The following is a 57671-nucleotide window of genomic DNA, read 5'->3' on the forward strand; positions in this document are numbered from 1 at the left end:
AGACCCGAACACGCCCCCGCCGCGCCCGGGACTGTCGCCCGGAACGCGGCGGGGGCGCGGCTGTTCTCCGGTGCTCAGGCGCGGGAGCGGGAGAGGGTGAGGAAGAGGCCCGCCGCAGCGAGGCCGCACAGGGCCAGCAGGTACAGGCCCGCGGTGTCGGAGTCGAGGGTGTGCTCGACCCAGTTCTTCGCCACCGGGGCGACGAACCCGCCCAGGTTGCCCAGCGAGTTGATCAGGCCGATGCCCGCGGCCGCCGCCGTCCCGGTCAGGTAGGCCGCCGGGAACGTCCAGAACACCGGCTGCACCGAGATGTAGCCCGCCGCCGCCACCGACAGCCCGGCGATCGCCAGCACCGGGTTGGCGAAGTAGGCGGAGGCCGCGATGCCGATCGAGCCGCCGGCCACGCAGGCCGCCGCGACGAACCGCTTCTTCGGCTGCGACACCCGGTCGGCCCTGGTGGAGACCGCGATGTTGGTCAGCAGCGCGATGGTCCACGGGATGGCCGTCACCAGCCCGACGAGCAGCCCGACCTCGCTGCCCACCGCGTCGGCCACCTGCGTCGGCAGGTAGAAGGTCATGCCGTACACGCTGCACTGGATGAGGAAGTAGATCAGGCAGAAGTACAGCACCTTCGGGTCCACCAGGGCGGCCATCAGCCGGTGCGGGCTGTGCTCCCGCTTGGCCTCGGCCTCCCGGTCGACCGCGTCCTGCAGGGCGGTGCGCTCGTCCGGGGTGAGCCACCGGGCCTCGGCGGGCTTGTTGTCCAGGTAGAAGAACGCCCAGACGCCGACCACGCAGGCGATCAGGCCCTCCACGGCGAACATCCACTGCCAGCCGAGGATCCCGGCCACGCCGTCGAGCTCCAGCAGGATCCCGGACAGCGGCCCGCCGAGCACCGAGGCGAGCGGGATGCCGAAGTAGAACACCGCGTTGCAGCGCGAGCGGTAGGCGTGCGGGACCCAGTGGGTGATGAACAGGATGACGCCGGGGAAGAACCCGGCCTCGGCCACGCCGAGCAGGAAGCGCAGCAGGTAGAACAGGAACTCGCTGTTCACCAGCGCCATCGCGGCGGAGATCAGGCCCCAGGTGACCATGATCCGGCACATCCACCAGCGGGCGCCGACCTTCACCATGATGAGGTTGCTGGGCACTTCGAACAGCGCGTAGCCGACGAAGAACAGCCCGGCGCCGAGCGCGTAGGCGGCTTCGGAGATGCCCGCGTGCGCCTGGAACGCCTCCTTGGCGAAGCCGATGTTGACGCGGTCCAGGAACGCGATGACGTACATGAAGAACAGGAACGGCATCAGGCGGACCATGACCCGCCGGACCGCCGTGGTCAGCGCCGCGTCGGACGCGCGTTCGCCGGTGTGCACCCTGCCTCCTCGTCGAGGTGGTGGATCGTTCGAGATGTCGGACACTGTCCGTGATGTGGGCCACGAGCCTAGGCCGTGGTGTGACGCTCGTCAATGACCATCTCGTTCGGGATGCCAACCGACGTTCGAAATCGCGGATGAACTGTTGCGCGCCGAGGATCGAACTGGTTCGCTCGGAACGACGGCCAGACACGCACGAGGAGGGCGCATGCCGCGGCGCAGCGCGAGTTGGTTCGGAGCGCACGGCAGGGCGGGGATGACCGCCCGGTCCTGGGTCAAGAACCAGGGGTACAGCGACGAGGTCTTCGACGGGCGACCGGTCATCGGCATCGGCACCACGTGGTCCGAGCTGGCCCCCTGCAACGCCCACCAGCAACGGATCGCCGAGGCGGTCAAGCGCGGGGTGTGGCAGGCGGGCGGGTTCCCGCTGGAGTTCCCCAACATGGCGTTGGGCGAGACGCTGATGCGTCCGACCACGATGCTCTACCGCAACCTGCTGGCGATGCAGGCCGAGGAGACCATCCGCGCCAACCCGCTGGACGGCGTCGTGCTGCTCTCCGGCTGCGACAAGACCACGCCCGGCCTGCTCATGGCCGCGGCCAGCGTCGACCTGCCCGCCGTCATGCTCACCGGCGGGCCGATGCTCAACGGCAAGTACCGGGGCACCGACATCGGTTCCGGGACGGCCGTGTGGCAGGCCGAGGCCGACCTGGTGGCGGGGCGGATCACGCAGGAGGAGTGCTACTTCATCGAGGGCTGCATGTCCCGCTCCAACGGGCACTGCATGACCATGGGCACCGCCTCCACCATGGCCTGCATCGTGGAGGCGCTGGGCATGCAGCTGCCGTACGCGGCGTCCTGGCCGGCGGTCGACGCCCGCCGCTACGCCACGGCGCAGCGCACCGGCCAGCGCATCGTCGAGATGGTGCAGGAGGACCTCAAGCCCTCCGACGTGCTCACCCGCGAGGCGTTCCGCAACGCCATCCGCGCCAACGCGGCCATCGGCGGGTCGACCAACGCGGTCGTGCACCTCATCGCGATCGCCAAGCGGGTCGGGGTGGAGCTGACCGTCGACGACTTCGACACCGACACCCGCGAGGTGCCGACGCTGGTGAACCTGCAGCCCAGCGGCAAGTTCCTCATGGAGGACTTCTGCTACGCGGGCGGGCTGCCCGCCGTGCTGAAGGAGCTCGGCGACCTGGTGGAGCGCGACGCCATCACCGTCACGGGTCGTTCGATGGGCGAGAACATCGCCGACGCCGAGGTGCACAACCGCGAGGTGATCACCTCGTTCGACGAGCCCTTCCAGCCGGTCGGCACCGGGACCGCGGTGCTGCGCGGGTCGCTGGCGCCCGGCGGTGCGGTGGTCAAGCAGTCGGCGGCCTCGGAGCGGCTGCTGGTGCACCGCGGACCGGCGATGGTGTTCGAGGACGTCGACGAGTACTACGCCGTCTGCAAGGACGACGACCTCGACGTGGACGAGAACACCGTGCTGATCGTCCGCAACGCGGGGCCGAAGGGCTACCCCGGCATGCCGGAGGTGGCCAACGTGCCGGTGCCGAAGAAGGTGCAGGACCGCGGTTTCGACGACATCGTGCGCATCTCCGACGGCCGGATGAGCGGGACCGCGTACGGCACGGTGATCCTGCACGTCACCCCGGAAGCGGCGGCGGGCGGTCCGCTGGCCTTCGTCCGCACCGGCGACATCATCAGCATCGACGTGCCGAACCGCCGCCTGGACCTGGAGGTCCCGGAGGAGGAGCTGGAGCGGCGCCGGGCGGAGTGGGCGACGCCGGAGAACCCGTACGACCGCGGCTACCAGCGCCTGTACTACGACCACGTGCTGCAGGCCTCGGACGGCGCGGACCTGGACTTCCTGGTCGGCGGCTCCGGCAGCTACGTGCCCCGCGACGGCCACTGACCGACGAGCGGGCCGCCGCGTTCCGGCGTCGGAGCGCGGCGGCACCGTCCGGAGCGTCGGCGGGTCAGCCGCGGCCCGGGACCTGCGGGTCGCTCCAGCCGAGGTAGTTGGCGTAGTAGGAGAGGTCGTCGGCGTGGCCGATCGCGCCGCCGACGCTGGTGGCGTAGAAGCCGCCCTGGCCGTCGGCGACACCGACGTGGCCGTACTCGCTGGTCTTCCAGTACACGAACGCGCCCTTGGGCGGCGTGGAACCGTCGGTGTGGGCCTTGCCCGCCTCGATCGCGCCGTTCCAGTGCGCGAGGGCGGACGGCCAGACACCCGTGGTGCCGTAGGCGTTCTCGGCGGCCATCTCGCAGTAGCCCTCGTAGGAGCTGTCGCCGATGCGGGCCTGGTACCACTCGAGGGCACCCTGCGGGGTGCCGTCGCCGGGTGAGGCGGCGACCTGGACTGCCTGCGGCGCGGGCTCGGCGACCACGGTCGGGGCAGCGAGCGGGACGAGGGCCAGCGCTGCGCCGACACCGCAGGCACCGACTGATCGAGCGATCCGTCGAAACTTCACGAGAACCTCCCTGGAAGTTGTTGACCGTCAACGACCAGGGGCCACACGCTAGCGATCACTCCCCGCCGGACACCAGGAAAATGCCCTGAACAGCCGCGAGGGGGCCGACGTTCGGCGCACCGTGCTGTGGCGCCCGACTCGGCCGTCTCCCGTTCTCCGCTCCCCGCTCCGGGCTGGACCACTTCGCGGCGGTGGAGCATCGAATGCTCGAGTCGGGAGATCGAGCCAGTTGCTCTGCCGGCTTCCTTCCACGCTTCCTCTGCCTCTTCGGACGGGAATGCTGCGGAAAGGGGCTCTGGTGGGGTGAAGACCGCGGCAGGTCCACGGGTGTCGAACCACCAGGAGTCGTGCTCCAGAGCGGAGCGGCTCCCCATTCTGCCGGTGCTTCGAATTCTGGTGTGGTCTCTTCCCCGGTCACGGTTCACGAATCGAACAGGTGCTGCTCGCAGGGGGTTCTTGGCGAGGTCGCCGCCGATCTCGGTGCAGGTCTCGTCGATCTCCTCGGCGCCCTCTTCGTGATCGATCGTGCTCACGAGTGGTCCTCGGGTTCTAGCGGTGGTTGCAACGCCTGATTTGTTCAGGGGTTGCGGTGTTCGAGATCCGTCAGGACAGGTCGCCTCAGGGGTGTAAGAAGTTGCTTGCTGAGCGCGAGGTCTATTTTGATCTTGTGGCGCGGGGTGTGGGCACGGTTGAGGCATGCCGGATCGTGGGGGTCAGCCGCACGACCGGGTATCGGTGGCGATTCGGCCGACGGGCGGGGCGTGGGACCACGTGTTCTTGCGCCCCGCCGTCACCTCCGGCTCGTGCCCGGCCCGAGGTGTCGTCCCGGTTTTTGTCTCAGGACGAGCGGCTGGTGATCGCTGACCTGCGTCGGGCCGGCCTGGGTGTGCGGGCCATCGCAGGCGAGCTGGGGCGTGATCCTGGCACGATCAGCCGGGAGCTGCGGCGCAACAGTCATCCCGGTAGCGGTGACTACCGGCCCTATGCCGCTCAGGCTCGCGCCGAGGCGCGCCGCGCCCGGCCGAAGACCGGCAAGATCGCCGCCCATCCCGAATTGCGTGAACGGGTGCAGGGCATGCTCGACGACCGGTACAGCCCGGAGCAGATCAGCCATCGGCTGCGCCGGGACCATCCCGACCGCCCGGAGCTGCACGTGACCCACGAGACGATCTACCAGGCCCTTTATGTCCAAGGTCGCGGCGGACTGCGTCGTGAACTGGCCCGGGCGCTGCGCACCGGCCGTACGGTGCGCCGACCCCGCCGGACCACCGAGCAACGCCAGTCCCGCTTCACCGCACCGATGCTGATGATCAGCGACCGCCCGGCCGAGGTCGCGGACCGGGCCGTGCCCGGCCACTGGGAAGGTGACCTGATCCTCGGTGCCGGCGGGGCATCCGCGATCGGCACACTGGTCGAGCGCACCACCCGCTACGTGCTGCTGGTCCACCTGCCAGAACGACACGACGCCGAAACCGTCCGCGACGGCCTCATCACCACCATCCAGACACTGCCCACCCACCTGAAACGGTCCCTGACCTGGGACCAAGGCGCTGAGATGAGCCGCCACCACGAGTTCACCCTCGCCACCAACATCCCGGTCTACTTCTGCGACCCTCACTCGCCCTGGCAACGCGGCAGCAACGAAAACACCAACGGCCTGCTCCGCCAGTACTTCCCCAAAGGCAGCGACCTCTCTGTCCACACCCCCGACGACCTCGCCGCCGTCGCCGCCCAACTCAACCGCCGACCACGCAAAACGCTCGGCTGGGACACCCCAGCCGAGCGCCTGACTAAACTCCTGACCCAAACCAATTGATCAACCGCGTTGCAACGACCCCCCGAAACCGCCGTCCGGAGTGGTCGGCCGGGAACTTCCGCAGGGATTCGTCCACGAGGGGCTGCGCGGAATTCCGCGGACCGCTCCTCGAACCGAGGTGAGTGGTCGATCGCGCCGTCGTCGCGGAGCACTGGCTCTTCCCGCGTGAGGTGCGTCCGGGAATTGCGCCATGTCGCTCATCTGGGGCTGCTGACTCCCTCGTGCCGCAGTGGGACCACCGCACGGCCGACCCCGTCCTGCTGGAAGGCATCGTCGTGTCGCTTCCGGTCCTCGCTGAACCGCGCCGGGCTGGATCACTTCCCCTCGTGGTGGTCGGTCACGCGCACCTCCGGTCCCAGTTCTCCGGCCGCTTCTCGATGTCGGCGAGCAGGCCGGCTGAGACGCCGTGGTGCTCGGAGACGAGGTGGTGGGGGAGGGTGCATCGCGTCGGTTCACACGCCTGGATCACCCGGTCGGCCTGGGCCGGGGCCACACCGACGTCCTGCGCCCTCGCTCCCCCCGGAAACCCGAGCCGGGGGAGGCCTGCTCCACGCCCGGAGCGCTGCGGTCCGGGCGAGCGGCGATTGCGCCGGTCGGCCGAGGCGCTGTTGCGCCGAACGCGCGGGCGCCCATCGGGATGCGGGCGCGAGGGGTACCGGTAGCCTGTCGCGACGTGCCTTCCGCGGTTGCCACAGCTCCGCCGCGCCCGTCCCACGTGGAGCCGGTGGAGATCGAGAGACTCGCCGACCTCGTCGGTGCTCGGGTGCTGCGCGCCCCTGGTCAGGAGGTCGGTGCGGCGCCGGTGACCGGGGCGACGCTGCGTGCCCAGCACGTGCGCCCCGGCGACCTGTTCGCCGCGCTGCCGGGCACCCGCGTGCACGGCGCCGACTTCGCCCAGGACGCGCTGGACGCCGGTGCTGTGGCGGTGCTCACCGACCAGGCCGGGGTGGACCGCGCCGGACTCGCCGAGCACCCGTCCGTCCGCGACGGCAGCGTGTCCGTGCTCGTGCACGACGACCCGCGCGGCGTGCTGGGCGCCGCGTCGGCGCTGGTCTACGGCGACCCGTCCCGCAAGCTGAAGGTCCTCGGCGTCACCGGGACCTCCGGCAAGACCACCACGTCCTACCTGCTGGAGTCCGCGCTGCAGGCCGCCGGGTTCTGCACCGGGCTGGTCGGCACCGTGGAGACCCGCATCGCCGGGGAGCGGCTGGACAGCGCGTTCACCACCCCGGAGGCTCCCGACCTGCAAGCGCTGCTCGCGGTCATGGTCGAGCGCGGGGTCACGTTCGTGCCGATGGAGGTCTCCAGCCACGCCCTGGCCATGGGGCGGGTGTCCGGCACCCGGTTCGCCGTCGGGGGGTTCACCAACCTCTCCCAGGACCACCTGGACTTCCACCGCGACATGGAGGACTACTTCCAGGCCAAGGCGCTGCTGTTCGACGGCCGCGCCGAGCACGAGGTGGTCTGCGTCGACACCGACTGGGGGCGCCGACTGGTCCGCGACGGCACCGTCACGGTGTCCACCACCGGGGACGCCACCTGGTCGGCCACCGACGTGCAGGCCTTCGCCACCGGTGAGCAGACCTTCACCGTGCACGGGCCCGACGACCTCAAGCTGCACGTCCGGCTGCGGCTGCCCGGCCCGTTCAACGTCGCCAACGCGCTGCTGGCGATCGGCGTGCTGCACGCCGCGGGCGTGCCGACCTGGGCGATCGAGCGCGGCCTGGCCGAGGTCGACGTGCCCGGCCGGATGGAGCGGGTCGCGATGGGGCAGGACTTCACCGCCGTCGTGGACTACTCGCACAAGCCGGGCGCCGTGGCCGCGGTGCTCGACGCGGCGCGCGCGCAGGTCGACGGCAAGGTGATCGTCGTGCTCGGGTGCGGCGGCGACCGGGACGTGGCGAAGCGGCCGCTGATGGGCGAGGCCGCGGCCCGCCGCTCGGAGCTGCTCATCGTCACCGACGACAACCCGCGCAGCGAGGACCCCGCGGAGATCCGGGCCGCCATGCTGGCCGGCGCCCGGGAGGTGCCCGCCGCCGAACGCGGCGAAGTGATCGAGATCGGTGACCGGCGCGCCGCCATCGCGGCCGCGGTCGACCGCGCCTCCTCCGGCGACATCGTGGTCGTGGCGGGCAAGGGGCACGAGACCGGACAGGAGGTCGCGGGCGTGGTGCACCCGTTCTCCGACCGGGAGGAACTGGCCGCCGCGCTGCGCCATAGGCTTAGGGGCCCAGAAGGGACCGATGTTCGTCGGGGGCAGGTCAACGAGGAGGCGCCATGAGCCGGAACCACCCGTTCCGCGCTCATGCACGCCGACCGGGTGCGGTGCTCCGCCGGACGCAGTGACGTCGTGGGCGGCGGCGCCGCGCTCGTGGATGCCGATCGGATGCGGGTGACCCGCATAGACGGAGTGGAGGCAAGTTGATCCGGCTCAGCCTCGCTGACATCGCGCGAGCGGTGGGCGGCGGGCTTCATCGTGCGGAAGGCTCGGAGATCGTCAGCGCGGGCGTCGAGTTCGACTCCCGCAAGGTCGAGACCGGCGGGCTGTTCGTGGCCGTGCCGGGTGAACGGGTCGACGGGCACGACTTCGCCGCGAAGGCGGTCGCCAGCGGAGCGGTGGGCGTGCTCGCCGCGCGCGAGGTCGACGCGCCCGCGGTCGTGGTGCCACCGATCCCCGCCGCGGAACGCTCGGGCGCGCTGGCGCTCGCCGGGGACGCGGACGGCTCCGGTGCCGCGGTGCTGGCCGCGCTGGCGAAGCTGGCCAGGTACGTGGTCGACCGGCTGCCGCAGCTCACCGTGGTGGGCGTGACCGGTTCGTCCGGCAAGACGTCCACGAAGGACCTCATCGCGCAACTGCTGGAACCGATGGGACCGACGGTCGCGCCGCCCGGCTCGTTCAACAACGAGCTCGGCCACCCGTGGACCGTGCTGCGCGCCGACGAGAGCACGAGGCACCTGGTGCTGGAGCTCTCCGCGCGCGGCGTCGGGCACATCGCGAACCTGTGCCAGGTCGCGCCGCCGCGCATCGGCGTGGTGCTCAACGTCGGGCACGCGCACCTGGGCGAGTTCGGTTCGCAGGAGGCGGTGGCGCAGGCCAAGGGCGAGCTGCCCGCGGCGCTGCCCGCGGACGGCGTGGCGGTGCTCAACGGCGACGACCCGCTGGTGGCGGCCATGGCCGAGCGGACCCGGGCGCGCGTGGTGCTGGTCGGCGAACGGCCCGACGCGGACGTGCGGGCCGAGGACATCGACGTCGACGACCGGGCGCGGCCGACGTTCACGCTGGTCACCGCCCACGGCGCGGAGCGGGTGACGCTGCCGCTGTTCGGCGAGCACCACGTCGGCAACGCGCTGGCCGCGGCCGCGGTCGCGCTGGAGCTCGGCGCGAGCCTCGCGGAGGTCGCCGAGCGGCTGCGGTCGGTGCGGCGCGTGTCGGCGCGGCGCATGGAGGTCAGCGAGACCCCGGACGGGGTCACGGTCGTCAACGACGCGTACAACGCGAACCCGGAGTCGGTGCGCGCCGCGCTGAAGACGCTGGCCGCGATGACCCGCGGTCGTCCCGGCCGGGCCTGGGCGGTGCTCGGACCGATGGCCGAGCTCGGCGAGGCCGACGCCGAGGCGCACGACGAGATCGGGCGGTTGGCCGTCCGGCTGAACATCGACCGGCTGGTGGTGGTCGGAGAACAGGCCCAGGTGATGCACCAAGCGGCATCGCTGGAGGGGTCGTGGGGAGAGGAGTCGGTTCTGGTGCCGGACGTCGATGCGGCTGTCGCGCTGCTGCGCGCCGAGCTGCGTCCCGGTGATGTTGTCCTGACCAAGGCGTCGAACTCCGCCGGGCTGTGGCGGGTGGCCGACGCCTTGCTGGAGACGGGTGAGGCGGGGAGGCAGACGCCGTGAAGCCGATCCTGGTGGCGGCCGCGGTCGCCCTCGTCGTCTCGATCCTGTTCACGCCCTACCTCATCCGGGTCTTCTCGAAGCAGGGCTTCGGCCAGGAGATCCGTGAGGAGGTGCAGAGCCAGCACGCCGCCAAGCGCGGCACCCCCACCATGGGCGGGGTGGCGATCCTGGTCGCCATGTGGTGCGGCTACCTGGCCACCCACCTGATCCTGGGGGACTCGCCCACCGTCACCGGGCTGCTGGTGCTGGGCCTGACCAGCGCGCTGGGCATCGTCGGGTTCCTCGACGACTTCATCAAGATCCGCAAGCAGCGCAACCTCGGTCTGAACAAGACCGCGAAGCTGATCGGCCAGCTGGTGGCCTCGGTGCTGTTCGCGATCCTGGCGATCCGGTTCCCGAACGAGCACGGCGTGACGCCCGCGTCGACCGAGCTGTCGTTCCTGCGCGACATCTCGGTGATCTCCTTCGGCGCGATCGGGTTCGTCATCTTCGCCTACGTCGCGATCAGCGGCTGGTCCAACGCGGTCAACTTCACCGACGGCATGGACGGCCTGGCCGGTGGCACCGCGGCGATGGTGCTGGCGACCTACGTGCTGGTCGCGTTCTGGCAGCTGCGCAACGACTGCTTCGCCCTGTCCGGGCCGGCGCCGGGTTGCTACACGGTGCGCGACCCGTTGGACATCGCGGTGGTCGCGGCGGCGGCGATGGCGGCCTGCGTCGGGTTCCTGTGGTGGAACGCCGCGCCGGCGAAGATCTTCATGGGCGACACCGGCTCGCTGGCGATCGGTGGTCTGCTCGCCGGGCTGTCGATGGCCACCCGCACCGAGCTGCTGATGATCATCATCGGTGGGGTGTTCGTGGTCGAGGCGCTGTCGGTGGTGCTGCAGATCGTGGTGTTCCGGACCACCCGGCGCCGGTTGTTCCGGATGGCCCCGTTCCACCACCACTTCGAGCTGGCCGGCTGGGCGGAGACCACGGTGATCATCCGCTTCTGGGTGCTGGCCGGGATCAGCTGCATGTTCGGCGTGGGCCTGTTCTACGCGGATTGGCTCTCGGCCGCGCTGGCGCGGTGATCCGGACGTCGTGAGCGGGCGGTGGCGTCGCGCACGCCACCGCCGCTCGCGCGATGAGGAGGAGGACGGCGTGGCAAGCCGGTTCCAGGGACTGCACGTGCTCGTGGCCGGGGCCGGGGTGTCCGGTCGCTCGGCCGCCGAGGCGCTGCTCGCGGCGGGCGCGGTGGTGACCGTGACCGACGGCTCGGCCGATCGGCTCGCCGCCCTGGCCTCGCTGCAGTCGCAGGGCGCGGAGCTGGTGGCGGGGCTCGACGAGCCGCCCGCCGGCACCGACCTGGTGGTCACCAGCCCCGGGTGGCGGCCGGACGCGCCCCTGCTGGCGGCCTCCGCCGCCGCGGGCGTCGAGGTGATCGGCGAGGTCGAGCTGGCCTGGCGGCTGGACCAGGAGAAGGAGTCCCCGGCCGCCTGGCTGGCGGTCACCGGCACCAACGGCAAGACCACCACGGTCAGCATGCTGGAGTCGGTGCTGCGCGCGGCCGGGGTCGACGTGGTGGCCTGCGGCAACGTCGGGCTGCCGGTGGTCGACGCGGTCCGCGCCGGGCACGCGGTGCTGGCCGTGGAGCTGTCCAGCTTCCAGCTGCACTGGTCGGAGTCGGTCGCGCCGCGCGCCGCGGTGGTGCTCAACCTGGCCGACGACCACCTGGACTGGCACGGCGACCTGGAGGCCTACGGCGCGGCCAAGGCCGCGGTCTACGCGGGCAACGCGGTCTCGGTCGCCAACGCCGACGACGCGTGGTCGACCCGGCTGGTCGGCTCGGCGGAGGGGCGGACGGTCTCGTTCACGCTCGGCGCCCCGGGACCGGACCAGCTCGGCGTCGAGGACGGGCAGCTGGTCGACCGGGCCTTCGGCGACCGGGTGGTGCTCGCCTCGCTGGGCGACGTGCACCCGGCGGGCCCGCACAACGTGGCCAACGCCCTGGCGGCGGCAGCGCTGGCGCGCGCCCACGGCGTGCCGCCGGAGGCGGTGGCCGAGGGGCTGCGGTCGTTCCAGCCCGGCGCCCACCGGTCCGTCCACGTGGCCGAGGCCGACGGGGTGTCCTACGTGGACGACTCGAAGGCGACGAACCCGCACGCGGCGCACGCGGCGCTGCGCGCGCACCCCCGGGTGGTGTGGATCGCCGGTGGCCTGCTCAAGGGTGCCGACGTGGACGAGCTCGTCGCCGCCAACGCCGACCGGCTGGCCGCCGCGGTGCTGATCGGCCGCGATCGGGAGCAGTTCGCCACCGCGCTGGCCCGACACGCCCCGGATGTGCCGGTCCGCGAGGTCTCCACAGGGGACGATGCGGGCATGCTGCAAGCTGTCCGGTTGGCCCGCGAGTTCGCACGTCCCGGGTCGGTGGTGCTGCTGGCGCCGGCCGCCGCCTCGATGGACATGTTCACCGACTACGCCCACCGCGGCCGCGCGTTCGCCGACGCGGTGCGGCAGGTCCTCGCCGAGACCCCGGCACCGCCCGCGCACGGTGGGTGATCCGCCGTGACCACCGCGACGAAGTCCGCGCGCCGCGGCACCAAGCGGTCCGGTCTGACCGCGCTGACCCCGTTGACGGCGTGGCTCACCCGGCCGCTGGCGTCGTTCCACCTGCTGCTCGCGGTGTTCGGCCTGCTGACGATCTTCGGCCTGGTGATGGTGCTCTCGGCCTCCAGCGTCGACTCGTTCACCAAGGACGGCTCGTCCTACACCGTCTTCAGCAAGCAGGTGCTGTACTGCGTGGCCGGGCTGGTGCTGTTCTACGTGGCGCTGCGGGTGCCGGTGAAGCTCATGCGCCGCTACAGCCTCGTCCTGCTCGCCGCGTGCCTGGGGCTGCTGGCGCTGGTGCTCACCCCGCTCGGCACCGAGCTCAACGGCGCCAAGAGCTGGTTCGTGGTGGCCGGGGTGTCGTTCCAGCCGGTCGAGTTCGCCAAGGTCGCCTTCGCGCTGTGGGGCGCGCACGTGCTGGTCACCAAGCGCGGGCTGATGAACCAGTACCGCCACCTGCTGGTGCCGGTGGTGCCGGCGGCGCTGCTGATGTTCACGCTGGTGATGCTGCAGCCCGACCTCGGCTCGACGATCACGCTGTTCGTGGTGCTGCTGGCACTGCTGTGGTTCGCCGGGGCGCCGTTGCGGCTGTTCCTCATGATCTTCCTGGGCGCGGTGACCGCCGGTGTGGCGCTGTCCATGGTCGCCGACTACCGGGTCGCGCGGATCACCGCGTTCCTCGACCCGCTGGCCGACCCGACCGGCAAGGGGTACCAGGCGCGGCAGGCGCTGTACGCGCTCGCCGACGGCGGGCTGTTCGGCCGCGGGCTGGGGCAGGGCTGGTCGAAGTGGCAGTACCTGCCCAACGTGCACAACGACTTCATCTTCGCGGTGATCGGCGAGGAGCTGGGCTTCATCGGCTGCGCGATCGTGCTGGTGCTCTACGGCACCACCGCCTACGTGGGCATGCGCATCGCGTTCCGCAACACCGACCCGTACATCCGGTTGGTGTCGGCCACCCTGACCACCTTCCTGGTGGGACAGGCCATCATCAACGTCGGCTACGTGGTGGGCCTGCTGCCCACCACCGGGCTGCCGCTGCCGCTCATCTCCTCCGGCGGGTCCTCGGTCGTCACCAGCATGCTGGTGTTCGGCCTGCTGGCGAACTTCGCCCGGCACGAACCCGAGGCGATCGCCGCGCTACGGTCTTTGGGACCGGGCCGGGTCGGCAAGCTGCTGCGGCTGCCCACTCCGGCGCCGTACCGGCCGCCGGCCAAGCGGCGGCCGGCACGACCAACCCCACGGAGCCGACCGGGTGCCAAGGGCTCCGGCGCGGCGGCAACACGCCGGGGAGGCGGGGTCTCCCGCGCGCGCAAGGCGCGCAGCGGGCCCGGCTCCCGGGCGCAGACACGAGGAGGACACCGTTGAGCGGCGAGCAGACGGCCCGCATCGACCAGGGCGCGCTGGGCGACCCCAGGGGCGCTGCTGCGGCACGGCGCCCGCTGTCGGTCGTGGTCGCCGGTGGCGGCACCGCCGGGCACATCGAGCCTGCGCTGGCGCTGGCCGACGCGGTGCGCCGGCTGCGGCCGGACGCCCAGGTGACGGCGTTGGGCACCGAGCGCGGCCTGGAGAACCGACTGGTGCCCGCGCGCGGCTACCCGCTGGAGCTGATCCCACCGGTGCCGATGCCGCGCAAGCCCAACGTCGACCTGCTCAAGCTGCCGCTGAAGGTGCGGGAATCGGTCAAGCAGACCCGCGCGGTGCTCGAGCGCGTCCGCGCGGACGTGGTGGTCGGCTTCGGCGGCTACGTCTCGCTGCCGGCCTACCTGGCGGCCCGCGGCCGGGTGCCGGTCGTGGTGCACGAGGCGAACGCGCGCGCGGGCCTGGCGAACAAGGTCGGCGCGAAGTTCGCCGAGCGCGTGCTGTCGGCCACCCCGGACAGCGGGCTGCCCGGGGCGCAGACCATCGGCATCCCGCTGCGGGAGTCCATCACCCGCCTCGACCGCTGGGCGCTGCGGAAGCAGGCCCGCCAGCACTTCGGGCTGCACCCGAACGCCCCGACGGTCCTGGTGTTCGGCGGGTCACAGGGCGCGCGCACGCTCAACCTGGCGTTCTCCGGCGCGGCCGAGGCGCTGGGGCGGGCCGGGGTCGGCGTGCTGCACGCGCACGGCCCGAAGAACACCGTCGCGGTGCAGCAGGTCCCGGGCGCCCCGGCCTACGTCACGGTGCCCTACCTGGAGCGGATGGACCTGGCCTACGCCGCGGCGGACCTGGTGGTGTGCCGGTCCGGGGCGATGACCGTGGCCGAGGTCTCCGCGCTCGGCCTGCCCGCGGTGTTCGTGCCGCTGCCGCACGGCAACGGCGAGCAGGCGCTCAACGCGCAGCCCGTGGTCTCCCAGGGCGGCGCGCGGCTGGTGTCCGACGCGGACATGACCTCGCAGCGGGTGATCGACGAGGTCCTCCCGCTGGCGCGGGACCCGCAGCAGCTGCAGGCCATGAGCCGCGCGACGCTGGGCAGCGGGCACCGGGAGGCCGACCACGTGTTGGCGCAGATCGTGCTGGAGGTGGCCGGCCAGTGACCGGGACGTCGAGCCCCGCGCTGTCCAGGGTGCACCTGGTCGGCATCGGCGGGGCCGGGATGAGCGGCATCGCCCGCATCCTGCTGGCCCGCGGCCACCAGGTGTCGGGGTCGGACGCCCGCGACTCGCGGACCGTGCTCGCGCTGCGGGCGCAGGGCGCGCACATCGGCATCGGGCACCGGGCGGAGAACCTGGACCAGTTCGACGCCGACCCGACGGCGGTCGTGGTGTCCACCGCGATCCGTCCGGACAACCCCGAGCTGGTGGCGGCGCGGGAGCGCGGCATCGACGTGCTGCGCCGCGCCGAGGCGCTGGCCGCCCTGATGGCCGGGCACCGGGTGGCGTGCGTGGCGGGCACCCACGGCAAGACCTCGACCACGTCGATGCTCACCGTGGCGCTGCAGCACTGCCGGTTCGACCCGTCGTTCGCCATCGGCGGTGACCTCAACGAGTCCGGCGCGAACGCGCACCACGGCGACGGCAGCATCTTCGTCGCCGAGGCCGACGAGAGCGACGGCTCGTTCCTGGTGTTCTCCCCGTCGGTGGCGGTGGTGACCAACGTCGAGCCGGACCACCTGGACCACCACGGCACCGCCGAGGCCTACACGAAGGTCTTCGAGGACTTCGTGCAGCGGATCGAGCCCGGCGGCGTGCTCATCGCCTGCGCCGACGACCCGGGCTCGGCGGAGCTGGCCGACCGCGCCGAGGCGGCCGGGGTCCGGGTGCGCCGCTACGGCGCGTCGGTGACCGGGCCGGAGGACGCGCGGCTGGTCGCCTACCGGGCCGAGCAGGGCACCGGCGTGGCGACCGTGGAGCTCGGCGGCGAGCGCCTGGAGGTGCAGGTGTCGGTGCCGGGCGAACACATGGCGGGCAACGCGACCGCCGCGCTGCTGGCGGGGCTGGAGCTCGGTGCCCCGCTGTCCGGGCTGCTCGACGGGCTCGCCGCGTTCGGCGGGGTGCGGCGCCGGTTCGAGTTCCGCGGCCGGGCGCGCGGGGTTCGGGTGTACGACGACTACGCGCACCACCCGACGGAGGTGGACGCCCAGCTGCGGGCGGCCCGCCCGGTGGCGGGGGACGGCCGGCTGGTCGTGGTGTTCCAGCCGCACCTGTTCTCCCGCACCGCGGCCTTCGCCCCGGAGTTCGCCGATGCGCTGTCGCTGGCCGACGAGGTGGTCGTGCTGGACGTCTACGGCGCGCGGGAGGACCCGCAGCCCGGCATCACCGGCAAGCTGATCGCCGACCAGGTCCGGCTGCCCGCCGACAAGGTGCACTACCAGCCGTCCTTCACCGAGGTGACGCCGCTGGTGGCGGGCCTGGTGCGCTCCGGCGACCTGGTGCTGACCATGGGCGCCGGTGACGTGACCATGCTCGGCGCGGAGATCCTCGCCGAGCTCGACCGGGACGTCCAGGAGGCGCGGGGGTGACGTCGACGCGCCGTCGCGTGGCGGACCGGCCCGGGGTGCGCAGCACCCGGGGACGGCCGGTGCGGGGTGGCGCGACGGCACCGCCGACGTGGCGCCGCTGGGCGCTGCCGCTGGCGCTGGCGGTGGTGACCGTGCTCGCCGTGGTGCTGTACTTCACCCCGCTGCTGGGCGTGCGCTCGGTGGAGGTGCTGGGCGCCGGCTCGCTCGGGCACGACGAGGTGGTGCGGGCGGCGGGCATCGAGCCCGGGACGCCGATGCTGCGGGTGGACGCCGACGAGGTCCGCGAGCGGTTGCAGGCCGTGCCGGAGGTCGCGTCGGTGGAGGTGTCGCTGTCCTGGCCGTCCACCGTGCAGGTGCGCGTCGTCGAGCGGGTCCCGGCGGCGTTCTTCGTGGCGCGCGACGGGATCCAGTTGGTGGACGCGACCGGCACGCCGTTCCAAGCGGTCCCGGAACCCCCGGCGGGCCTGCCGGAGCTCAAGGTCCGGGAAGCCTCCCACGCCGACCCGGCGACCCGGGCGGGCATGCTGGTGCTGACCTCGGTGCCGGAGCCGGTGCGCAGCGAGATCACCGCGGTGCTGGCGGAGAACCCCAACGACATCCGCCTGCTGCTCACCGGGGAGCGCGAGATCGAGTGGGGCTCCCAGGAGGAAGCGGAGAAGAAGGCCGCGATACTGCCCGCCCTGCTCACCCGGCCCGGCAAGGTCTACGACGTCACCACCCCGGCCCTGCCGACCGTGTCCTGAGCGGACCCGCCAGTCGCCGGACTCCGCTCGGCGAGGGCGCTCTCGGCGGCGGCCCGCCCGGACCCCGGCCCGCGAACCCACGTGGCCGCAGGCGTTTCCGGCGAACGCACCCGTCGCGGAACGGGTTCTTGATATACATGGTCCGTCCAATCGCACAGCGCTTCTGGGGGCGGGTCATGGCCGAGGCGAGGATCAGCGTCCACGAGTCGGCACTTCCGCCGGTGCGGCTGCACCAGCTGCACGACCAGCTGTTCCGCGACCTCCGCGCGGTGCCGGGCATCGAGGTCCGGCGCGCGCGGGAAGAGGCCCCGGCGGACAGCAAGTCCGGGGTGGGCGCCCAGCTGGCCGAGCTGGTCATCTCCGGCGTGCTCTCCGCCGGCGCGGTCGCCGCGATGGCCCGCGTCCTCGTCGCGCTGGTCAACCGTTCCGCGAAGCGCTCGGTCACCATCAAGAGGGCCAACGGGGACGAGATGACCCTCGACGCCACCTCCGCCGACGTCCAGCGCCGGCTGGCGGAGTGGTTCGCCGCGGACGAAGGACCCGAGCGCGCCGCCGATCGGTGAGGCGATGGGTACCCGTCGCGCGCTGCTGGTCGCCACCTCCCTCTACGCCGACGCCCGCCTGCGGCGGCTGCGCTCGCCGGTGAAGGAGGCCCACGAGTTCGCCCGGCTGCTGGAGAACGAGGCCGTCGGCGGCTTCGACTCGGTGCTGCCGGTGCTCAACCAGTCCAAGGCCGAGGTCGAGCGGCAGATGGAGTCGTTCTTCCGCGACTGCGGGCCGGAGGACGAGGTGCTGCTGTTCGTCTCCGGCCACGGCATCAAGAACGACCACAACGAGCTGTTCTTCGCCGCCGCCACCACCGACCTGGGGCTGCCCTACTCGACCGCGGTGCCGGCCTACGCGGTGCAGCGCATGATCCAGCAGAGCCAGGCGCGGTCGGTCGCGGTCATCCTCGACTGCTGCTACAGCGGGGCGTTCACCAGCAACGTCGTCGCGCGCAGCGGCACGGCGATCGACGTCGAGGAGCAGTTCGGCGCCGGCGTGTACGTGATGACCGCGACCAACGAGATCGAGTACGCCTACGAGCACGAGAAGCTCGTCCTGGACAAGCCGGTCAGCTCCAGCGCGTTCACCGCGACGCTCATCGAGGCGCTGCGGACCGGCGCCGCCGACGCCGACCGCGACGGGACCATCACCGCGGAGGAGCTCTACCAGTTCGCCTTCCGCAAGCTCAGCGCCGAGGGCCAGCAGACGCCGACCTGCAGCGGGACCGGGCACGGCGCGATCCGCATCGCCCGCGCCGCGCAGCACCAGCTCTCCGGCGACGTCGACACCCCGAGCCTCAAGGAGCTGATCACCGAGGACCGCAGCCCGCTGGTCCCGATCGGCGTGGCGCACGAGGTGGACCGGCACCACGGCGAGGTCGTGCGCGTCGACCCGTTCGGGCACCACGGCCACCTCGCCGTGGTCGGCCGGTTCCGGTCGGGCAAGTCCACGCTGCTGCGCACGCTCATCACCGGCCACTGTGAGACGCAGTCGCCGGCCGAGGTGCGGTTCCACTGCCTCGACGGCGACGGCGCGCTGGTGGGGCTGGCGCGCAAGGAGCACGTCGTGGCGCACGCCATCGACGCGGACAGCGCCCGCGGGGTGCTGCGCGACGTGGAGCAGCGCATCACCTGGCGGAAGAACCTCTTCCACCAGGTGGGCATCGCCGACGTCGAGACCTTCCGGCTGCTCCGCCGTGGCCACCCCGACCTGCTGCCGGGCGAGGACCACGCGGACATCTTCCTGGTGGTCGACGGGTGGGAGACCTTCGCCGAGGAGAGCCCGGACTTCGCCCCCACGGTCCGGCGGATCGCCGAGCGCGGCGTGCGCTTCGGCGTGCACGTGGTCCTCACCGCGCGGCAGTGGGAGAACGTGCCGCACCAGATGGCCCTGCTGTTCCAGTCGTGCATCGAGCTGGCCCTGGACGACCCGGCCACCTCCCGCATCGACCCCGAGCTGTCCGCCACGCTGCCCGCCGAGCCGGGCTGGGCGCTGTCCGGCCGCCGGCGGTTCCGGGTGGCGCTGCCGCACACCGACGACGCGCCCACCGACATCGACACCATCCTGCGGACCCTGCGCCAGTCGCCCGCCGCGCTCGAGACGCCGCGGCCCGCCACCGACGGCCCGGTGGACCCCGTCGCGCTGTGGGACCTCGGCGGCGGCTTCGACGTGCACCGCGCCTGGGGCCGGCGTCCGGTCGAGGAGCAGTACACGGTGGTCTTCGGCGTGGACGAGTCGGGGCGTCCGGTGGAGCTGGACATCAAGGAGGCCGCCTTCGGCGGGATGGGCCCGCACGGGCTGTGCGTCGGCGGCACGGGCTCCGGCAAGTCGGAGCTGCTGCGCACCATCGTGCTCGGGCTGATGGCCACGCACCCCACGACCGCGCTGAACTTCGTGCTGGTCGACTACAAGGGCGGTGCGACGTTCACCGAGTTCGCGTCCGCACCGCACGTGTCGGCGGTGGTCTCGAACCTCATGGACGACGCCTCGCTGATCGACCGGATGCACGACGCCCTCGCCGGGGAGGTCAACCGCCGCCAGGAACTGCTGCGGGAGGTGGGCGCGAAGGGCGTCTGGGACTACCGCCGGATGTGGGAGTCCGGCGACGAGCGGTGCCGCGAACCGCTGCCTGCCCTGTTCGTCATCGTCGACGAGTTCACCGAACTGCTGGTCCAGCAGCCGGACCTCATCGAACTCTTCGTGATGCTCGGCAGGCTGGGGCGCTCGCTGCAGATCCACCTGCTGCTCGTGACGCAGCGGCTGGAGGAGGGTCGGCTGCGCGGCCTGGACGCCCACCTGTCGTACCGGATCGGCCTGCGCACCTTCTCCGCCGCGGAGAGCCGGAGCGTGCTCGGCGTGCCCGACGCCTACGAGCTGCCGCGGACGCCCGGCGTCGGGTTCCTCAAGCACCCGGGCGGCATGGAGCGCTTCCGCGCCGCGTACGTGTCCGAACCGGCCAGCGACGGCGCCGGCGCCAGCCTCCTGGACTCGGTGCTGACCGTGCTCCGCGACCAGGGACCGGCCGCGCGCAGGATCTGGCTGCCGCCGTTGGACGAACCGCCCGCCGTGGGCGACCTGCTGCCGCCGCTGCGGCAGACCGAGGACCGCGGCTGCGCCGCCGTGGGCTACCCGGGCAGCGGCCGGTTGCAGGTGCCGGTGGGGCTGGTCGACCTGCCGTACCAGCAGCGCCAGGACCTGGTGGTGCTGGACCTGAGCGGCCAGGGCGGCCACGGCGCGGTCGTCGGCGGAGTCGGGTCCGGCAAGTCCACCGCGGTGCGCACGCTGATCGCCTCGATGGCGCTCACCCACACGCCGCGGGAGGCGCAGTTCCACTGCGTCGACCTCGGCGGTGGCGGGCTCTTCGCGCTGCAGGACCTGCCGCACGTGGGCGGCGTCGCCGGACGGCGCGACACCGACCTCGTGCGGCGGACGCTGGCCGAGCTCAAGACGCTGCTGGCGGACCGGGAGGCCCGGTTCCAGCAGCACGGTGTCGAGGGCATGCCCGACTACCGCGAGCGGCGACGGCGCGGGGAGTTCGCCGACGACCCGTACGGGGACGTCTTCCTGGTCATCGACGGGTGGCGCGCCTTCTGCGAGGAGTTCGAGCCCCTCGACGTGGACGTGCTCGCGCTGGCCGCGAACGGCCTGTCGTTCGGCGTCCACGTGGTCGTCACCGCGGCGCGGTGGGCGGAGATCCGCCCGCAGCTGCGGGACCTGCTGCAGACCCGCGTCGAGCTGCGGCTCGGTGACCCGAGCGAGTCGGAGATCAACCGCAAGAGCGCGGCGAAGGTGCCGTCCGGGCGGCCGGGCCGCGGGCTGCACCCGTCGGAGCGGCACGTGCTGCTCGCGCTGCCGCAGGTGGCGAAGGGCGTCCCCGACGGCGTGGCCGACCTCGTGGACCGGGTGAAGAGCTCCTGGCAGGGCGCCCCGGCGCCGCGGGTCCGGCTGCTGCCTGCGGTCGTGCCGTACGAGCAGCTGCCGCGTCCGGAACAGCAGCCGAGGCCGGAGCTGGTGCCGATCGGCATCGACGAGGAGGGGCTGCAACCGGTGTACCTGGACTTCGACGCCGAACCGCACTTCTACGCGTTCGGCGAGCGGGAGTCGGGCAAGACGTCCCTGCTGCGCACGATCCTCCGCGGCATCACCGAGCGGTACACGCCGAAGCAGGCGTTGGTGATGCTGGTGGACTACCGGCACAGCCTGCTCGAGGCGGCAGGGCCGAACCTGCTGGAACACGCCTTCCACAGCTCCGCCCTGAGGCAACACGTCGACGCGGTCGTGCCGGCGCTGAAGAAGCGGATGCCCGGACCGGACCTGACGCCGGAGCAGCTGAAGAACCGCTCCTGGTGGACGGGGCCGGAGCTGTTCGTGGTCGTCGACGACTACGAGCTGGTGGTCGCGCAGGGCAACAACCCGCTGGCGCCGTTGGCGGAGTTCGTCCCGCTGGCCAGGGACCTGGGGCTGCACATCGTGCTGGCGCGCAGCTCTGGTGGTGCGGCGCGCGCCTTGTACGAGCCGCTGATCAGCCGGATGCGGGAGGTGGCGTCCCCGGGGCTGGCGATGAGCGCGAACAAGGACGAGGGCCAGCTGGTCGGCAACGTCAGGTCCCGACCGCTGCCGCCCGGTCGCGGCACCCTGGTGAGTCGCAGGCAGGGCACGCGAGTGGTCCAGACGGCGTCCCTCCCCGTCGAGGACTAGGCCCTCGCGGCACCGCAGGCGCCGGGCACGCCGGCCAGGTGACCACGAATGGCCCATTGACCACCGCATCGGGCGATCAATAGCGTCTGAGCAATCGTTTACCAGCACCGGCGCTGGGCGGGGGTGGTCGTGTGGCTCGACCGCGTGGGGCGATCAGTCGGCGTGCGTTCCTCGGCGGGGTCGGTGCCGCGGCGCTGGCCGGTCCGGCCCTGGCCGGGTGCGGTCCCGCGCGCGACCCGAACGAGATCACGTTCTGGAACTTCTACGGGCCCGGCGGGCAGCAGAAGTCGCAGAGCGACTGGTTCGTGCAGCTCGCCGAGGAGTGGAACGCCACCCACGAGGTCAAGGTCCGGCTGCGCTACGTGCCGACCAAGGACTACACCTCCGGCCCGGTGCTGCAGACCTCGTTCAGCGCGGGCGCCGGACCGGACGTCTTCCTGCTCAGCCCCGGTGACTTCCTGCGCTACCACAACGGTGGCGCGCTGCTCGACCTCACGCCGTACCTGGAACCCGAGGTGCGCGCGGACTTCCTGCCGCAGGTGCTGGAGACCCGCCTGGTCGGTGACCGGGTCTACGGCCTGCCGATGGAGATCGAACCGCTCGCGCTCTACTACAGCGAAGCGGCCTTCGAGGAGGCCGGACTCGCCGAGGGCGACCTGCCGCGCACCTGGGACGAGCTGATCGCGGTCGCCGAGCGGCTGACCACCCCGGACCGGTTCGGGCTGCTGCTGGAGACCAACCCCGGCTACTACCAGAACTTCACCTTCTACCAGGCGATGTGGATGGCCGGCGGCGAGGTGTTCACCCCCGACCAGCGGCGCTCGGCGTTCGACGGCCCGGGGGTGCACGCCGCGCTGCAGTTCTGGCAGGACACCGTCACCTCCGGGGTCGCGCCGCGCCGGGTGCGGGGGTCGGGCGGCAACGACTCGATCTCCAACATCGCCGACGGCTACTGCGCCATGCAGCAGCTCGGCGTCTGGGGCATCGCCGAGATCGCCGAGCAGGCCCCGGACTTCCGCTACGGCGTCGTCCCCATGCCCACCCCGCCCGGAGGCAGCTACACGACGGTGCTGGGCAGCTGGGCCATGGTGGCCAACGCCCACAGCGCGAACCCGCAGGCCGCGGCCGAGTTCGTGGTGTGGGCGCTGGGGTCCACCGACCCGGCGTGCATCGAGCGGATGCGGCGCTGGAACACCGTCGCCAAGACCAACCTGCCGCCCCGCTACTCGGTCCAGCGCGCCGCCGACGAGCACGGCGCCTTCGACAGCGGGCCGATGCGGGTGTTCAAGGAGGAGGTGATGGCGCGGGCCCGCCCGGAACCGCGCTACCCGCCCGAGGTCTACCGGGCGATCTCCGACGCGGTGCAGTCCTGCCAGCTCGACGGCGGTGACCCGGTGGCGGCGGCCGAGGCCGCGGCCGCGCAGATCGACACCTTCCTGTCCACCTACGACGGAGCGCCGATCCAGTGAGCGAGCGACGACGATCCTCCGACGCCGCGGCGGCCTTCGCCTTCCTGGCGCCCGACGGCCTCGGCCTGCTGCTGTTCATCATCGTCCCGACGGCGCTGGCCCTGGTGGTGGGCCTGTTCGACGTCGACGGGTTCGGCAACGTCGAGTGGGCCGGGCTGGACAACTTCCGGCTGATGGCCGGGGACGGGCTGCTGTGGCGCAGCTTCGGCATCACCGCGCTGTACGCGGCGCTGTTCGTGCCGCTGGCCTTCTTCGCCTCGCTCGGGCTGGCGCTGCTGGTCAAGGACCACTTCCCCGGAGTGGGCGCGGTGCGCGCGGCGCTGTTCCTGCCGAACGCGGTGAGCCTGGTGGTGATCGGCCTGCTCTGGCAGTTCCTGCTCACCGACAAGACCGGCGCGGTGGCCCGGCTGACCGGGCTCGACGACGTGTCCTGGCTCGGGGACCCGGACCTGGCGCTGATCACGTTGGTGCTGATCAGCGTGTGGTTCCTGATGGGCTACCAGATGCTCATCTTCCTCGGCGGCCTGCAGGACATCCCGCGCGAGCACTACGACGCGGCCATCGTGGACGGTGGCGGGCCGTGGCAGCGGTTCCGGCACGTGACCTGGCCGATGCTGCGCCCGACCAGCTTCTTCGTGCTGGTCACCTCGACGATCAACGCGGTGACCGGGCTGCAGGTGTTCGACCTGGTCTTCGTCACCACCTCCGGCGGGCCGGCCAACGCCACCACGACCGTCGTGTACTACGCCTACCAGCAGGCCTTCCAGTTCGGCCGGTTCGGCTACGCCGCGGCGATCTGCGCGCTGCTGGTGGTCTCCCTCGGCGCGGTCACCGCGGTGATGTTCGCCCTGACCAGGGGAGGTCGGTTCGATGCGTAGGGTGCGCGGGCGCGCGATCGCGGCCTACCTGCTGGCCTTCCTGGTGGTCGCGCCGCTGCTGTGGTTCCTGCTCAGCGCGTTCCGGCCGGCCTCGGAGCTGTACGAGCTGAGCTGGCCGAGCGAGCTGACGCTGGACAACGTGCTCCACGTGCTCACCGAGGTGCCGTTCCGGCGCTACCTCGCCAACAGCGCGTTCGTCTCGGTCACGGTCACGGTGATCGCCCTGTTCCTGCACTCGATGGCGGCCTACGCGCTGGCCCGGATGTCCTTCCGCGGCCGGGGACTGGCGTTCGCCTCGGTGGTGGCCACGCTGCTGGTGTCGCTGCCGGTGATCCTCGTGCCGCTGTTCATCGTGGTCCGCGGGTTGGGCATGGTCGACACCTACGCGGGGCTGATCGTGCCTGGCCTGTTCAACGCCTTCGGCATCTTCCTGCTGCGCCAGTTCTACCTGGGCGTGCCGCGCGAGCTGGAGGAGGCGGCGCACCTGGACGGCTGCGGTCACTGGCGGATCTACTGGCACGTGATCCTGCCGCTGAGCCGCCCGATGCTCGCGGCCCTGGCGGTGCTGTTCTTCCTGGCCAACTGGAACTCCTTCCTGTGGCCGCTGGCGGTGGCCCAGGACGAGTCGCTGCGCGTGGTCCAGGTCGGCATCGCCTCCCTCCAGGGCCAGTACGCCTCCAAGCAGCACTACGTGGTCGCGGCAGGCGTCCTGGCCGCCCTCCCCACGGTCCTCGTCTTCCTCCTCGGCCAGCGCTGGCTCGTCGCCTCCCTCAAGACCACCGGCCTCCGCTGAGGTCGTGAGCGCGGAAGCCGCTCCCAACCGGCCTTCGCACTCACGACAACCGCCCTGGCGGGTGCCCCCGCTCGCGGCCCCGGGCCGCGGTGGGGTCGTGAGTGCCTGAACCGGCCCCAGCCGGTCTTCGCACTCACGACCGGAGCCGCTCCTCACCCGGCGGAGTCGAGCCCTTCACGTTCCCCGCTCGGGTGTCCTCGAGCGGCTCGAGCGTGTGCGCACCGGGGTGCTCCGGGCGCTCGGTGGCCACGGGGGACTCACCGGGTGCGTGGGGGTCGTGAGTGCGGAGGCCGGTTCGAGCCGGTTTCGGCACTCACGAGGGGAGGTGGTTCGGGCGTCACGCGTTGTTCCGCCGTCGCCACCGTGACGCCGGGCACGCCGGGGGAGCGGGGCCGTGCCGGATATCCTCGGCCGGTGCGGGCGTCGCGGTTGGTCTCGTTGTTGTGCCTGCTCCAGGCGCGGGGGTCGATGACCGGCCCGGAACTCGCCCGGGAGCTGGAGGTCTCGGAGCGCACGGTGGCGCGGGACGTGCTCGCGCTGGCCGAGGCCGGGGTGCCGGTCTACGCCGAGCGCGGACGGGCCGGCGGGTACCGGCTGCTCGGCGGCTACCGCTCGACGCTCACCGGACTGCACCGCGACGAGGCCGAAGCGCTGTTCCTGTCCGGGGTCCCCGCGGCCGCGGCCGAGATGGGGCTCGGGGACGCGGTCGCGGCGGCGCGGCACAAGGCCTCCGCCGCGCTCGCACCGCCGTTCCGCGACGCGCCGCAGCGCGTCGGGCAGCGCTTCCACCTCGACGCGCCGCGCTGGTTCCGCGAGGCCGAGACGCCCGCGGTGCTGCCGGAACTCAGCCGCGCGGTGTGGTCGGACCTCACGGTCACCGCGAAGTACGCGCGCGGCGACCGCGAGGTGCGGCGCGAGCTGGAACCCCACGGCCTCGTGCTCAAGGCCGGGGTCTGGTACCTCGTGGCTCGCCGCGACCAGCGGTTCCTGAACTACCGCGTGGACCGCTTCACCACCGTCGAGGTCACCGACGAGCGGTTCGCCCGGGACGAGGACTTCGACCTGGCCGCCTTCTGGGAGCGGTCGTCCGAGGAGTTCGCCCGGTCCCTGCTGCGCGAGGCGGTCGACGTCCGCGTCAGCCCGTCCGGCCTGCGCGCGCTGCACGTGGTCGCCGACCCGGCCGGAGCGCAGCAGGCCGAAGCCGCGGCGAGCGCACCGGACCCGGACGGCTGGGTCACCACCCGCCTGCCGGTCGAGTCCCTCGACGTCGCCTACGGCCAGCTCCTCGGGCTGGGCCCGGAGGTGGAGGTCCTCGGTCCGCCGGAGCTGCGCCGCCGCTTCGCCGACGCCGCCCGCCGGCTCACCGAGCTCTACGACCCGCCGGATCAGCGGTAGTCGTCCGGACTGCCCGACCCGCCGACCCACTCGACCTCCTGGAGGTAGCGCCAGGCGTCCGGCTGCGAGCCGTCGACGTCGGTGAACCCGTAGACCTTCGCCAGGTACCCGCTGGACAGCGACTGCGTGTTCCACCGCGCCACGTCCGGGTCCGTGGCCAGGGCGACCACCGCGCGGCCCACGTAGGCCGGCGACTCGGAGACCCCGAAGCCCTCCGGCGCGGTGGTGGACTCCCGCCAGTTCTCCTCGGTGACGCCGAAGTGGTCGAGCATCATCTCCGACCGCAGCCAGCCCGGCGTCAGCGACACCGCGGTACCGCCGAACGGACGCAGTTCCTCGCCCTCCGCGCGCGCCAACCGGTGCATGGCCGTCTTCGCGACGTCGAAGAACGCGCCGCAGTCGCTGCGGTAGTACTGCTCGTGGACCTCGGCGGTGCCGTCGGTGAGCTCCACGACCAGCCCGCCCGGCCGCCGGCTCAGCAGCGCCAGGGCGAAGTGCGCGGTGATCATGTGCGCCTCGATGCCGACCCGCAGCCGCGCCAGCCCCTTCCCCAGGTCGTGCTCCCAGATCGGCTTGCCCCAGTCCATGAGGTGCTCGCCGCCGAGGTCGTTGACCAGCACGTCCAGCCGCCCCTGCTCGGACTCCACCCGCCGCACCAGGTCGCGGACCTGGTCGGGGTCGGTGTGGTCCACCCGGACCGCGATGCCGGTGCCGCCGGCCCGGGTCACCAGCTCGGCAGTGTCCTCAATGGTCTCCGGCCGGTCGTAGTCCGAGCGCTGCGCCCGCGTGCTCCGTCCCGTGGCGTACACCGTCGCGCCGGCCGCCCCCAGTTCCACCGCGATGCCGCGACCCGCACCGCGGGTGGCTCCGGCGACCAGCGCGACCTTGCCGTGCAGTTCTCCTGCCATGTCCAGACGTCCTCCAGGTCTCGATCCGCCGGGACCGACGGTGCCACCGAATCCCGACACCTGCGGTCGGGATTCGCGCTGCGCGAGCGGGGTTCTCGACCGCGCGTCACCCGCCGGGGAGATCGCGACGGAACAGGCGCGATCGCTTCCCGCCTGCCTCGCCCGCGTGGGGCGGTGGCCAGGTACGGTGTCGGTGGTGATCTCGTCCGTGGCGTGGTCACCACAAGGGGAGGAACGAACTGGGCTCGCTGCGACTCCGCTGGCGGACCCGCTGGACAAGAGAACCGGTCGAGACGGAAAGCGACGAGGTGCACGGCGCAACACACCTGGCACGGATCCCGGCGTGGCTGCTGGACGTGACGGCTCCGGCCCGCTTACCGTCCGGATCAGGCCCGGGATCGGTCGCACCAGGCGAACCCGCGCCGTGGCGACCAGGGGGACCGGAATCGGCGGCGACCGGCCAGCGACCATCCCGGCGGTCGACGCAGAGAGCACTCCAGCCACGATCAGGAAGGCGGATCCGATGACGCCCCCGCACAACTACCTCGCGGTGATCAAGGTCGTCGGCATCGGTGGCGGCGGCGTCAATGCCGTGAACCGCATGATCGAGGTCGGGCTCAAGGGCGTCGAGTTCATCGCGGTGAACACCGACGCGCAGGCCCTGCTGATGTCCGATGCCGACGTCAAGCTCGACATCGGCCGCGAGCTCACCCGCGGTCTCGGGGCAGGCGCCGCGCCGGAGGTCGGCCACAAGGCTGCCGAGGACCACAAGGAGGAGATCGAAGAGGTCCTCAAGGGCGCCGACATGGTGTTCGTGACGGCCGGTGAGGGCGGCGGCACCGGTACCGGTGGTGCGCCCGTCGTCGCGTCGATCGCGCGCAAGCTCGGCGCGCTGACCATCGGCGTGGTGACCCGTCCGTTCACCTTCGAGGGCAAGCGGCGCGCCGCGCAGGCGGAGCAGGGCATCAAGGAGCTCCGGGAGTGCTGCGACACGCTCATCGTCATCCCGAACGACCGCCTGCTGCAGCTGGGCGACATCGGGGTGAGCCTGATGGACGCCTTCCGCTCCGCTGACGAGGTGCTGCTCTCCGGTGTCCAGGGCATCACCGACCTGATCACCACCCCGGGTCTGATCAACCTCGACTTCGCCGACGTCAAGAGCGTCATGTCCGGCGCGGGCAGCGCGCTGATGGGCATCGGCTCGGCCAGCGGCGAGGGCAGAGCCGTGCAGGCCGCGCAGAAGGCGATCAACTCGCCGCTGCTGGAGGCGTCCATGGAGGGCGCGCACGGCGTGCTGCTGGCCATCGCGGGCGGGTCCGACCTCGGGTTGTTCGAGATCAACGAGTCGGCGTCGCTGGTGCAGGAGTCCGCGCACCCGGACGCGAACATCATCTTCGGGACGGTGATCGACGACTCGCTCGGCGACGAGGTCCGGGTGACGGTGATCGCCGCCGGCTTCGACTCCGGCACCCCGACGCACAAGAAGCTCGAGCCGACCAAGGTCGGCGGCCGCAGCGAGGACACCGAGTCGTCGAGCACCGAGAAGCCGGGCCAGCCGCAGGTCGAGTCCCGGGCGGACACGGCGCAGTCCTCCTCGTCGACGCCGCAGGCGGAGCAGCCGGTCGCCGGCGAGGGGCAGTCCCCGGCCGCGCAGTCGACCACGCCCGCGCAGTCGACCCCGGCGCAGCCGACGCAGGCCCAGTCGACCCCGGCGCAGCCGACGCAGCAGCCGGAGACCCCGGCGCAGCAGGAGAGCGAGCCGGCGCGGCCGCGGCCCGACCTCGGCCAGCGGACCGGGCTGTTCGGCGGCGACGGCTCGGCGGCGGGTCAGCAGAGCGTCTCGGTGCCCGCCACGCCCACCACGCGCGGGACCGGCGGCTACCCGACGCACAACGCCACCACCGCCCGTCCCGGTGGCGGGCTGGGCCGCGGCGTGCCGGTCAACGACGACACCGACGACGACGTCGACATACCGCCGTTCATGCGCCGCTGAGCGGCCACGCGGCCGCGAGGTCCGGGCGCGGACGACGACCGAGGGGAACCGGCCGGGCGGGAGCTGCGGCCGGTCCCACGCACCGCCTCCGAGCGGCGGTGCATGAGCGAGAATCGACACCGGGAGCGGGGAAGCTCCCGGTGTCGAGTCGTGTTGGGAGGCTGGTGCAGTGCGGATCCGGCGCGTGATCACCACGCGGGAGGGCGGGAGTTCCCGGCCGCCGTTCGATTCGTTCAACCTCGGCGGTCGCGTCGGTGACGACCCGGCAGCGCTGGCCGCGAACCAGCGGAAGCTGGCCGACGGCATCGGCCTGCCCGAGGACCACGTGGTGTGGATGGAGCAGATCCACGGCCGCACCGCGACCGTCGTCGACGGCCCGCGGTCCGAGCCGGTGGAGGCCACCGACGCGTTGGTGACCGCCCGGCCGGGGCTGGCGTTGGCCGTGCTCACCGCGGACTGCGTGCCCGTGCTGCTCGGCGACCCGGAGACCGGTGTGGTCTCGGCCGTGCACGCCGGGCGGGTCGGGGCGCGCGTGGGCGTCGTCGTGGCGGCGCTGAAGGCGATGCAGCAGGCCGGCGCCCGCCTCGACCGCGTCGAGGCGCTGCTCGGGCCGGCGGCGTGCGGGCAGTGCTACGAGGTGCCCGCCGCCATGCAGGCCGACGTCGAGGAGCACCTGCCCGGCAGCGCGTGCACGACCCGCAAGGGCACCCCGGGGCTGGACCTGCGCGCGGGCATCTGGGAGCAGCTGGCCGCCGCGGGCATCGCCAAGATCGGTGTGGACCCGCGCTGCACCATGGAATCACCTGAGCTGTACAGCCATCGTCGTGACCGCGGGCGCACCGGCCGGTTCGCCGCGGTGACCTGGGCGGAGCCGGAGGACGCCGAGTGAGCGAGGAACAGCGCCGTGCGGAGCTGGAGGCATCGCTGCGCGAGGTGCGCGCGCGGATCGACCGCGCCTGCCGCGCTGCGGGACGCGACCCGAGCGAGGTCGAGCTGCTGGCGGTGACCAAGACCTTCCCCGCTTCGGACGTGGCGCTGCTGGCCGACCTGGGGCAGACCGCGTTCGCGGAGAACCGGGAGCAGGAGGCGCGCGGCAAGGTGGCCGAGTTCACCGAGCTGCGCCCGTCCGCCTCGGTGCGCTGGCACATGGTCGGCCAGTTGCAGCGGAACAAGGCGCGGGCCGTGGTCCGCTGGGCCGACGTGGTCGAGTCGGTGGACAGCGCGCGGCTCGTCGAGGCGCTGCGCCGGGCGACCGCGAACGCCCTCGACGCGGGTGACAGAACACACCCCTTGGACGTGTTGGTGCAGGTCAGCCTGGACGAGGCGGAGGGTCGCGGGGGTTGTCGACCCGACGACGTGCCCGCGCTAGCCGATATGATCACTCAGACAGGTGATCTTCGACTGCGCGGAGTGATGGCGGTCGCACCATTGGGTGGCGATCCGGATGTGGCCTTCGACACACTTTCCAAGATCTCCGAGCGGTTACGGGGAGATCACCCCGAAGCTGTCGAGGTGTCGGCGGGGATGTCCGGCGACCTGGAGAGTGCCGTCGCGCACGGCTCGACCCGGGTGCGTGTCGGAACCGCGCTGCTCGGCGGGCGGCGGTTAACCTCGCCATAGCCGCAGGACAGGGGGTCGAAGGCCGGCCTCCTCGTGCTCGGTGCAAGGAGTCGCACAGGAAGGGCATGCCGATGAGCGCTTTGCACAAGTTGAAGGCCTACTTCGGCATGGTTCCGGCCGACGAGGTCGAGGACTACGACGACGAGGTCGGTTATCGCGACCGGTACGGCGACTCCGACCGCGACGGTTACGACGCTCCTGCCGAGCGGGGTGGACGGCGCAGGGTCGGCACCCGCGGTGGCTACCAGGCGGAGGCCGACGTCGAGCCGGACTTCGCCGAGGACTACCGGGAACCGCCGCGCCCGCGGCGGCAGTGGTCGTCGGACAGCCCGGTGCGCAGCGCGCTGCCCACCGACCAGCCGCGGGAGAACGTATCGCGGCTGCGGGCGGTCACCGACACCGGTACCCAGTTCAACTTGAGCAAGATCACAACGTTGCACCCGCGCAGCTACAGCGAGGCGCGGACCATCGGCGAGCAGTACCGGGACGGCACGCCGGTGATCATGAACCTGACCGAGATGGAGGAGGCCGACGCCAAGCGGCTGGTCGACTTCGCGGCCGGGTTGGCGTTCGCGCTGCGCGGCTCGATCGAGAAGGTCACCAACCGCGTGTTCTTGCTCTCACCTCCCAACGTGGACGTCGCGGCGGAGGACAAGCGACGGCTCGCCGAGGGTGCCTTTTTCAACTACGGGTGAGTGGTGGCACAGTTGAAGCGTGAACCCGGTGCAGATCGTCCTGTTCTACGTTCTGTTCTTCTTCTGGCTCCTGCTCACGGCCCGTATCGTGATCGAACTCGTTCGAGTGTTCGCGCGCGATTGGCGGCCCGTCGGGGGGGTTGCAATCGCGTTGGAGAGCATCTACACAGTGACCGACCCACCAGTGAAGTTGGTGCGTCGGGTGATTCCGACGGTCCGGATCGGCGGCGTCGGACTGGACCTATCGATTATGGTGCTGCTGCTGGTCGTGTTCATACTGATGCGACTGGTCCAGCCCGGGTGACGGGGAACCCGGGCTACCCGCAGCCGAGGAGTGCGTGAGGTGATCTTGTGGGCCTGACCCCCGCCGACGTGCACAACGTCGCGTTCAGCAAACCTCCGATCGGTAAGCGGGGCTACAACGAGGACGAGGTGGACGCATTCCTCGACCTGGTTGAAGCCGAGCTTGCCCGGCTGGTGGAGGAGAACAACGATCTGCGCAGCCAGGTCGAGCAGCTGGAGGCCCAGCTGCAGTCCGCGCAGGTCGACCTGGAGGACGCCCGCAACCAGGCGGCGGCCGCTTCCTCGACCCCGGCCCCGACGGAGGAACCGCGCCGGCTCACCCCGGTCCCGGCGCCGACCGCTGCCGAGCAGACCTCGCCCGGTGGCGATCACCACGTGCAGGCCGCCAAGGTGCTGGGCCTCGCGCAGGAGATGGCCGACCGGCTGACCGGTGAGGCCAAGGCCGAGGCCGACGGCATGCTCGCCGAGGCCCGGACGAAGTCCGAGCAGCTGCTCTCGGAGGCGCGCTCGAAGGCCGACAGCATGGTCAACGAGTCCCGGACCCGGGCCGAGACGATGCTCAACGACGCCCGCACCCGCGCCGAGACGCTGGAGCGGCAGGCTCGCGAGAAGGCCGCGAACCTGGAGCGCGACGCGCAGCGCAAGCACGCCGAGGTGATGGGCAACATCACATCGGAGAAGAACGCCCTCGAGAAGAAGATCGAAACCCTGCGCACGTTCGAGCGCGAGTACCGCACTCGACTGCAGACGTACCTGGAGTCGCAGCTGCGCGAACTGCAGGACCGGGGCTCGGCGGCGCCCGCCGAGAGCAGCGGGAGCCGCTCGTCCGGTCAGCAGGCCAGCTACAGCTTCGGGGCGCGCGCAGCCGAAGCCGGCTGACGACCCGTCCTGGCTCGCGTCGCGGCGGTGCCGGTGACGCCCGGACCAGGAGCACGGACTCGCGGTGAGGTCAGCGGCGACGGGTGGCGCGCCCGTCGCCGCTGCCGTGCGTTCGGTCCCGTGACGCGAGAGGTGTGAGGTCGCGTGCTGTTGGTCGTGCTGCTGCTGGTCCTGCTGGCCGCCGGGGTCCTGGTCGCCGCCGTGGTGGGCGGGGACGCCGAGCTGGCGTGGCTGTCGGTGCTGGCCAGTGCCGTCGCCGTCGGGCTGCTGGTGGTCGACCGGGTGCGGAGCCGCCGGCGGGTGGCGCAGGAGACCGGCGAGCCGCCGTTCGCCGACGTCGGCGAGGAACCGGCGGAGGAGCGCAGCAACGCCGCCGAGGCGGCGCGGCCCGACGCCGAGGTCCTGGTGATCGACGAGCGGCCGCGCTACCACGTGCGCACCTGCGAGTGGATCGGTTCGCGCAAGACCGTCACGCTCACCCTGCGGGAAGCCCGCGAGCTGGGCTTCACGCCCTGCGCGCTGTGCGCGCCGAACGCCACCATCGCCGCCGAGGTCCGCCGGTCCTGACCGCGGCGGCGCCGGAGCCGGTGCGAGCGGGCGTCACGCACCCGGTACTCTGGGTGGGGAACAGGCGATGATCCGGCCATCACCGGGGAGCTTCCGGAAGAACGGGCGCCCTGGCGCCTCAGTAGAACCGGACGGGTCCAGCCCGTCACAGCTGGCAACGAGGGGTCGTCGGCGCACGTCGACGGCAAGCGGGGTGGTACCGCGGATCTCGTGCGGAGCACGCGCACGAGGTGTCGTCCCCGCGTGGCTACCGGGCTTCCGGTGACCGTGCGGCAGCGATGACACACACCGCGAGGAGCGCATCCGCGATGTCTTACCCCAAGGTTCAGTTCGGCGACAACGGTGAGCGCGGCGTGGCTGCCCAGCCCGCGTTCCCGGCGATCGAGCGCCAGGTGCTGGATTCCTGGGCCGAGGACGACACCTTCCGCGCTTCGGTGCAGGCGCGCGAGGCCGGGGACAACGGCGCCAACGAGTTCGTGTTCTACGACGGACCGCCGTTCGCCAACGGCCTGCCGCACTACGGGCACCTGCTGACCGGCTACGTCAAGGACGTCATCCCCCGCTACCAGACGATGCGCGGCCGCCGGGTGGAGCGGCGGTTCGGCTGGGACTGCCACGGCCTGCCCGCCGAGGTGGAGGCCGAGAAGCAGCTCGGCATCACCTCCAAGTCCGAGATCGAGGACATGGGTGTGGCCGCGTTCAACGACGCCTGCCGCACCTCGGTGCTGCGCTACACCTCGGAGTGGGAGGAGTACGTCACCCGGCAGGCCCGGTGGGTGGACTTCGCCAACGACTACAAGACGCTCGACCTGGACTACATGGAGAGCGTCATGTGGGCCTTCAAGACCCTGTGGGACAAGGGTCTGGTCTACGAGGGCTTCCGGGTGCTCTGGTACTGCTGGCGCTGCGAGACGCCGCTGTCCAACACCGAGACCCGCATGGACGACGTCTACCGCCAGCGGCAGGACCCGGCGGTGACGGTCGGCATGCGCCTGGAGGCGCCGGGCAAGGCCTACGACGGTGCGCTGGCCCTGGCCTGGACGACCACGCCGTGGACGCTGCCGTCCAACCTCGCCGTCGCGGTGCACCCCGAGGTGGACTACGTGCTCGTGGCGCCGCCGACCAGCGCGGAGCGCTACGTGCTGGCCGAGGCCCGGCTGAGCGCCTACGCGCGGGAGCTCGGCGAGGACGTCGCCGACCACGTCGTCGCGCGCTTCACCGGTGCCGAGCTGCTGGGCACGAAGTACCGGCCGCCGTTCGACTTCTTCCTCGGCCGCGAGAACGCCCACCAGGTGCTCGCCGCCGACTACGTCACCACCGACGACGGCACCGGGCTGGTGCACATCGCCCCGGCCTTCGGTGAGGAGGACAAGGCCGTCACCGACGCCGCGGACATCCAGCCGGTGGTCCCGGTCGACGCGCACGGCAAGTTCACCGCCGAGGTGCCGCCGTACGAGGGCCTGCAGGTCTTCGAGGCGAACAAGCAGATCATCCGCGACCTCAAGGACGCGGGCCTGCTGCTGCGGCACGAGACCTACGACCACCCGTACCCGCACTGCTGGCGCTGCGACAACGCGCTGATCCAGCGGGCGGTGTCGTCCTGGTTCGTGGCGGTCAGCAAGTTCAAGGACCGCATGGTCGAGCTCAACCAGCAGATCAACTGGGTGCCGGGGCACATCCGGGACGGCCAGTTCGGCAAGTGGCTGGAGAACGCGCGCGACTGGAACATCTCGCGGAACCGGTACTGGGGTTCGCCGATCCCGGTGTGGGTCTCCGACGACCCGAACCACCCGCGCGTCGACGTCTACGGCTCGCTGGACGAGCTGGAGCGGGACTTCGGCGTGCGGCCGAAGGACCTGCACCGGCCGCAGATCGACGAGCTGACCCGCCCCAACCCGGACGACCCGACCGGGAAGTCCACCATGCGCCGGGTCCCGGAGGTGCTGGACTGCTGGTTCGAGTCCGGGTCGATGCCGTTCGCGCAGGTGCACTACCCGTTCGACAACGCCGAGTGGTTCGAGCACCACTACCCGGGCGACTTCATCGTCGAGTACAACGGGCAGACCCGCGGCTGGTTCTACACGCTGCACGTGCTGGCCACCGCGCTGTTCGACCGGCCGGCGTTCAAGAACGTGCTGGCGCACGGCATCGTGCTGGGCCACGACGGCCTGAAGATGTCCAAGTCCAAGCGCAACTACCCGGACGTCAACGAGGTCTTCGACCGCGACGGCTCGGACGCGATGCGCTGGTTCCTGATGTCCAGCCCGATCCTGCGCGGCGGCGACCTCGTCGTCACCGAGCAGGGCATCCGGGACGCGGTGCGCCAGGCGGTGCTGCCGCTGTGGAACTCCTGGTACTTCCTGGCGCTGTACGCCAACGCCGAGGGCGTCACCGGTGAGTCCAGGGTGGACAGCCAGCACGTGCTGGACCGCTACGTGCTGGCCAAGACCCACGAGCTGGTCACCGACGTGCAGGCTGCGCTGGACTCCTTCGACCTGGCCGGGGCGTGCGCCAGCGTCCGGGACTTCCTGGAGGTCCTGACCAACTGGTACGTGCGGCGGTCCCGCGACCGCTTCTGGGCCGGTGACCGCGACGCCATCGACACCCTGCACACCGTGCTCGAGGTGACCTGCCGGGTGGTGGCGCCGATGCTGCCGCTGACCGCCGAGGCGGTGTGGCGCGGGCTGACCGGCGGCCGCTCGGTGCACCTGACCGACTGGCCGCGGCTCGACGAGCTGCCCGCGGACCCGGCGCTGGTCACCGCGATGGACCAGGTGCGCCAGGTGTGCTCGTCGGCGTCGGCGCTGCGCAAGGCCAACAAGCTGCGGGTGCGGCTGCCGCTGGCCAAGCTCGTGGTGGCCACCGCGGAGGCGGAGGCGCTGCGGCCGTTCGCCGACCTGATCCGCGACGAGGTCAACGTCAAGGAGCTGGAGCTGACCACGGACGTGGCGGCGCACGGGCACTTCGAGATCGCGGTGAACGCGCGGGCCGCCGGTCCGCGGCTGGGCCGCGACGTGCAGAAGGTCATCAAGGCGGTCAAGGCCGGCGAGTGGAACCGCACCCCGAGCGGTGCGGTCGTCGCGGCCGGGATCGAGCTGCAGGAGGGCGAGTTCACCGAGCGGCTGGTGTCCACCAACCCCGGTGCCGCCTCGGCGCTGCCCTCGAACCTGGGCCTGGTCGTGCTGGACACCGAGGTGACCCCGGAGCTGGCCGCCGAGGGCGTGGCGCGCGACGTGGTCCGCGTCATCCAGCAGGCCCGCAAGGACGCCGACTTCCAGGTCTCCGACCGCATCACGGTGACCGTCTCGGCGCCGGAGGAGGTGCTGTCGGCGGTGGCGGCGCACCGCGACTTCATCGCGGGCGAGACCCTCGCGGACGCCGTCGAGGCCGGTGACGTGGACGGCGGCTTCACCGGCTCGGTCGGCGACGGCACCGAGATCGCGGTCGCGGTCGCCCGCGTCTGACGTCGAGGAGGGCGCTCCCCGCCGACCGGCGGCGGGGAGCGCCCTCTCCCGCGCGCAGGCGTCTCACGGTGCGGGACGGCGTTGCCGCTGGGCGGGCGCCTCCCCCAAGATCTGTGCGCGAAGGTCATGAGTGCCAGCGCGAAGCCCCGGCTCGCTGGCCGGCAACCCCCGACCGCGGTGGGGTGCCCCGGGTGAGGACCTGGCCGGTCGCGCAGGGCGACCCGGCAAGCGCGGACCCCTCTGGGCGGGTCCGATGAGGCCCTGGGAGGGGCTCATGACGTCTGCCACTGCCGACATCCCGACTCAGTCCACTGCCGACGTCCCGGTGCCCGCGGTGGCGGGGCGCGCGTTGCGGGTCCCGCTGGTCACCGGTGGGAGCACCGAGTACGCCAACCTCGACCACGCGGCCAGCGCGCCGTGCCTGGACAGCGTCCGCGAGGCCGTCGACGAGCTGCTGCCGTGGTACGCCAGCGTGCACCGCGGCGCCGGCCTCGCCTCGCAGGTGTGCACCCGGGTGTACGAGGGCGCGCGGCAGGTGCTGCGCGACTTCGTCGGCGCCCGCCGCACCGATTCGGTGGTCTTCACCCGGAACACCACCGACGCGCTGAACCTGCTGGCCCGGGCCCTGCCTCGCGGCACGTCCGTGGTCGTCCCGGAGACCGAGCACCACGCCGCGCTGCTGCCCTGGAGCGGCCCGCGGGTGCGGCGGATCGCGGCTCCGGCGAGCCCGGCCGACGCCGTCGCCGCGCTGGACGCCGCGCTGGCCGAGTGCCCGGAGGGGCCGCGGCTGGCGGTGATCAGCGGCGCCTCGAACGTCACCGGTGAGCTGTGGCCGGTCGCCGAGCTCGCCCGCGTGGCGCGCCGCCACGGGGCGCGGACGGTGCTCGACGCCGCGCAGCTGGCCCCGCACCGCCCGGTGCGGATGACCGAGCTCGACGTCGACCACGTCGCGCTCTCCGGCCACAAGCTGTACGCGCCGTTCGGCGCGGGCGCGCTGGTCGGGCGCGCGGACTGGCTCAACGCCGCGGAGCCCCACCTGGCCGGTGGCGGTGCCACGCGGCGGGTCACCGAGCGCGCGGTGAGCTGGACCACCGGTCCGGAGCGGCACGAGGCCGGGTCGCCGAACACGGTCGGCGTGCACGCGCTGGCCGAGGCCTGCCGGACACTCGGGGCGCGGTGGGCGGACGTCGTCGCGCACGAGGAGGCGCTGCTGCGCCGGCTGCGGGCGGGGCTGCGCGGTGTGCCGGGGCTGCGGGAGCTCTGCCTGTTCGACGCCGACCACGAGCGGGTCGGCGTGGTGAGCTTCACCGTCGACGGCCAGGACCCCGGGCTGCTCGCCGCCGCGCTGTCGGCCGAGCACGGCATCGGCGTCCGCGACGGGCTGTTCTGCGCGCACCTGGCCACCCGGCGGCTGCTGTCCCGAGCGGGGTCGGGCGCCGAGCGCGCGCTGCGCGCCAGCATCGGCCTGGGCACCACGGCCGAGCACGTCGACCGCCTGGTCAGCGCGCTGCGGACGTTGGTCGCCGAGGGTCCGGCCTGGCGCTACGAGCAGGTGGACGGCCGGTGGGTCCCCGTCGACGACCCCCGCCCGCTGCCGGACTTCCTGCGCTGAGGCAGCCCCCGGGCACGCGGCGTCACGGGAAATCGGACGCCCGGTTCCCGCGCCACCGGTCCACGCGTGGGTGACGTGGGGCTGAGGGGGTGGTCCCGGGGCCTGCCGGGCGCGGCCCGTGGACCGGGGTGTGGTGGAGGGCACCGCGCGGGGCGGGACTGCTGGAACCCGGTCGGTGCCGGTCAGGGACAATGGGGGAGTGAGCAGCGAGCAGTCCTCCCCCAGGCAGTCATCCGCGGAGCCGGCCGACCACGGGGAGCCCGCCGAGCAGGCGCCCGAGACCCCGGCCGACACCGCCGGGACGCCTGCGGCCGACGGGTCCTCCCGCGCGCCTCGGAAGCTCCTGGCGCTGCTGTTCGGGGTGGCCGCGGTCGCGCTGGGGCTCGACGTCCTCACCAAGGTCGTCGTGGTGGCCGAGCTGGAGGGCGAGCCGCCGGTCGAGGTCCTCGGCGGACTGCTCTACCTCGACGTGCTGCGCAACCCGGGTGCCGCCTTCTCGCTGGCCACCGGGATGACCTGGCTGCTGGCGCTGCTCGCCATCGCGGTGGTCGGCGTGATCGTCTGGCTGGCGCCGAAGCTGCGCTCCCCGGGCTGGGCGGTCGGCCTCGGCCTGGTGCTCGGCGGTGCGTGCGGCAACCTCGCCGACCGCCTCTTCCGCGCACCCGGCCCGCTGCAGGGCCACGTGGTGGACTTCCTGTCCGTGCTCGCCCCCGGCGGCGCGGTGTGGCCCGTGTTCAACATCGCCGACAGCTGCATCGTGGTCGGTGGGGTGCTGGTCGTGCTGCTGTCGCTGCTGGGGCGCGACTACGACGGCACGGTGCACCGGAAGAAGAAGGCGGCGGAGAGCGAGTCGTGAGCGATCTTCGGAACTTGCCGGTGCCCGAGGGGCTCGACGGCATGCGAGTCGACGCGGGCCTGTCGAAGCTCCTGGGCCTGTCCCGCAACGCGGTGGCCACGCTGGCCGAGTCCGGCGACGTGCTGCTCGACGGCAACCCCGCGGGCAAGTCCGACCGGCTGGTGGCCGGGGCGTGGCTGGAGGTGACGCTGCCCCCGGCGCAGCAGCCGCCGCAGGTCGTCGCCGTGCCCGTGGAGGGGCTGAAGATCCTGCACCAGGACGACGACATCGTGGTGGTGGACAAGCCGATCGGCGTCGCGGTGCACCCGAGCCCGGGCTGGGAGGGCCCGACCGTGGTCGGCGGCCTGGCCGCGGCCGGCGTGCGCATCGCCACCTCCGGCGCCGCCGAGCGGCAGGGTGTCGTGCACCGGCTCGACGCGGGCACCACCGGGGTGATGGTGGTGGCCAAGAGCGAGCACGCCTACTCGGTGCTCAAGCGGGCGTTCAAGGAGCGCACCGTGGACAAGCGCTACCACGCGGTGGTGCAGGGGCACCCCGACCCGATCCGCGGCACGATCGACGCGCCGATCGACCGGCACCCGCGGCACGACTACAAGTTCGCGGTGGTCACCGGCGGCAAGCCGAGCATCACGCACTACGAGACGGTGGAGGCCTTCCGGGCCGCCTCGTTGGTGGACGTGAAGCTGGAGACCGGTCGCACGCACCAGATCCGGGTGCACTTCTCGGCGATCAAGCACCCGTGCGTCGGGGACCTGACCTACGGTGCCGACCCCGTCCTCGCGCGGAAGCTCGGCATCACCCGGCAGTGGCTGCACGCCCGGAGCTTGTCCTTCGAGCACCCGGCCGGCGGCTGGGTGACCTTCGAGAGCGAGTACCCGGACGACCTGCAGCACGCGCTCGACCAGCTCCGGGACCACGACGGCTGATCCCGGTACCGTGGCGGGGAGTGAGCTAGGTGACGAAGGGGTCGGCCATGGCAGAGTCGAGACCGTTCGGGGGCTCGGACGCACCCACACCGCCCACCGGCATGCAGGCGATCGACCCCGAGGACGTGGACGCCTCGCAGTTCAGCAGCCTCGGGGACTTGATCAACGCTGAGGACGTGGGCCCGGCGGCGCCGTCGGTCCTCGGTGCGCCGGAACCCTCGAGCCCGGAGGGCGACGCGGGGGACTGGCCGAAGCTGGAGTACCGCAGCCGGAACAAGCCGGAGCGCCCCAAGCGCAGCAACCCGCTCAACCTCTTCCGCCGCAAGGACCGCTGAGCACCGTCGTCCGCGGCTCCAGTGGGAACCAGGTCCGCGACCCCCACGGGAGGTGCGGACGGCACCGAGCGGTGTGCGGCGCACGTGCCGGAGGCACGGTGCACGACCCCTGCACCTCGTCCCACCGCGGGAACGGCGCGGGCGTGGGGGTCAGAGGGCTTTGAGTTCTTCGAGGACCTCGCGGACCGAGGTCTTGGCGTCGCCGAAGAGCATCGACGTCTTCTGGTCCGCGTGGAGGGGGTTGTCGACGCCGGCGAAGCCGGTGCTCATCGACCGCTTCAGCACGATCACCGTCTTCGCCTGGTCGACGTTGAGGATCGGCATCCCGTAGATCGGCGAGCCCGGGTCGGTGCGGGCCGCCGGGTTGGTGACGTCGTTGGCGCCGATCACCAGCGCGACGTCGGCGCGGGCGAACTCGTCGTTGATCTCGTCCATCTCCTTGAGCTGCTCGTACGGCACGTCCGCCTCGGCGAGCAGCACGTTCATGTGGCCGGGCATCCGGCCCGCCACCGGGTGGATCGCGTAGGACACGTCGACACCCCGGTCGACCAGCAGCTTCGCCATGTCCTGCACCGCGTGCTGGGCCTGGGCGACCGCCATGCCGTAGCCGGGCACCACGATCACGCGCTCGGCGTAGGCGAGCTGGATGGCCACGTCGGACGCGCTGGTCGACCGCACCGACCCGCCGTGGGCGGTCGGGGCGGGCGCGGTCGCCCCGCCGAAGCCGCCCGCGACGATGGACGGGATCGAGCGGTTCATCGCCTTGGCCATCTGGTCGGTCAGGATCGAACCGGAGGCGCCGACCAGCATCCCGGCGACGATCATCGCCGTGTTGCCCAGCGCGAGCCCGGCCGCCGCCGCGGACAGCCCGGTGAACGCGTTGAGCAGCGACACCACCACCGGCATGTCGGCGCCGCCGATCGGCAGCACCACCGCGATCCCGGCCAGCCCCGCCAGCACCAGCACCGCCACCAGCAGCGGCTCGGCCTCGCTGCCCAGCCCCACCACCACGGCGCACCCCACGGCCGCGGCCAGCAGCAGCACGTTGAGCGGCAGCTGCAGGCGGCCGAGCGTGATCGGACGACCGGGCACGAGCTCCTGCAGCTTGCCGAACGCGACCAGCGAACCCCAGAACGAGATCGAGCCGATGATCGCGGCGAACAGCGTGGCGATCGGCACGAACGCCGGTTCGCCCAGGAACCCCGGGTCCTCCCGGAACTCGACCCAGGCGGTGAGCGCCACCGCCCCGCCGCCGACGCCGTTGAACAGCGCCACCATCTGGGGCATCGCGGTCATCTTCACCCGCCGCGCGGCCGGGACGCCGATCACCGTGCCGACCACCAGCCCGAGCGCGATCAGCCCCCAGTTGCCCAGGCCGGGGGTGAGCAGCGTGGCGACCACCGCGACCACCATGCCGGCCGCCGCGATCGCGTTGCCGCGCGCCGCGGTCCGCGGCCCGGTCAGGCCCATCAGGCCGTAGATGAACAGGGCGAACGCCAGGATGTAGAGGACCGACCGCAGCGTGATCACGTGTCGGTGTCCTTCCGCGCGGGCTCCGGCTTGCGCTTGAACATGCCCAGCATCCGGTCGGTGACCAGGAACCCACCGACCACGTTGATGGTGCCGAAGACGATCGCCACCAGCGCCAGCAGCTGCGAGCCGAGGTCGTCCACACCGGACCCCAGCACCAGCACGCCGCCGAGCAGCACGATGCCGTGGATGGCGTTGGTGCCGGACATCAGCGGGGTGTGCAGGGTGTTCGGCACCTTGGAGATCACCGCGAAGCCGACGAAGCCGGCCAGCACGAGGATCGCCAGATCGGCCAGGAACATCGCACCTCCTCCCTGGGCGGGTCGGGCGGTGGCCACGCGCGACCGGTCATCGGTGGCCCCCGACGTGGTCCGGTCGGGCGATGCAGGCGGCGGCCAGCACCTCGTCGGTGAAGTCGGGGGCGGGCCGGCCGTCGACCAGCACCAGCTCCAGCAGCGCCAGCACGTTGCGGGCGAAGAGCTCGCTGGCGTGCTCCGGCATGGTCGCCGGGAGGTTGAGCGGGGCGGCGATGGTGACCCCGTGCTCCACCACGGTGCTGCCGGGCCGGCTCAGCTCGCAGTTGCCGCCCGCCGACCCGGCCAGGTCGACGACGACGCTGCCCGGCCGCATCCGGCGCACCGCCTCGGCGGGCACCAGCCGCGGCGCCGGGCGTCCCGGGACCAGCGCGGTGGTGATCACCACGTCGAACCCGCTGATCGCCTCGCCGAGGCGCCGGGTCTGCTCGGCGCGTTCGTCCTCGGTGAGCTCCCGCGCGTAGCCGCCCTCGCCGACCGCCGAGACGCCCAGGTCCAGCCACGTCGCCCCGACCGAGCGCACCTGCTCGGCGACCTCGGGCCGCACGTCGTAGCCGGTGGTGCGGGCGCCGAGCCGCTTGGCCGTGGCCAGCGCCTGCAGCCCGGCCACGCCGACGCCGAGCACCAGCACCGACGCGGGCTTCACGGTGCCCGCCGCGGTGGTGAGCATCGGGAAGAACCGGGTGCACTCGCCGGCGGCGAGCAGCACGGCGCGGTACCCGGCCACGGTGGCCTGGGAGGACAGCGCGTCCATGGACTGGGCACGGGAGATGCGCGGCACCGACTCCAGGGCGAACGCGGTCACCCCGGCCTGGCGCAGCCGCTCCGCCAGGTCCGGGTCGGTCAGCGGGTCGAGGAAGCCGATCAGCGTCGAGCCGCGGGACAACCGGGCGGTCTCGGACCGGCTGGGCGGGCGGACCTTGACCACCACGTCGGCCGGCCACGGGTCGCCGAGCCGGGCGCCGGCCTCGGTGAACGCCTCGTCGGGGATGAGCGCGGCCTGCCCGGCCCCGGGTTCGACGACCACGTCGAGGCCCTGCGCGCACAGCCGGGCGACGACGCCGGGGACGAGCGCGACCCGGCGCTCGCCCGGCGCTGGTTCGCGCGGGACACCGACGGTGGTGCGACCGCCCTCCTGCGAGGTCATGGGAACAGCAGCCCACACCGCGATCGGAACCGCAAGGCCACACGCCAGCGGATCACCGGGACAGACGTACTCGGGCGCGGCGGGGGACTACAGGTCGGTGATGTCCCAGAGGAGGGTGCGCTGGGTGTCGCCGGGCCGTGGTGTCCACCGGACCGCGGTGAGCTCGGTGGACTCCGGGAGCACGTACACCGTGTGGCCGCCCGCCGTCTCGCCCGGGGGCACGCCGATGCGGTGCGGTGGACGGGAGGACAGCGAGATCGGCGACTTCGACACCGCCGACCCGTCCTTGGTGATCAGCTCCAGGTACAGGTCGGGCAGGGAGGTGAACGGCGTCTGGCCGCGGTTGGTCAGCTCGGTGTGCACCACCACCGCGCGCTCGCCCTCCTCGAGCTCGTACCCGGCCGCGGTGAACAGGAAGTCCGCCGGGTCGACCACCTCGACCAGCAGGATCGTGAGCCGCTCGCCCTCCGGTCCCTCCACGTCGAGCTTGCTGCCGACCTTGCCGGTGCGCACCGGCGGCTGCGGGCCCGACTGCGGTTGCTGGTCGCCGCGCGCCCACGCGGCCGACCCGGGCGGGCCCCAGGTGCCCATCGGGTCCTGCGGGGCGGGCTGCGGCGGCCCGAACGAGGTCGGCGGCGGCACCGGCGTGAACTGCTGCGGGCCGCTCGGCGCACCGTAGTGGGGCGCGGGGTAGCCGCCGGACGGCGTGGGATAGCCGCCCGTGGGCTGCGGGTGCGGGCCGGAGGGCACCTGGTGCCCGCCGCTGGGCGGACCGGAGACCGGGTAGGGGCCGCTCGCGAGGTTGTGCTGCGCGGCCCACTGCTGCGCGGCGGCGACCGCGTTGCGGATGCCCTGCGGGTCGCACTCGACGCCGACGATGAGCGGGAGACCGGTGGTGGACAGGGCAGCGAGGCGCGCGGCGACGTCGCGCACGTCCATGCCGAGCCGACCGGCGATCTCGGGGACCGCCGCACGGCCCATCTCGGCGACGACGCTCAGCAGTCGCACGTCCACGGGATCAGGGCCAGCCACGTCGTGCCACGCTACCCGCTCCGGGGACGCCACGCGTCAACGGCACGGGGTTTCGGCCCGGCCCGCGACCGGCGCGCGCCGCCCACCACACCTCCCGGCGGAAAGCTCGCGCAACGCCGGGGGAATCGATGGTCACACGGCGTGCGCGCGTTAGGCTGACAACTCCCCCGAACAGCCGTCGCGAAGGAGGAGGACTCCCCGTGCCCGTCGACCCCTTCGTCCACCTGCACGTGCACACCGAGTACTCGATGCTCGACGGTGCGGCGAAGGTGGGAGCGCTGTTCGCCGAGGCGGAGCGCTTGGGCATGCCGGCGGTGGGGATGACCGACCACGGCAACATGTTCGGTGCCGACGAGTTCTACCAGCAGGCCAAGAAGACCGGCATCAAGCCGATCATCGGCATCGAGGCCTACCTGGCGCCGGGCAGCCGGTTCCACAAGAAGCCGGTGTTCTGGGGTGAGGCCAAGCAGCGCGGCACCGACGAGTTCGGTGAGGGCGGCGACGTCTCCGGTGCCGGTGCGTACACGCACATGACGATGCTGGCCCGCAACGCCACCGGCCTGCGGAACCTGTTCACGCTGTCCAGCCGCGCGAGCTTCGAGGGCTACTACCGCAAGCCGCGCATGGACAAGGAACTCATCGCCGAGCACGCCGAGGGCATCATCGCCACCACGGGCTGCCCGTCCGGCGAGGTGCAGACCCGGTTGCGGCTGCGGCAGTTCGACGAGGCGCTGCGCGCCGCCGCGGAGTACCAGGAGATCTTCGGCAAGGAGAACTTCTTCCTGGAGCTGATGGACCACGGGCTGCCGATCGAGCGGTCGGTGCGCGAGGGCCTGCTGGAGATCGCCAAGAAGCTCGACATCCCGCCGCTGGCCACCAACGACAGCCACTACGTGACGGTCGACCAGGCGGAGTCGCACGGCGCGCTGCTGTGCGTGCAGTCGGGCAAGACGCTCAGCGACGAGTCGCGCTTCAAGTTCGACGGCGACGGCTACTACCTGAAGTCCGCGGAGGAGATGCGCGAGTACTGGGACTCCGAGGTCCCGGGGGCGGCGGACAACACGCTGCGCGTCGCGGAGATGGTGGAGTCCTACGAAGACGTCTGGAAGTTCCAGGACCGGATGCCGCGGGTGGCCGACGGCAGCGGCCGGTCGGAGCGGGAGCTGCTGGCGGAGGAGATCGAGCGGTACCTGCCGACGCGCTACCCGGACGGGCCGACCGACGAGTGCCGCAAGCGGATCCAGGTCGAGCTGGACGTGCTGGACACCAAGGGGTACTGCGCGTACTTCCTGGTGGTCGGCGACCTGACGCGGTGGGCGAAGTCGCAGGGCATCCACGTGGGCCCGGGCCGTGGTTCGGCGGCGGGGTCGCTGCTGGCCTACATCCTGCACATCACGAACCTGGACCCGCTGGAGCACGGCCTGATCTTCGAGCGGTTCCTCAACCCGGAGCGCAACTCGCCGCCGGACATCGACCTCGACTTCGACGACCGCCGCCGCGACGAGGTGCTGCAGTACGCGATCAACAAGTACGGGCGGGACAAGGTCGCGCAGGTCATCACCTTCGGCAAGATCAAGACGAAGGCGGCGATCAAGGACGCGGCGCGGGTGCACCACGGCCAGCCCGGGTTCGCCATCGCGGACAAGATCTCCAAGGCGCTGCCGCCGCCGATCGCGGCCAAGGACATCCCGCTGTCGGGGATCGTGGACCCGCAGCACGAGCGCTACGCCGAGGCGGCCGAGGTGCGCAGCCTCATCGAGAACGACCCGACGGTGTCGCAGATCTTCGACACCGCGCGCGGGCTCGAGGGGCTGATCCGCAACGCGGGCGTCCACGCGTGCGCGGTGATCCTGTCCTCGCAGCCGCTGATGGGCACGGTGCCGCTGTGGGCCCGCGAGGACGGCTCGATCATCACCGGCTGGGACTACCCGTCCTGCGAGGCCATCGGCCTGCTGAAGATGGACTTCCTGGGGCTGTCGAACCTCACCATCCTCGGTGACGCGCTGCGGATGGTGAAGGAGAACCACGGCCGCGAGATCGACCTGTCCAACCTCGCGCTGGACGACAAGGCCACCTACGAGCTGCTGGCCCGCGGGGAGAGCCTGGGCGTGTTCCAGCTCGAAGGTGGCGGCATGCGCGAACTGCTCAAGCGCATGCAGCCCACCGAGTTCGCCGACATCGTGGCCTGCAACGCGCTGTACCGGCCGGGCCCGATGGAGGTCAACGCGCACAACGACTACGCCGACCGCAAGAACGGCAAGAAGCCGGTCGAGCCGATCCACCCGGAGCTGGACGAGCCGCTCAAGGACATCCTGGCCGAGACCTACGGTCTGATCGTCTACCAAGAGCAGATCATGGCGATCGCGCAGAAGGTGGCCGGCTACAGCCTCGGTCGAGCGGACATCCTGCGCCGCGCGATGGGCAAGAAGAAGAAGGAGGTGCTGGACCAGGAGTTCGAGGGCTTCCGGGACGGGATGCTCGCGCAGGGCTTCTCCAACGAGGCCATCGAGAAGCTGTGGGCCACGGTGCTGCCCTTCGCCGGCTACGCGTTCAACAAGTCGCACGCGGCGGGTTACGCCCTCGTGGCGTACTGGACGGCCTACCTGAAGGCGAACTACCCGGCCGAGTACATGGCCGCCCTGTTGACCTCCAACGGCGACAACAAGGACAAGATGGCGGTCTACCTGGCCGAGTGCCGCCGGATGGGCGTCAAGGTGCTCTCGCCGGACGTCAACGACTCCAAGGACACCTTCGCCGCGGTCGGCTCGGACATCCGCTTCGGCATGAGCGCGATCCGCAACGTCGGGTCGAACGTGGTGGCCTCGATCGTCAAGACCCGCGAGGAGAAGGGCCGCTACACGTCCTTCACCGACTTCCTGGACAAGTCCGAGATCCTGGTCTGCAACAAGCGGGTCATCGAGTCGCTGATCAAGGCCGGCGCCTTCGACTCGCTCGGGCACACCCGCATGTCGCTGGTGCAGCACCACGAGAGCGCGGTGGAAGCGGTCATCGGCCTCAAGCGGCAGCAGGCGATGGGCCAGTTCGACCTGTTCGGCGCCGACGACTCGGCCGACAGCGCGGAGTCCTCGCCGCTGGCGCACCTGACCTTCAGCCCGGAGGAGTGGCCGCGCAAGCAGCTGCTGTCCTACGAGCGGGAGATGCTGGGCCTGTACGTCTCGGCGCACCCGCTCGACGGCGCCGAGCGCCTGCTGGCGCCCTACCAGGACACCAGCATCGCCGAGCTGGTCGGCGGGGAGCGGGAGGTCGGCGCGGGCAAGGACCAGATCAAGATCGCCGGGATGATCTCCGGCATCCAGCGCCGCATCAACAAGAACGGCCACCCGTGGGCCATCGTCACGCTGGAGGACCTGGACGCCAGCGTCGAGGTGCTGTTCTTCCCCAAGGCCTACGAGATGTTCGCCGACTGCCTGGTCGAGGACACCGCGCTGGCGGTCAAGGGCCGCGTCAACGAGCGCGAGGGCACCATCAGCGTCTTCGCCTCCGACGCGGTGCCGGTGGACATCTCCGCGGCGGAGACGGACCCGGGCACCGACCCGGCGTTCGTGATCAAGGTGCCGGTGAGCCGGGTGGACCAGTCGCTGGTGCAGGAGCTCAAGCGCACCCTGCAGGCGCACGCGGGGACCACCCCGGTGCACGTCAAGCTGCAGAGCCCGCGCGGGGTGACCCGCCTGGCGCTGTCCAGCGACTACTTCGTCTCCACCGAGAACGGCCTGCAGGGCGAGCTCAAGGGCCTGCTCGGGGCGGGCTGCTTCGAGTCGGTGTGATCCGGTGGGCGCTCCCCGGTGGCTGGGGGAGCGCCCGCGCTCGCTCGCGTGGTGGCGACGACGTACCGGCCAGGCTGAGGCGGTTCTCAGGTCCGGGTGACACGCGGCCGTGAACGGGGTTCACTGGGAGGAGCGGTCACCACTGCCGAGTGCGAAGGAAACCGATGTCCACCACCGAGGCGCGCACCGAAGAGCCCGTCTTCGACGCCGAGTTCGTCAACGACCTGCACGCGCGGTACGCCGAGATCCGCGGCACCACGCCGGTCCAGCGCATGCGCACCCAGAACGGCCTGCCGGTCTGGGTCATCACCCGGTACGCCGACGCCCGCGCCGCGCTGGCCGATCCCCGGCTGAGCAAGGAGGGCGCGCGGATCCGCGAGGTGATCAACGCGAACCTGCCGCCGGACTCCGACCGCCGGGCGTTCGACGACTCGTTGGCCGCGCACATGCTCAACACGGACCCGCCGGAGCACACCCGGCTGCGCAAGCTCGTGGTCAAGGCGTTCACCAGCCGCCGGGTGGAGGCCCTGCGCCCGCGGGTCGAGGAGATCACCGCGCGGCTGCTCGACGGGATGGCCGAGCGTTCCGAAGTGGACCTGCTGGACGCCTTCGCGTTCCCGCTGCCGATCCAGGTGATCTCCGAGCTGGTCGGCGTGGACCAGGAGCGCCGGGACGAGTTCCGGGCCTGGACCAACGACCTGGTGGACGCCGACCGCGACGCGGCGGGCAAGGCGGTCGTGGCGATGGCCCAGTACCTCGTCGAGCTCATCGCGGACAAGCGCACCCACCCCGGCGACGACCTGCTCACCGCGCTGATCCACGCCACCGAGGACGAGGACCGGCTCAGCGACCAGGAACTCGTCTCGATGGTGTTCCTGCTGCTGGTGGCCGGGCACGAGACCACCGTCAACCTCATCGGCAACGGGGTGCTGCACCTGCTGCGCCACCCCGAGCAGTGGGCGGCCCTGCGGGAGGACCCGGACCTGGTGGCCGGGGCGGTGGAGGAGATGCTGCGCTTCGACGGGCCGGTGACGCACGGGACCTTCCGCTTCACCACCGAGCCGCTGCCGGTCGGCGACCAGGTCATCCCCGCCGGGCAGGTCGTGTGGGTCGGGCTGGCGGCGGCCAACCGCGACCCGGAGCAGTTCCCGGAGCCGGACCGGTTCGACATCACCCGCGACGCGCACGGGCACCTCGCCTTCGGCCACGGCATCCACTTCTGCCTCGGCGCGCAGCTGGCCCGCCTGGAGGCGCAGGTCGCGCTGCGCGGGCTCGTCGAGCGGTTCCCGCACCTCAGCCCGGCGGCGCCGCTGGACGAGGTGCAGTGGCGCTTCAGCACCCTGATCCGCGGCCTGCGCGCCCTGCCGGTCCACCCGCACGGGAGCTGAGCGCTCACTCCGGGTCGCCGCGTTCGCCGAACCAGTGCGCGAGCTTGCCCCGCCGGCTGACCGCGCGCAGCCGGCGCTCCGCGGCGGCCCGGTGCTCCAGCGTGGTGACGACGAGCAGCTCGTCGCCCATCTCCAGGTAGGTGTCCGGCAGCGGGACGAAGGCGCGGCCGCCCCGCACGATCAGCGGGATCACCGAGGGCTCGGGCAACCGCAGCTCGACGACGGTCGTGTGGTGCAGCCGCGACCCCGGCGGCACGGTCATGGTCAGCAGCTCGGCGCCGACGACGTTGAGCGGCACCGACTCGACCTGGAGCTCCCGGGTGACCTCGCGGGGGATGATGCCCAGCAGCCGGGCCAGCGGGCGCAGGCCGGGGCCCTGCACCAGGGTGAAGACCACGACCAGCACGAACACGATGTCCAGCACCCGCTCGCTGCCCGGCACGCCCTGCACGATCGGGTAGGTCGCCAGCACGATCGGCACCGCGCCGCGCAACCCGGCCCAGGACAGGAACACCTGTTCCCGCCACGGGACGCGGAAGGGCAGCAGCGACACCACGACCGACAGCGGGCGGGCCACCAGCAGCAGCACCAGGCCGACGACCAGCGCGGGCAGCACCAGGGCGGGCAGCTCGCTCGGCGTGACCAGCAGGCCGAGCAGCACGAACAGCCCGATCTGCGCGAGCCAGCCGAGGCCCTCGGCGAAGGAGCGGGTCGCCGCGCGGTGCGGCAGCCGCCCGGTGTTGGCCAGCACCACGCCCGCCAGGTAGGCCGCCAGGAACCCGCTGGCCTGCGCGGCCCCGCCGGCGGCGAAGGCGACGAGGCCGAGCCCGAACGTCGCCACCGGGTACAGCCCCGAGGCGGGCAGCGCCAGCCGCGGCAGCACCTGCGCGCCGGTCCAGCCGATGAGCAACCCCATGATCCCGCCGATGACCAGCTGGTAGACCAGGTTCCCCGTGATCTCCAGCGGCGAGGGTTCCAGCGGGACGGTGCTGAACAGCAGCACGAAGATCACCGTCGGGGCGTCGTTGAACCCCGACTCGGCCTCCAGCAGCCCGGCGAGCCGGCGCGGCAGCGGCAGCACCCGCAGCACGGAGAACACCGCCGCCGCGTCGGTGGACGACACGATCGCGCCGAGCAGCAGCGACACCTGCCAGTCGATGCCGAGCAGCAGGTGCGCGCCCAGGGCCGTGATGACCACGCTGGCCCCGACGCCCACGGTGGCGAGCACCCCGGCGGGCACGATGACCCGTCTGATGTCGGTCCACCGGGTGGTCAGCCCGCCCTCGACGAGGATGACCGCGAGCGCCGCCGTGCCCAGGTTCTGCGCGAGCTGCGCGTCGTGGAACTCGATGCCGAGCACGTCCTCGCCGAGCACCACGCCGAGCGCGAGGTACAGCAGCAGGCTGGGGAGCCCGAGCCGGGAGGCGAGCAGCGCGGCCATCGCCCCGGTGAGGACCACGAGGCCGCTGACGAGCAGCACCACGTACAGCTGCTGCAGACTCATCGCATCCCCGCTCGGCCGCGTGCTCCGTGGACCAAGTACAGCAACAACGACCGGGGAACGCGGCCCCACCACGCCCGACCCGGTGGCGATCGTGTCCCGACGTCACCCCGGGACCGGGACCCGGCGCGGGTTCGGGACCGCGGTCAGCGGAGGGCGATGATCGTGTAGGGGCCGACGTCGCGCTTGACGAAGCGGGGGGAGTCGAAGACCGCGGGGTCGAAGTGGACGTCGTAGTCGCGGACGTTCGGCAGCTGCGGGAAGGCGTCGGCCTTGAGCTGCAGCACCAGCTTGGCCTCCTGGCCCGGGGGCAGTTCCACGTCCGCGTACGGGCTGGCCGGGTTGGTCAGGATGAACACGTTCGGCGTGCGGAACGCGCTGTCGCGGAGCATGCCGAGCAGTTCGTCGCTGGTCTTCGCGCCGGCCCACCGGTGGATCTCGGCGGCGCGCTCGTCGTAGTCGGCGAGCGGGTTGGCGTAGTGCGGCGTCTCCTGCTGGAAGCCCCAGTAGGGCTTGAAGGACATCAGCTTGTAGTCGGTGCTCAGCAGCAGGTTCTGCTCCGGGGCGCGGCCGGTCAGCTCGGCGACCGCGCGGATCTCGTCGTCGAGCCACGCCCCGGGCTCCTCCGGGTCGCGGTGGCCCTTCGCGTTGTCGCCGGTGGGGTAGTAGTCCTCGTAGGCGGTCTCGACCGAGTCCGCCAGGGCGAGGCCGATCGCGCCCTGGTTGATCGTGATCGCGCCGAGCATCCCGAGCGCGCAGGCGACCATGCTGATCTGCAGCGCGTACCGCCGGTCCAGCACGCGCCGCGCGTACCCCACCAGCTCCAGCAGGCCGAACACCCCGGCCACCGCGAGCGTGACGTCGAGGATGACGTTGAGCCGGAAGGCCAGCAGCGTGGTCTTGGCGACCAGCGCCAGCGTGGAGAGCACGAACCAGCAGTAGACCGCGATGACGATGGTGAGCATCGCCGCCGCGACCTCGCTGCGCCGGCAGCGCGCCAGCAGCCACACCAGGCCCGCCAGGCACAGCACGCCGAACGCGGTGCCCTGCATCATCGGCACCGGCAGGAAGGCGCCGTCCTCCGGCAGGTAGTGCTGCGCCGCGCTGCGCGGGTTGTCCAGCAGGAAGCTGGTGCCCAGCAGGTAGGGCAGCCAGACCAGCAGCGCGATGACCAGGCTGACGATCCCGATCGGCAGCAGCCGCAGGAACAGCTGCCGCACCGTCGGCCACCACGCGCTGCCCTTGTGCACCCGGAAGGCGCCGATGAGGACCGCCATGGTCAGCACCATCAGCACCGCGAAGCCGAAGTGCAGGGTGTAGGTGATGGAGGCGAAGCCGACGTAGACCCCGATGCACACCAGCGTCCACCGCGGGGCCTCCGGTCGCCGCAGCGCGTGCCAGGTCAGCACCGCCACCGGGGCCAGCCACGCCGCCGACGGCCAGGCGTAGGGCTCCTCGACGCCGTGCAGCATCCCGGCCAGCGCGGTGGCGATCGCGGCCAGCAGCGCGATGCGGCGGCGCAGCACGACGCTCCACAGCGTGAACGCCACGACGGTGGTGACCGCCACCCAGGTCAGCGCGTACGGCTTGTACGCGGCCCAGCCCTCCCAGCCGATGAGGTTCGCGAACCGCCCGCCGAGCCAGAACCAGCCGCCCGGGTAGTAGGGCGGGGTGTCGACGTAGTTCATGTCGGCCAGGCCGGGCGTGCTGGCCATCCGCGTCATGTACTGCATGCGGAAGCCGTTGTCCACAGAGGACCCGCCGTAGTAGTACCGGGTGGCCTGCAGCGGAACGGCCAGCGCGATCGTGCTGAACGCGCTCAGCGACACCCAGGTCCCGAGCACCTGCAGCCAGCGTGGCGAGCGGCGGTGCCCGACGGCCAGCAGCAGGAACAGCGCGGCCAGCACCACGCCGCTGCCCACGGAGGCGAGCGCCTCGGGCGCGTAGCTGGGTTCGCTGATGCTCAGACGCGCGGCCGCGAACTGCAGCAGCAGGCTCACCACCGCGGCGACCACGGCGCACAGCAGCAGCTCGGCGACGGTGCTGCGCAGCGGCAGGCGGACGGCTGAGTCCCGCCGCGGTTCGTCGATCGGGCTCGGTCCGGTCAACAGGAGGCTCGGCAGGATTCCCGCCACTTCACGCGTCCTTCGGCGTAGCTGACATGGGGGCTCGCGCAGAATAGATGATGTGCGCTGCGCACCCCGTCGTCGGGTGATGCGGGCAGTGTGCGGGAGACCGCTAGGGTGACCGGAGCGGCCGGTCGCCGTTGCGAGATCGCGGGTCCCGCTGGAACCGTGGTCGGGTACCCGGAGGAACCGCAGCCCGGGACTGCGGTCAGGCGCCACGAGGAGGTCGGCGGGTGGCGGACAGCGCCCAAGCACCCGGCGGGGAGTCCTGCGGCACTCGTGCTGCCCCGGAACGGGTGGGGGCCGGGGTGGAGCACCTGCTGGTCCCGCACGCCGCGGCGGCCCCGGTGCCGCGCGTGGTGGTCAAGGCCGACCTGCTGCCCGCGGTGAGCGCGGTGTCGCTGGTCGCGCTGCTCGGGCTGCCGCTGGGCTGGCTGTGGTCCCGGCTGGCGCCGCCGCAGCAGAGCGTGCTCGGCCCGAACGGTTCGCTGACCCCGCTGCTGGTGGAGAGCTACCACGCCTTCGACGCGATCGCGATCTTCTCCCTGCTGTCGTTCGGCACCGGCCTGCTGACGTCCTCGGCGCTGTGGTGGGTGCGCCGCCGCCGTGGCCCGGTGCTGCTGGTCGCGGGCGTGCTGGGCGCGCTGCTGGCGTCCTGGATCGGCGTGCGGACCGGCGCCTCGTTCGCCGCCGAGCTGTACCCGGTGCCCACGGACCCGCAGCTGGGCGATCTGGTCACGGTGGCCCCGGAGATCAGCACGTGGTGGGTGCTGCTGGTGCAACCGCTGGCGGTGGCCCTCGGCTACGGCCTCGCCGCCTCCTGGAACGGCCTCGACGACCTGGGCCGCCGCCGGGCCTGAGCCGGTCAGCCGTCCGCGCGGAAGGACCGGGTCAGCTTGTCGAGGTCCTCCGCGCTGAACGCGCCTTCCACCTCCTGGTCGGCGGCGGCGAGGAGGACCACCGAGCTCGCCCCGTCGCTGTTCGTGGCGAGCACGCTGGCCAGCACCGACGGCGAGTCGCACGGTCCCGGGTTCGGCAGCGTCACGCGCGCGGTCACCCGGACCGCGGGGATGCCGCCGGGGAGCGAGATGTTCTCGGGCGCGCCGGTCTCGACCACCGGGGGGACGTCGTTGCGCGTGTAGGCCAGCTCGATGAACTTGGCCAGCGTCTCGGTGGCCACCGTGGTGTCGTCGGGCCCGCGCCGGGCGGTCGCCCCCGCGGTCGCCCGGTAGCTGCGCGGGTCGCCGGGGCAGAAGCCGACCTGGTAGTCGGCCACCCCGGTCATGGTCACCGGGTCGTCCGGCGGGCCGAAGGCGTGGATGTTCTCCGGGTCGGGGTCGAGCTCCCAGTCCATCGGCACGTCGTAGAGCGCGGTGCGCTTGGGCACCCGCACCACCTGCCAGCCCGGCACCACCGGCGTCAGGTCGGCGTTGGCCGCCGTCGTGGGCGCGGTCGAGGTCGCGGTCGACGTGGGGGTGCTCCGCGTGGTGGGCTGCGGCGGGGGCGGCCCCGCCTCGTCCCGGCCGCTGGTGGCGAGCACGACGACGGTGGTGACGAGGCCGATCACGGCCACCGCGCCGAGCGCGATCGCGGCGACCAGCGGCCCGCGGCTCTTCTTCGGCGGCTGCGGGCCGGGGAACCCGCTGACCACGCCCGGGTACTGGGGTGGCTGCGGCGGCTGGGTGAACGCGCCGAAGCCCTGGTACTGCGTGCCGGACGGCTGGCTCGGCGCACCGCCCAGCGGTTGACCGGTCAACGGGTCGTACTGCTGACCGTGCTGGTGAGGACCCCAAGGACCACCGGGTGAGGACATGCGGTGATCCTAACCAGCCCCCCGGCCGCGGTCGGCCGGAACCGGAACGTCAGTTGGTGCTGGTGGGTTGGGCGAACTCGGTCAGCGGCGCGGGCACGGCGCGCAGCTCGCGGAGGAACTCCGCTTCCCGCAGCAGCAACCGGCGGACGAGGCGCAGCCGGGCCAGCGGGTCGGTCTCGGCCAGCAGGTCCTGCCGGTCCTCCACGGTGAGCACGCAGTCGTCGGCGAGCAGGTAGGACAGGTCCGCGAGGTCGACGTCGGCGCCCGGCGCCTCGCGGCGGCCGCCGCGCAGGCCGGTGGCGTGGTAGCGCTCGTGCGCCGCGCGGGCCGCGGTGGTCAGGTGCTCGCGGCGGGCCGGCGAGTCCCGCTCGGGCTCGGTGTCCGGCAGCCACTGCACGTTCGCGACGAGGTACGGCGCGGTGCTGCGGTCGATCTGCAGCAGCCGGAACCGGCGCTCGCCGGTGGCGCTGACGTCGTAGCGCCCGCCGGGCAGCTGGCGGACGGTGTCCAGCACGGCGGAGCACCCGACGTCGTACATCGAGTCCACGTTGTCCTCGCCGACCTCCCAGCCCTGCTTGATGGCGACCACCCCGAAGCGGCGGTCCGGCACGGCTTCGCCGACGAGGTCCTCCACCAGCTGCCGGTAGCGCGGTTCGAAGACGTGCAGCGGCAGGTGGCCGCCGGGCAGCAGCACCGACCCGAGCGGGAACAGCGGTAGGACGTCCAACACGCCCCCAACCTACTTGCCGTCCCGCGCGCCGGCCTCGCGAGAAGGTCAGCTCGGTGGGCGGAACACGGCGAACGGGTCGGTGACCTGCAGGTCCCGGCTGGTGAAGCGGAACAGCGCCGGCGGTCGGCCGCCCGAGGGGCCCGCGGGGACGGTGCGGCCGGTGGGTTCCAGCGCGCCGCGGCGGGTGAGGACGCGCTGGAGGTTCGTCGCCGCGACCTGGTAGCCGAGCGCGGCGGAGTAGATGCCGCGCAGCTCGGAGACGGTGAACTCGGAGGGTGCCAGCGCGAAGCCGATGTTGGTGTAGGAGAGCTTGGCGCGCAGCCGGTCCCGCGCGGCGAGCACGATCTCGTGGTGGTCGAAGGCGGTCGGCGGCAGGTCGTCGACCGGGTGCCAGCGGGTGTCGGCGGGGACCTCGGGGTCGACGTCGGAGGGCACCAGGCCGAGGAAGGCGGTGGCCACCACGCGGCGGTCGGGCACCCGGTCCGGGGCGCTGAAGACCGACAGCTGCTCGACGTGCGACAGCTTGTGCACGTCGACCTTCTCGGCGAGCTGGCGGCGGATCGAGGTCTCCACGTCCTCGGTGGCGGCCAGCCGCCCGCCCGGCAGCGCCCAGCGGTGCACGTGCGGTTCCCGCGCGCGCTGCCAGAGCATCACCTGGAGCTGGTCGTCGCGCACCCGCAGCACCCCGGCGAGCACTTCGTGACCGGCGTCGCAGTCGTGCGGGCGCTCGGCGGTGTTAGGATGAGGCACGTTTTCGATTATAAGGCGAAAACCTCGGAGCGCGTGTCCGGGGTGCGAACGGGCCTCCCGGCCACCGGGGGATCCGGCGAGGAGGACGACATGGCCGTCACCGCCACGTGGGAGCGGACCGACGCCGGCTACACGGGCGTGCGGGCCGACGCCGAGTGGGCCCGCGAGGTCCGCGCGCTGGCCGAGGAGCGGGACGCCGTGCTGCTGGCGCACAACTACCAGCTGCCCGAGATCCAGGACGTCGCCGACCACACCGGGGACTCGCTCGCGCTGAGCCGCATCGCGGCCAGCAGCACCGCGAGCACCATCGTCTTCTGCGGTGTGCACTTCATGGCCGAGACCGCCAAGATCCTCAGCCCGGACAAGACGGTGCTCATCCCGGACGCCCGCGCGGGCTGCTCGCTGGCCGACTCGATCACCGCCGAGCAGCTGCGCGCCTGGAAGGCGGAGTTCGCCGAACGCACCGGCACGCCGCCGGTCGTGGTGTCCTACGTCAACACCACCGCCGAGGTGAAGGCCGAGACCGACGTCTGCTGCACCTCCTCCAACGCGGTCGACGTGGTGCGCTCCGTCCCGGCCGACCGCGACGTGCTGTTCTGCCCGGACCAGTTCCTCGGCGCGCACGTCAAGCGGGAGACCGGCCGGGAGAACCTGCACGTCTGGGCCGGGGAGTGCCACGTGCACGCGGGCATCAACGGGCCGGAGCTCGCCGAGCGGGCGGCGGCGGACCCGGACGCGGACCTGTTCATCCACCCGGAGTGCGGCTGCGCGACCTCGGCGCTGTACCTGGCGGGGGAGGGCACCGTCGCGGAGGAGCGGGTGAAGATCCTGTCCACCGGCGACATGCTGACCGCGGCGCGCTCCACGGGCGCGCGGTCGGTGCTGGTCGCCACCGAGGTCGGGATGCTGCACCAGCTGCGCAAGGCCGCGCCGGAGATCGACTTCCGCGCGGTCAACGACCGGGCCTCCTGCCGGTACATGAAGATGATCACCCCGGCGGCGCTGCTGCGCTGCCTGCGCGAGGGCGCCGACGAGGTCGACGTGCCCGCCGACGTCGCCGAGCGCGCACGGGCCTCGGTCGAGCGGATGATCGCCATCGGCGCGCCCGGCGGCGGCGAATGAGCTGGGAGGCGGGCGCGGACCTGCTCGTCGTGGGCACCGGTGTGGCGGGCATGACCGCCGCGCTGCGGGCCCGCGAGCTGGGCCTGCGGGTGCTGGTGGTCAGCAAGGACACGGTGTCGGCGGGCAACACAGGCTGGGCGCAGGGTGGCATCGCCGTGG

Annotated in this window: 45 protein-coding genes and 1 riboswitch (1 of these 46 only partly in view); of the genes, 33 read left to right on the top strand and 12 right to left on the bottom strand. The window is 72.3% G+C overall.

The annotated features are described in order from the left end of the window. Positions 1-74 precede the first annotated feature (74 nt). Complete coding sequence (locus HNR68_RS09875; protein ID WP_343050037.1) at positions 75-1373, bottom strand: MFS transporter; 1299 nt, start codon at positions 1371-1373, stop codon at positions 75-77. A 208-nt stretch (positions 1374-1581) separates the two neighbouring features. Here HNR68_RS09875 and HNR68_RS09880 point away from each other — a divergent pair, with 208 nt between their 5' ends. Further along, positions 1582-3294: an IlvD/Edd family dehydratase gene (locus HNR68_RS09880; RefSeq protein ID WP_179719742.1), complete on the top strand. Its 1713-nt coding sequence runs from the start codon at positions 1582-1584 to the stop codon at positions 3292-3294. A 64-nt stretch (positions 3295-3358) separates the two neighbouring features. Here HNR68_RS09880 and HNR68_RS09885 read toward each other — a convergent pair whose 3' ends face one another. Then, positions 3359-3853 carry a CHAP domain-containing protein gene (locus HNR68_RS09885; protein WP_343050038.1) on the bottom strand — a complete coding sequence of 165 codons (495 nt, stop codon included), beginning with the start codon at positions 3851-3853 and terminating at the stop codon, positions 3359-3361. Between the two features lie 589 nt (positions 3854-4442). Between HNR68_RS09885 and HNR68_RS09890 the strand changes: the two genes are divergently transcribed. The 15 genes from HNR68_RS09890 to HNR68_RS09960 all read left to right on the top strand — a co-directional run bounded on the left by HNR68_RS09890 (position 4443) and on the right by HNR68_RS09960 (position 26116). Next, on the top strand, positions 4443-5669 hold the full coding sequence (locus HNR68_RS09890; RefSeq protein WP_425502848.1) for an IS30 family transposase: 1227 nt from the start codon (positions 4443-4445) through the stop codon (positions 5667-5669). A 637-nt stretch (positions 5670-6306) separates the two neighbouring features. Next, on the top strand, positions 6307-7950 hold the full coding sequence (locus HNR68_RS09895) for a UDP-N-acetylmuramoyl-L-alanyl-D-glutamate--2,6-diaminopimelate ligase (protein WP_179719744.1): 1644 nt from the start codon (positions 6307-6309) through the stop codon (positions 7948-7950). Between the two features lie 140 nt (positions 7951-8090). Next, positions 8091-9563: a UDP-N-acetylmuramoyl-tripeptide--D-alanyl-D-alanine ligase gene (locus HNR68_RS09900; protein ID WP_179719746.1), complete on the top strand. Its 1473-nt coding sequence runs from the start codon at positions 8091-8093 to the stop codon at positions 9561-9563. After that, positions 9560-10636 (top strand): phospho-N-acetylmuramoyl-pentapeptide-transferase, encoded by a 1077-nt coding sequence (mraY, locus tag HNR68_RS09905; RefSeq protein ID WP_179719748.1) that lies wholly within the window; start codon positions 9560-9562, stop codon positions 10634-10636. The genes HNR68_RS09900 and mraY overlap by 4 nt, the downstream gene beginning before the upstream one ends. 70 nt (positions 10637-10706) lie before the next feature. Further along, entirely contained in the window at positions 10707-12104 is a 1398-nt protein-coding gene (murD, locus tag HNR68_RS09910) for a UDP-N-acetylmuramoyl-L-alanine--D-glutamate ligase (RefSeq protein WP_343050040.1), read from the top strand. Positions 12105-12110: 6 nt separating this feature from the next. Then, positions 12111-13520 (top strand): putative lipid II flippase FtsW, encoded by a 1410-nt coding sequence (gene ftsW / locus HNR68_RS09915; protein WP_179719752.1) that lies wholly within the window; start codon positions 12111-12113, stop codon positions 13518-13520. Positions 13521-13540: 20 nt separating this feature from the next. Continuing rightward, positions 13541-14671 carry an undecaprenyldiphospho-muramoylpentapeptide beta-N-acetylglucosaminyltransferase gene (gene murG, locus HNR68_RS09920; protein WP_179724860.1) on the top strand — a complete coding sequence of 377 codons (1131 nt, stop codon included), beginning with the start codon at positions 13541-13543 and terminating at the stop codon, positions 14669-14671. 59 nt (positions 14672-14730) lie between these two features. Beyond that, positions 14731-16095, top strand: a complete 1365-nt coding sequence (gene murC, locus HNR68_RS09925) for a UDP-N-acetylmuramate--L-alanine ligase (RefSeq protein ID WP_246330878.1) — start codon at positions 14731-14733, stop codon at positions 16093-16095. Continuing rightward, a complete protein-coding gene (locus HNR68_RS09930; protein ID WP_179719756.1) occupies positions 16092-16838 on the top strand; it encodes a cell division protein FtsQ/DivIB in 747 nt (248 codons plus the stop codon). The genes murC and HNR68_RS09930 overlap by 4 nt, the downstream gene beginning before the upstream one ends. Positions 16839-17014: 176 nt before the next feature. Further along, positions 17015-17401 carry an effector-associated constant component EACC1 gene (locus HNR68_RS09935; RefSeq protein ID WP_179719758.1) on the top strand — a complete coding sequence of 129 codons (387 nt, stop codon included), beginning with the start codon at positions 17015-17017 and terminating at the stop codon, positions 17399-17401. A gap of 4 nt (positions 17402-17405) precedes the next feature. Further along, the gene (gene eccCb, locus HNR68_RS09940) at positions 17406-21581 is read left to right on the top strand and encodes a type VII secretion protein EccCb (protein WP_179719760.1); all 4176 of its coding nucleotides are present in this window, start codon (positions 17406-17408) and stop codon (positions 21579-21581) included. Between the two features lie 131 nt (positions 21582-21712). Continuing rightward, positions 21713-23050: an ABC transporter substrate-binding protein gene (locus HNR68_RS09945; protein ID WP_343050041.1), complete on the top strand. Its 1338-nt coding sequence runs from the start codon at positions 21713-21715 to the stop codon at positions 23048-23050. After that, positions 23047-23928, top strand: a complete 882-nt coding sequence (locus HNR68_RS09950) for an ABC transporter permease subunit (RefSeq protein ID WP_179719762.1) — start codon at positions 23047-23049, stop codon at positions 23926-23928. Before HNR68_RS09945 ends, HNR68_RS09950 begins: the two co-directional genes overlap by 4 nt. After that, positions 23921-24721, top strand: a complete 801-nt coding sequence (locus tag HNR68_RS09955; RefSeq protein WP_179719764.1) for a carbohydrate ABC transporter permease — start codon at positions 23921-23923, stop codon at positions 24719-24721. The genes HNR68_RS09950 and HNR68_RS09955 overlap by 8 nt, the downstream gene beginning before the upstream one ends. Before the next feature lie 414 nt (positions 24722-25135). Beyond that, positions 25136-26116, top strand: coding sequence for a WCX domain-containing protein (locus tag HNR68_RS09960; RefSeq protein ID WP_179719767.1), 981 nt, complete (start codon positions 25136-25138; stop codon positions 26114-26116). Here the strand turns inward: HNR68_RS09960 and HNR68_RS09965 are convergent. Beyond that, a complete protein-coding gene (locus HNR68_RS09965; protein WP_179719769.1) occupies positions 26107-27024 on the bottom strand; it encodes an SDR family oxidoreductase in 918 nt (305 codons plus the stop codon). The genes HNR68_RS09960 and HNR68_RS09965 overlap by 10 nt on opposite strands. Before the next feature lie 523 nt (positions 27025-27547). Here HNR68_RS09965 and ftsZ point away from each other — a divergent pair. The 12 genes from ftsZ to HNR68_RS10025 all read left to right on the top strand — a co-directional run bounded on the left by ftsZ (position 27548) and on the right by HNR68_RS10025 (position 40274). Further along, on the top strand, positions 27548-29017 hold the full coding sequence (ftsZ, locus tag HNR68_RS09970; RefSeq protein ID WP_179719771.1) for a cell division protein FtsZ: 1470 nt from the start codon (positions 27548-27550) through the stop codon (positions 29015-29017). Positions 29018-29186: 169 nt separating this feature from the next. Next, positions 29187-29906, top strand: a complete 720-nt coding sequence (gene pgeF / locus HNR68_RS09975) for a peptidoglycan editing factor PgeF (RefSeq protein ID WP_179719773.1) — start codon at positions 29187-29189, stop codon at positions 29904-29906. Further along, positions 29903-30637, top strand: coding sequence for a YggS family pyridoxal phosphate-dependent enzyme (locus HNR68_RS09980; RefSeq protein WP_179719775.1), 735 nt, complete (start codon positions 29903-29905; stop codon positions 30635-30637). Before pgeF ends, HNR68_RS09980 begins: the two co-directional genes overlap by 4 nt. A gap of 71 nt (positions 30638-30708) precedes the next feature. Then, positions 30709-31332 (top strand): cell division protein SepF, encoded by a 624-nt coding sequence (locus HNR68_RS09985; RefSeq protein ID WP_179719777.1) that lies wholly within the window; start codon positions 30709-30711, stop codon positions 31330-31332. A gap of 19 nt (positions 31333-31351) precedes the next feature. Next, positions 31352-31636: a YggT family protein gene (locus tag HNR68_RS09990; RefSeq protein ID WP_093160639.1), complete on the top strand. Its 285-nt coding sequence runs from the start codon at positions 31352-31354 to the stop codon at positions 31634-31636. 47 nt (positions 31637-31683) lie between these two features. Beyond that, positions 31684-32514, top strand: a complete 831-nt coding sequence (gene wag31 / locus HNR68_RS09995) for a DivIVA-like cell division protein Wag31 (RefSeq protein ID WP_179719779.1) — start codon at positions 31684-31686, stop codon at positions 32512-32514. Positions 32515-32658: 144 nt separating this feature from the next. Then, on the top strand, positions 32659-33081 hold the full coding sequence (locus tag HNR68_RS10000; RefSeq protein WP_179719781.1) for a hypothetical protein: 423 nt from the start codon (positions 32659-32661) through the stop codon (positions 33079-33081). Positions 33082-33389: 308 nt separating this feature from the next. Next, positions 33390-36545: an isoleucine--tRNA ligase gene (gene ileS, locus HNR68_RS10005; protein ID WP_179719783.1), complete on the top strand. Its 3156-nt coding sequence runs from the start codon at positions 33390-33392 to the stop codon at positions 36543-36545. 122 nt (positions 36546-36667) lie between these two features. Next, positions 36668-36782, top strand: a riboswitch (SAM riboswitch). Between the two features lie 37 nt (positions 36783-36819). Then, positions 36820-38157 (top strand): aminotransferase class V-fold PLP-dependent enzyme, encoded by a 1338-nt coding sequence (locus tag HNR68_RS10010; RefSeq protein ID WP_179719785.1) that lies wholly within the window; start codon positions 36820-36822, stop codon positions 38155-38157. A 199-nt stretch (positions 38158-38356) separates the two neighbouring features. After that, a complete protein-coding gene (lspA, locus tag HNR68_RS10015; protein WP_179719787.1) occupies positions 38357-39013 on the top strand; it encodes a signal peptidase II in 657 nt (218 codons plus the stop codon). Between the two features lie 41 nt (positions 39014-39054). Beyond that, entirely contained in the window at positions 39055-39939 is an 885-nt protein-coding gene (locus HNR68_RS10020; RefSeq protein ID WP_179724864.1) for an RluA family pseudouridine synthase, read from the top strand. Between the two features lie 47 nt (positions 39940-39986). After that, positions 39987-40274 carry a hypothetical protein gene (locus HNR68_RS10025; RefSeq protein WP_179719789.1) on the top strand — a complete coding sequence of 96 codons (288 nt, stop codon included), beginning with the start codon at positions 39987-39989 and terminating at the stop codon, positions 40272-40274. A gap of 150 nt (positions 40275-40424) precedes the next feature. Here the strand turns inward: HNR68_RS10025 and HNR68_RS10030 are convergent, their stop codons facing one another. The 4 genes from HNR68_RS10030 to HNR68_RS10045 form a co-directional block, all read right to left on the bottom strand. Then, the gene (locus tag HNR68_RS10030; protein WP_179719791.1) at positions 40425-41804 is read right to left on the bottom strand and encodes an NAD(P)(+) transhydrogenase (Re/Si-specific) subunit beta; all 1380 of its coding nucleotides are present in this window, start codon (positions 41802-41804) and stop codon (positions 40425-40427) included. After that, positions 41801-42106: an NAD(P) transhydrogenase subunit alpha part 2 gene (locus HNR68_RS10035; protein ID WP_179719793.1), complete on the bottom strand. Its 306-nt coding sequence runs from the start codon at positions 42104-42106 to the stop codon at positions 41801-41803. The genes HNR68_RS10030 and HNR68_RS10035 overlap by 4 nt, the downstream gene beginning before the upstream one ends. 46 nt (positions 42107-42152) lie before the next feature. Further along, entirely contained in the window at positions 42153-43265 is a 1113-nt protein-coding gene (locus HNR68_RS10040) for a Re/Si-specific NAD(P)(+) transhydrogenase subunit alpha (RefSeq protein WP_179719795.1), read from the bottom strand. A gap of 87 nt (positions 43266-43352) precedes the next feature. Then, on the bottom strand, positions 43353-44297 hold the full coding sequence (locus HNR68_RS10045) for an AsnC family protein (RefSeq protein WP_179719797.1): 945 nt from the start codon (positions 44295-44297) through the stop codon (positions 43353-43355). A 200-nt stretch (positions 44298-44497) separates the two neighbouring features. Here HNR68_RS10045 and dnaE point away from each other — a divergent pair, with 200 nt between their 5' ends. Together dnaE and HNR68_RS10055 are read left to right on the top strand one after the other, a co-directional pair. Continuing rightward, complete coding sequence (gene dnaE / locus HNR68_RS10050) at positions 44498-48082, top strand: DNA polymerase III subunit alpha (RefSeq protein ID WP_179719799.1); 3585 nt, start codon at positions 44498-44500, stop codon at positions 48080-48082. Between the two features lie 164 nt (positions 48083-48246). Further along, a complete protein-coding gene (locus HNR68_RS10055; protein ID WP_179719801.1) occupies positions 48247-49470 on the top strand; it encodes a cytochrome P450 family protein in 1224 nt (407 codons plus the stop codon). 4 nt (positions 49471-49474) lie between these two features. On the opposite strand, the gene HNR68_RS10060 is transcribed toward HNR68_RS10055, so the two are convergent. Both HNR68_RS10060 and HNR68_RS10065 read right to left on the bottom strand, forming a co-directional pair. Next, the gene (locus HNR68_RS10060; RefSeq protein ID WP_179719803.1) at positions 49475-50974 is read right to left on the bottom strand and encodes a potassium/proton antiporter; all 1500 of its coding nucleotides are present in this window, start codon (positions 50972-50974) and stop codon (positions 49475-49477) included. 143 nt (positions 50975-51117) lie between these two features. Further along, entirely contained in the window at positions 51118-53106 is a 1989-nt protein-coding gene (locus HNR68_RS10065) for an arabinofuranosyltransferase (protein WP_343050044.1), read from the bottom strand. 224 nt (positions 53107-53330) lie between these two features. Between HNR68_RS10065 and HNR68_RS10070 the strand changes: the two genes are divergently transcribed. Then, positions 53331-53957, top strand: coding sequence for a DUF2567 domain-containing protein (locus HNR68_RS10070; RefSeq protein WP_179719805.1), 627 nt, complete (start codon positions 53331-53333; stop codon positions 53955-53957). A 5-nt stretch (positions 53958-53962) separates the two neighbouring features. On the opposite strand, the gene HNR68_RS10075 is transcribed toward HNR68_RS10070, so the two are convergent. The 3 genes from HNR68_RS10075 to HNR68_RS10085 are packed head-to-tail and all read right to left on the bottom strand — an operon-like array spanning position 53963 to position 56336. Next, entirely contained in the window at positions 53963-54910 is a 948-nt protein-coding gene (locus HNR68_RS10075) for a DUF8017 domain-containing protein (protein ID WP_179719808.1), read from the bottom strand. 49 nt (positions 54911-54959) lie between these two features. Further along, a complete protein-coding gene (locus HNR68_RS10080) occupies positions 54960-55637 on the bottom strand; it encodes an LON peptidase substrate-binding domain-containing protein (protein ID WP_179724868.1) in 678 nt (225 codons plus the stop codon). Positions 55638-55685: 48 nt separating this feature from the next. Then, positions 55686-56336, bottom strand: coding sequence for an NUDIX domain-containing protein (locus HNR68_RS10085; protein WP_179724870.1), 651 nt, complete (start codon positions 56334-56336; stop codon positions 55686-55688). A gap of 144 nt (positions 56337-56480) precedes the next feature. On the opposite strand from HNR68_RS10085, the gene nadA reads away from it, so the two are divergent. Both nadA and HNR68_RS10095 read left to right on the top strand, forming a co-directional pair. Next, positions 56481-57512, top strand: a complete 1032-nt coding sequence (nadA, locus tag HNR68_RS10090; protein ID WP_179719810.1) for a quinolinate synthase NadA — start codon at positions 56481-56483, stop codon at positions 57510-57512. Continuing rightward, a protein-coding gene (locus HNR68_RS10095; RefSeq protein WP_179719812.1) for an L-aspartate oxidase crosses the window boundary here: on the top strand, positions 57509-57671 show its 5' portion. The gene runs 1442 nt beyond the window's last position; 163 of the gene's 1605 nt are visible here — the first part of the coding sequence; it begins with the start codon at positions 57509-57511; its stop codon lies beyond the right edge, outside the window. The genes nadA and HNR68_RS10095 overlap by 4 nt, the downstream gene beginning before the upstream one ends.

It is taken from the genome of Saccharopolyspora hordei, from assembly GCF_013410345.1.
Lineage (GTDB): Bacteria > Actinomycetota > Actinomycetes > Mycobacteriales > Pseudonocardiaceae > Saccharopolyspora > Saccharopolyspora hordei.

Excerpts from the sequence above, each read along its gene's own strand:
- HNR68_RS10060 (WP_179719803.1), bottom strand. The coding sequence starts at position 50,974 with ATGAGTCTGCAGCAGCTGTACGTGGTGCTGCTCGTCAGCGGCCTCGTG.
- HNR68_RS09935 (WP_179719758.1), top strand. The coding sequence starts at position 17,015 with ATGGCCGAGGCGAGGATCAGCGTCCACGAGTCGGCACTTCCGCCGGTG.
- HNR68_RS10020 (WP_179724864.1), top strand. The coding sequence starts at position 39,055 with ATGCGAGTCGACGCGGGCCTGTCGAAGCTCCTGGGCCTGTCCCGCAAC.
- HNR68_RS09985 (WP_179719777.1), top strand. The coding sequence starts at position 30,709 with ATGAGCGCTTTGCACAAGTTGAAGGCCTACTTCGGCATGGTTCCGGCC.
- HNR68_RS10075 (WP_179719808.1), bottom strand. The coding sequence starts at position 54,910 with ATGTCCTCACCCGGTGGTCCTTGGGGTCCTCACCAGCACGGTCAGCAG.
- HNR68_RS09955 (WP_179719764.1), top strand. The coding sequence starts at position 23,921 with ATGCGTAGGGTGCGCGGGCGCGCGATCGCGGCCTACCTGCTGGCCTTC.
- eccCb (WP_179719760.1), top strand. The coding sequence starts at position 17,406 with ATGGGTACCCGTCGCGCGCTGCTGGTCGCCACCTCCCTCTACGCCGAC.
- nadA (WP_179719810.1), top strand. The coding sequence starts at position 56,481 with ATGGCCGTCACCGCCACGTGGGAGCGGACCGACGCCGGCTACACGGGC.
- HNR68_RS10055 (WP_179719801.1), top strand. The coding sequence starts at position 48,247 with ATGTCCACCACCGAGGCGCGCACCGAAGAGCCCGTCTTCGACGCCGAG.
- HNR68_RS10035 (WP_179719793.1), bottom strand. The coding sequence starts at position 42,106 with ATGTTCCTGGCCGATCTGGCGATCCTCGTGCTGGCCGGCTTCGTCGGC.
- HNR68_RS09880 (WP_179719742.1), top strand. The coding sequence starts at position 1,582 with ATGCCGCGGCGCAGCGCGAGTTGGTTCGGAGCGCACGGCAGGGCGGGG.
- HNR68_RS09965 (WP_179719769.1), bottom strand. The coding sequence starts at position 27,024 with ATGGCAGGAGAACTGCACGGCAAGGTCGCGCTGGTCGCCGGAGCCACC.
- HNR68_RS10010 (WP_179719785.1), top strand. The coding sequence starts at position 36,820 with ATGACGTCTGCCACTGCCGACATCCCGACTCAGTCCACTGCCGACGTC.
- ftsZ (WP_179719771.1), top strand. The coding sequence starts at position 27,548 with ATGACGCCCCCGCACAACTACCTCGCGGTGATCAAGGTCGTCGGCATC.
- HNR68_RS10025 (WP_179719789.1), top strand. The coding sequence starts at position 39,987 with ATGGCAGAGTCGAGACCGTTCGGGGGCTCGGACGCACCCACACCGCCC.
- HNR68_RS10040 (WP_179719795.1), bottom strand. The coding sequence starts at position 43,265 with ATGACCTCGCAGGAGGGCGGTCGCACCACCGTCGGTGTCCCGCGCGAA.
- ileS (WP_179719783.1), top strand. The coding sequence starts at position 33,390 with ATGTCTTACCCCAAGGTTCAGTTCGGCGACAACGGTGAGCGCGGCGTG.
- HNR68_RS09895 (WP_179719744.1), top strand. The coding sequence starts at position 6,307 with ATGCGGGCGCGAGGGGTACCGGTAGCCTGTCGCGACGTGCCTTCCGCG.
- murC (WP_246330878.1), top strand. The coding sequence starts at position 14,731 with ATGAGCGGCATCGCCCGCATCCTGCTGGCCCGCGGCCACCAGGTGTCG.